At 71.7% G+C, this 56,703-nt stretch carries 49 protein-coding genes and 4 tRNA genes (1 of these 53 cut by a window edge); 14 read left to right on the top strand and 39 right to left on the bottom strand.

What is annotated here, in order from left to right; genetic code table 11:
- Window positions 1-49: 49 nt before the first annotated feature.
- Window positions 50-610 (bottom strand): bacterial proteasome activator family protein, encoded by a 561-nt coding sequence (locus L6E12_RS03415; RefSeq protein ID WP_236226394.1) that lies wholly within the window; start codon window positions 608-610, stop codon window positions 50-52.
- A gap of 68 nt (window positions 611-678) precedes the next feature.
- Between L6E12_RS03415 and L6E12_RS03410 the strand changes: the two genes are divergently transcribed.
- Window positions 679-1,881 (top strand): cysteine desulfurase-like protein, encoded by a 1,203-nt coding sequence (locus tag L6E12_RS03410; protein WP_236226393.1) that lies wholly within the window; start codon window positions 679-681, stop codon window positions 1,879-1,881.
- Between the two features lie 152 nt (window positions 1,882-2,033).
- Here L6E12_RS03410 and L6E12_RS03405 read toward each other — a convergent pair whose 3' ends face one another.
- Window positions 2,034-2,996, bottom strand: coding sequence for an NAD(P)H-quinone oxidoreductase (locus L6E12_RS03405; protein ID WP_236226392.1), 963 nt, complete (start codon window positions 2,994-2,996; stop codon window positions 2,034-2,036).
- A 142-nt stretch (window positions 2,997-3,138) separates the two neighbouring features.
- Between L6E12_RS03405 and L6E12_RS03400 the strand changes: the two genes are divergently transcribed.
- Together L6E12_RS03400 and L6E12_RS03395 are read left to right on the top strand one after the other, a co-directional pair.
- Entirely contained in the window at window positions 3,139-4,680 is a 1,542-nt protein-coding gene (locus tag L6E12_RS03400; RefSeq protein ID WP_236226391.1) for a M28 family metallopeptidase, read from the top strand.
- A 216-nt stretch (window positions 4,681-4,896) separates the two neighbouring features.
- A complete protein-coding gene (locus L6E12_RS03395) occupies window positions 4,897-6,444 on the top strand; it encodes a M28 family metallopeptidase (RefSeq protein ID WP_236226390.1) in 1,548 nt (515 codons plus the stop codon).
- A 74-nt stretch (window positions 6,445-6,518) separates the two neighbouring features.
- On the opposite strand, the gene L6E12_RS03390 is transcribed toward L6E12_RS03395, so the two are convergent.
- Together L6E12_RS03390 and L6E12_RS03385 are read right to left on the bottom strand one after the other, a co-directional pair.
- Window positions 6,519-7,442, bottom strand: a complete 924-nt coding sequence (locus L6E12_RS03390) for a neutral zinc metallopeptidase (RefSeq protein ID WP_236226389.1) — start codon at window positions 7,440-7,442, stop codon at window positions 6,519-6,521.
- Between the two features lie 642 nt (window positions 7,443-8,084).
- Window positions 8,085-9,806, bottom strand: a complete 1,722-nt coding sequence (locus L6E12_RS03385) for a bifunctional UDP-sugar hydrolase/5'-nucleotidase (protein ID WP_236226388.1) — start codon at window positions 9,804-9,806, stop codon at window positions 8,085-8,087.
- A gap of 111 nt (window positions 9,807-9,917) precedes the next feature.
- On the opposite strand from L6E12_RS03385, the gene L6E12_RS03380 reads away from it, so the two are divergent.
- Window positions 9,918-10,388: a MarR family transcriptional regulator gene (locus tag L6E12_RS03380; RefSeq protein WP_236226387.1), complete on the top strand. Its 471-nt coding sequence runs from the start codon at window positions 9,918-9,920 to the stop codon at window positions 10,386-10,388.
- Between the two features lie 27 nt (window positions 10,389-10,415).
- Window positions 10,416-10,500, top strand: a tRNA-Ser gene (locus L6E12_RS03375).
- 90 nt (window positions 10,501-10,590) lie between these two features.
- On the opposite strand, the gene L6E12_RS03370 is transcribed toward L6E12_RS03375, so the two are convergent.
- From L6E12_RS03370 to L6E12_RS03340, 7 genes are all read right to left on the bottom strand, one after another.
- Window positions 10,591-11,868, bottom strand: coding sequence for a tyrosine-type recombinase/integrase (locus L6E12_RS03370; protein ID WP_236226386.1), 1,278 nt, complete (start codon window positions 11,866-11,868; stop codon window positions 10,591-10,593).
- Complete coding sequence (locus L6E12_RS03365) at window positions 11,868-12,047, bottom strand: helix-turn-helix domain-containing protein (protein WP_236226385.1); 180 nt, start codon at window positions 12,045-12,047, stop codon at window positions 11,868-11,870. Before L6E12_RS03365 ends, L6E12_RS03370 begins: the two co-directional genes overlap by 1 nt.
- A 20-nt stretch (window positions 12,048-12,067) precedes the next feature.
- Window positions 12,068-13,696: a replication initiator gene (locus L6E12_RS03360; RefSeq protein WP_236226384.1), complete on the bottom strand. Its 1,629-nt coding sequence runs from the start codon at window positions 13,694-13,696 to the stop codon at window positions 12,068-12,070.
- The gene (locus L6E12_RS03355; protein WP_308074015.1) at window positions 13,693-15,105 is read right to left on the bottom strand and encodes an FtsK/SpoIIIE domain-containing protein; all 1,413 of its coding nucleotides are present in this window, start codon (window positions 15,103-15,105) and stop codon (window positions 13,693-13,695) included. Before L6E12_RS03355 ends, L6E12_RS03360 begins: the two co-directional genes overlap by 4 nt.
- 295 nt (window positions 15,106-15,400) lie before the next feature.
- Window positions 15,401-16,192: a Scr1 family TA system antitoxin-like transcriptional regulator gene (locus L6E12_RS03350; protein WP_236226382.1), complete on the bottom strand. Its 792-nt coding sequence runs from the start codon at window positions 16,190-16,192 to the stop codon at window positions 15,401-15,403.
- On the bottom strand, window positions 16,185-16,469 hold the full coding sequence (locus L6E12_RS03345; RefSeq protein WP_236226381.1) for an AMED_5909 family protein: 285 nt from the start codon (window positions 16,467-16,469) through the stop codon (window positions 16,185-16,187). Before L6E12_RS03345 ends, L6E12_RS03350 begins: the two co-directional genes overlap by 8 nt.
- A 364-nt stretch (window positions 16,470-16,833) precedes the next feature.
- A complete protein-coding gene (locus tag L6E12_RS03340) occupies window positions 16,834-17,286 on the bottom strand; it encodes a hypothetical protein (protein ID WP_236226380.1) in 453 nt (150 codons plus the stop codon).
- Between the two features lie 174 nt (window positions 17,287-17,460).
- Between L6E12_RS03340 and L6E12_RS03335 the strand changes: the two genes are divergently transcribed.
- Entirely contained in the window at window positions 17,461-18,327 is an 867-nt protein-coding gene (locus tag L6E12_RS03335; protein ID WP_236226379.1) for a hypothetical protein, read from the top strand.
- Here the strand turns inward: L6E12_RS03335 and L6E12_RS03330 are convergent.
- Window positions 18,318-19,055, bottom strand: coding sequence for an HAD hydrolase-like protein (locus L6E12_RS03330; protein ID WP_236226378.1), 738 nt, complete (start codon window positions 19,053-19,055; stop codon window positions 18,318-18,320). The genes L6E12_RS03335 and L6E12_RS03330 overlap by 10 nt on opposite strands.
- 712 nt (window positions 19,056-19,767) lie before the next feature.
- The gene (locus L6E12_RS03325; protein ID WP_236226377.1) at window positions 19,768-20,754 is read right to left on the bottom strand and encodes a hypothetical protein; all 987 of its coding nucleotides are present in this window, start codon (window positions 20,752-20,754) and stop codon (window positions 19,768-19,770) included.
- Window positions 20,755-21,146: 392 nt separating this feature from the next.
- Between L6E12_RS03325 and L6E12_RS03320 the strand changes: the two genes are divergently transcribed.
- Window positions 21,147-21,308: transfer RNA gene (locus L6E12_RS03320), tRNA-Ser, on the top strand.
- A gap of 215 nt (window positions 21,309-21,523) precedes the next feature.
- Here the strand turns inward: L6E12_RS03320 and L6E12_RS03315 are convergent.
- From L6E12_RS03315 to L6E12_RS03285, 6 genes are all read right to left on the bottom strand, one after another.
- Window positions 21,524-22,810, bottom strand: a complete 1,287-nt coding sequence (locus L6E12_RS03315) for a hypothetical protein (protein WP_236226412.1) — start codon at window positions 22,808-22,810, stop codon at window positions 21,524-21,526.
- 307 nt (window positions 22,811-23,117) lie between these two features.
- Window positions 23,118-24,053, bottom strand: a complete 936-nt coding sequence (locus L6E12_RS03310; protein ID WP_236226376.1) for a PHB depolymerase family esterase — start codon at window positions 24,051-24,053, stop codon at window positions 23,118-23,120.
- A 209-nt stretch (window positions 24,054-24,262) separates the two neighbouring features.
- Window positions 24,263-25,321, bottom strand: coding sequence for an XRE family transcriptional regulator (locus L6E12_RS34995; protein WP_304523845.1), 1,059 nt, complete (start codon window positions 25,319-25,321; stop codon window positions 24,263-24,265).
- Window positions 25,318-26,055, bottom strand: coding sequence for a hypothetical protein (locus L6E12_RS03295; RefSeq protein ID WP_236226375.1), 738 nt, complete (start codon window positions 26,053-26,055; stop codon window positions 25,318-25,320). The genes L6E12_RS34995 and L6E12_RS03295 overlap by 4 nt, the downstream gene beginning before the upstream one ends.
- A gap of 91 nt (window positions 26,056-26,146) precedes the next feature.
- A complete protein-coding gene (locus tag L6E12_RS03290) occupies window positions 26,147-26,644 on the bottom strand; it encodes a hypothetical protein (RefSeq protein ID WP_236226374.1) in 498 nt (165 codons plus the stop codon).
- Between the two features lie 154 nt (window positions 26,645-26,798).
- Window positions 26,799-28,037 (bottom strand): MFS transporter, encoded by a 1,239-nt coding sequence (locus tag L6E12_RS03285; protein WP_236226373.1) that lies wholly within the window; start codon window positions 28,035-28,037, stop codon window positions 26,799-26,801.
- 95 nt (window positions 28,038-28,132) lie between these two features.
- On the opposite strand from L6E12_RS03285, the gene L6E12_RS03280 reads away from it, so the two are divergent.
- Together L6E12_RS03280 and L6E12_RS03275 are read left to right on the top strand one after the other, a co-directional pair.
- The gene (locus L6E12_RS03280; protein WP_236226372.1) at window positions 28,133-28,879 is read left to right on the top strand and encodes a GntR family transcriptional regulator; all 747 of its coding nucleotides are present in this window, start codon (window positions 28,133-28,135) and stop codon (window positions 28,877-28,879) included.
- Between the two features lie 48 nt (window positions 28,880-28,927).
- A complete protein-coding gene (locus L6E12_RS03275; protein ID WP_236226371.1) occupies window positions 28,928-29,686 on the top strand; it encodes a sulfite exporter TauE/SafE family protein in 759 nt (252 codons plus the stop codon).
- Between the two features lie 221 nt (window positions 29,687-29,907).
- Here L6E12_RS03275 and hisC read toward each other — a convergent pair whose 3' ends face one another.
- Window positions 29,908-30,978 (bottom strand): histidinol-phosphate transaminase, encoded by a 1,071-nt coding sequence (gene hisC / locus L6E12_RS03270; protein WP_236226370.1) that lies wholly within the window; start codon window positions 30,976-30,978, stop codon window positions 29,908-29,910.
- Between the two features lie 184 nt (window positions 30,979-31,162).
- Here hisC and L6E12_RS03265 point away from each other — a divergent pair, with 184 nt between their 5' ends.
- On the top strand, window positions 31,163-31,825 hold the full coding sequence (locus L6E12_RS03265; RefSeq protein WP_236226369.1) for a dienelactone hydrolase family protein: 663 nt from the start codon (window positions 31,163-31,165) through the stop codon (window positions 31,823-31,825).
- The gene (locus L6E12_RS03260) at window positions 31,825-32,592 is read left to right on the top strand and encodes an ESX secretion-associated protein EspG (RefSeq protein WP_304523844.1); all 768 of its coding nucleotides are present in this window, start codon (window positions 31,825-31,827) and stop codon (window positions 32,590-32,592) included. Before L6E12_RS03265 ends, L6E12_RS03260 begins: the two co-directional genes overlap by 1 nt.
- A 21-nt stretch (window positions 32,593-32,613) precedes the next feature.
- Here L6E12_RS03260 and L6E12_RS03255 read toward each other — a convergent pair whose 3' ends face one another.
- Both L6E12_RS03255 and L6E12_RS03250 read right to left on the bottom strand, forming a co-directional pair.
- Window positions 32,614-33,255 (bottom strand): 3-oxoacid CoA-transferase subunit B, encoded by a 642-nt coding sequence (locus tag L6E12_RS03255; protein WP_236226368.1) that lies wholly within the window; start codon window positions 33,253-33,255, stop codon window positions 32,614-32,616.
- Window position 33,256: 1 nt separating this feature from the next.
- Complete coding sequence (locus L6E12_RS03250) at window positions 33,257-34,015, bottom strand: CoA transferase subunit A (RefSeq protein ID WP_236226367.1); 759 nt, start codon at window positions 34,013-34,015, stop codon at window positions 33,257-33,259.
- Between the two features lie 93 nt (window positions 34,016-34,108).
- Here L6E12_RS03250 and L6E12_RS03245 point away from each other — a divergent pair, with 93 nt between their 5' ends.
- From L6E12_RS03245 to L6E12_RS03235, 3 genes are all read left to right on the top strand, one after another.
- A complete protein-coding gene (locus L6E12_RS03245) occupies window positions 34,109-35,851 on the top strand; it encodes a phosphatidylglycerol lysyltransferase domain-containing protein (protein WP_374201830.1) in 1,743 nt (580 codons plus the stop codon).
- A 68-nt stretch (window positions 35,852-35,919) separates the two neighbouring features.
- Window positions 35,920-36,009, top strand: a tRNA-Ser gene (locus tag L6E12_RS03240).
- A 35-nt stretch (window positions 36,010-36,044) separates the two neighbouring features.
- Window positions 36,045-36,120 (top strand) — tRNA-Arg (locus L6E12_RS03235).
- 222 nt (window positions 36,121-36,342) lie between these two features.
- Here the strand turns inward: L6E12_RS03235 and L6E12_RS03230 are convergent.
- From L6E12_RS03230 to L6E12_RS03150, 17 genes are all read right to left on the bottom strand, one after another.
- The gene (locus tag L6E12_RS03230; RefSeq protein WP_236226365.1) at window positions 36,343-36,867 is read right to left on the bottom strand and encodes a DUF3995 domain-containing protein; all 525 of its coding nucleotides are present in this window, start codon (window positions 36,865-36,867) and stop codon (window positions 36,343-36,345) included.
- Complete coding sequence (locus L6E12_RS03225; RefSeq protein ID WP_236226364.1) at window positions 36,864-37,433, bottom strand: hypothetical protein; 570 nt, start codon at window positions 37,431-37,433, stop codon at window positions 36,864-36,866. Before L6E12_RS03225 ends, L6E12_RS03230 begins: the two co-directional genes overlap by 4 nt.
- Complete coding sequence (locus L6E12_RS03220) at window positions 37,387-38,652, bottom strand: methylaspartate mutase (protein WP_308074006.1); 1,266 nt, start codon at window positions 38,650-38,652, stop codon at window positions 37,387-37,389. Before L6E12_RS03220 ends, L6E12_RS03225 begins: the two co-directional genes overlap by 47 nt.
- The gene (locus tag L6E12_RS03215) at window positions 38,649-39,092 is read right to left on the bottom strand and encodes a cobalamin B12-binding domain-containing protein (protein WP_236226363.1); all 444 of its coding nucleotides are present in this window, start codon (window positions 39,090-39,092) and stop codon (window positions 38,649-38,651) included. The genes L6E12_RS03220 and L6E12_RS03215 overlap by 4 nt, the downstream gene beginning before the upstream one ends.
- The gene (locus L6E12_RS03210) at window positions 39,092-39,838 is read right to left on the bottom strand and encodes a 2-hydroxychromene-2-carboxylate isomerase (protein WP_236226362.1); all 747 of its coding nucleotides are present in this window, start codon (window positions 39,836-39,838) and stop codon (window positions 39,092-39,094) included. Before L6E12_RS03210 ends, L6E12_RS03215 begins: the two co-directional genes overlap by 1 nt.
- Complete coding sequence (locus tag L6E12_RS03205) at window positions 39,838-40,821, bottom strand: thioesterase family protein (RefSeq protein WP_236226361.1); 984 nt, start codon at window positions 40,819-40,821, stop codon at window positions 39,838-39,840. Before L6E12_RS03205 ends, L6E12_RS03210 begins: the two co-directional genes overlap by 1 nt.
- Entirely contained in the window at window positions 40,818-41,648 is an 831-nt protein-coding gene (locus L6E12_RS03200; protein WP_236226360.1) for an alpha/beta fold hydrolase, read from the bottom strand. Before L6E12_RS03200 ends, L6E12_RS03205 begins: the two co-directional genes overlap by 4 nt.
- On the bottom strand, window positions 41,645-42,466 hold the full coding sequence (locus L6E12_RS03195) for a beta-ketoacyl synthase N-terminal-like domain-containing protein (RefSeq protein WP_236226359.1): 822 nt from the start codon (window positions 42,464-42,466) through the stop codon (window positions 41,645-41,647). Before L6E12_RS03195 ends, L6E12_RS03200 begins: the two co-directional genes overlap by 4 nt.
- Window positions 42,466-43,596 (bottom strand): beta-ketoacyl synthase N-terminal-like domain-containing protein, encoded by a 1,131-nt coding sequence (locus L6E12_RS03190; RefSeq protein ID WP_236226358.1) that lies wholly within the window; start codon window positions 43,594-43,596, stop codon window positions 42,466-42,468. The genes L6E12_RS03195 and L6E12_RS03190 overlap by 1 nt, the downstream gene beginning before the upstream one ends.
- Window positions 43,571-44,761 (bottom strand): beta-ketoacyl synthase N-terminal-like domain-containing protein, encoded by a 1,191-nt coding sequence (locus L6E12_RS03185; RefSeq protein ID WP_236226357.1) that lies wholly within the window; start codon window positions 44,759-44,761, stop codon window positions 43,571-43,573. The genes L6E12_RS03190 and L6E12_RS03185 overlap by 26 nt, the downstream gene beginning before the upstream one ends.
- A complete protein-coding gene (locus tag L6E12_RS03180; protein ID WP_236226356.1) occupies window positions 44,758-45,966 on the bottom strand; it encodes a beta-ketoacyl synthase in 1,209 nt (402 codons plus the stop codon). Before L6E12_RS03180 ends, L6E12_RS03185 begins: the two co-directional genes overlap by 4 nt.
- A gap of 1 nt (window position 45,967) precedes the next feature.
- Window positions 45,968-46,228 carry an acyl carrier protein gene (locus L6E12_RS03175; protein ID WP_236226355.1) on the bottom strand — a complete coding sequence of 87 codons (261 nt, stop codon included), beginning with the start codon at window positions 46,226-46,228 and terminating at the stop codon, window positions 45,968-45,970.
- A gap of 31 nt (window positions 46,229-46,259) precedes the next feature.
- Window positions 46,260-46,802, bottom strand: coding sequence for a 3-hydroxyacyl-ACP dehydratase FabZ family protein (locus tag L6E12_RS03170; RefSeq protein ID WP_236226354.1), 543 nt, complete (start codon window positions 46,800-46,802; stop codon window positions 46,260-46,262).
- Window positions 46,795-47,229: a 3-hydroxyacyl-ACP dehydratase FabZ family protein gene (locus tag L6E12_RS03165; protein ID WP_236226353.1), complete on the bottom strand. Its 435-nt coding sequence runs from the start codon at window positions 47,227-47,229 to the stop codon at window positions 46,795-46,797. Before L6E12_RS03165 ends, L6E12_RS03170 begins: the two co-directional genes overlap by 8 nt.
- Complete coding sequence (gene fabG, locus L6E12_RS03160) at window positions 47,229-47,969, bottom strand: 3-oxoacyl-[acyl-carrier-protein] reductase (protein WP_236226352.1); 741 nt, start codon at window positions 47,967-47,969, stop codon at window positions 47,229-47,231. The genes L6E12_RS03165 and fabG overlap by 1 nt, the downstream gene beginning before the upstream one ends.
- A gap of 154 nt (window positions 47,970-48,123) precedes the next feature.
- A complete protein-coding gene (locus tag L6E12_RS03155) occupies window positions 48,124-48,333 on the bottom strand; it encodes an MbtH family protein (protein WP_236226351.1) in 210 nt (69 codons plus the stop codon).
- A gap of 41 nt (window positions 48,334-48,374) precedes the next feature.
- Window positions 48,375-56,703, bottom strand: partial view of a non-ribosomal peptide synthetase gene (locus L6E12_RS03150; RefSeq protein ID WP_236226350.1) — the 3' portion only. The gene runs 6,470 nt beyond the window's last position; 8,329 of the gene's 14,799 nt are visible here — the last part of the coding sequence; its start codon lies beyond the right edge, outside the window — the gene reads right to left on this strand; the stop codon is at window positions 48,375-48,377.

Below are 56,703 nucleotides of genomic sequence, written 5' to 3'. Positions count from 1 at the left end.
GGCCGACCCCTGGGCGGGCACCCGGGGGTGCCCGCCCAGAGGTCGGGGCTCAGAGGTACTGGCCGGTGCCGCGGATGTGCGGGCCCGCGTCCTTGTCCGGTGCGCCGCCGACTCCCGGGGGCAGCCCGCGCCGCATCTGCTCCAGCTGGGTGCGGGCGGCCATCTGCTGGGCGAACAGGGCCGTCTGGATGCCGTGGAAAAGACCTTCCAACCAGCCCACGAGCTGGGCCTGGGCGATGCGCAGCTCGGCGTCGGAGGGGGTGTTCTCCTCGGTGAACGGCAGGGACAGCCGGGCCAGCTCGGCGCGCAGCTCGGGGGCGAGGCCCTCCTCCAGCTCGGCGATCGAGCGCATGTGGATCTCCCGCAGGCGGACCCGGCTGGCCTCGTCGAGCGGTGCGGCGCGGACCTCCTCCAGCAGCTGCTTGATCATGGTGCCGATGCGCATGACCTTGGCGGGCTGCTCGACCATGTCGCCGACGTTCTCACCGGCGGGGCCGTCGCCGCCGGAGTCGGGGATGCGGGCGGTGCCCAGCGGCGAGCCGTCCGGACCGACCACCATCACGTGGTGGCCCTGCTCGTCGGGGTCGGGGCTTGGCGTTGGTTGGCTCATCTGCTCCACCCTAGAAGGAAGCTGGCCCGCCCGAGGGTAGTCCTCTCCGGCTCTCGTACGGTGTGGCCATGGCCTTCGACGTCGCTCGGATTCGCGGGTTGTTCCCCGCGCTGGGTGACGGCTGGGTGCACCTGGACGCGCCCGCGGGGATGCAGGTGCCCGAGCAGGTGGCGACCGCGGTGTCCACCGCCCTGCGCGCGCCGGTGTCCGGGCCGGGCGGGGTGTTCCCGGCCTCGCAGCGGGCCGAGGCGATCGTGGACGCGGCGCGGCGCGCGGTGGCCGACCTGGTCGGCTGCGACCCGGCCGGGGTGGTGCTCGGGCCGAACACCGCCGTGCTGCTCGACCGGCTGGCCCAGGCCCTCGGCGACGGGTGGCTGCTCGGCGACGAGATCGTGCTGTCCCGGCTCGACCACCAGGCCAACACCGCCCCCTGGCTGCGGGTGGCGCAGCGGGCCGGGGCCACCGTGCGCTGGGCCGAGATCGACATCGAGACCTGCGAGCTGCCCGCCTGGCAGTACGAGAACCTGGTGACCCCGCGGACCAAGGCGCTGGCCGTGACCGCCGCCTCCGGTGCCGTCGGCACCCGGCCCGACCTGCGCAAGATCGCCGCCGCGGGCCGCGAGCACGGGGCGTTCGTGGTGGTCGACGCGTCGTCCTCGGCGCCGTTCGTGCCGATCGACGTGCACGACATCGGCGCCGACGTGGTGGCCGTGTCGGCGAGCGCGTGGGGCGGGCCCGCGGTGGCCGCCCTGGCCTTCGCCGACCCGGCGGTGCTCGACCGGCTGCCCGCCACCAACCTCGACCCGCGCGCCCACGGCCCGGAGCGGCTGGAGCTGGGCCAGCACGCGTACCCGCTGCTGGCGGGCCTGGTCGCCTCGGTGGACTACCTGGCGATGCTCGACGACGCAGCGGTCGGGTCGCGGCGGGTGCGGCTGCACACCTCGCTCAGCTCCGCCAAGTCCTACCAGGCGGGCCTGCTGTCCCGGCTGATCGGCGAGCTGCGCGGCCAGCGCCACGTCATGGTCCTGGGCGACGCCATGCGCCGCATCCCCGCCCTGGCGTTCACCGTCGCCGACCGCAAGGCCACCGACGCGGTGCTGCGCTTGGCCGAGCTGGGCATCTGCGCGTTCGCCGACGACGTGCCCAGCGGGGTGTTCGCCACGCTGGGCGTCAGCGAGGTGGGCGGCGCGGTGCGCGTGGGCCTCGCCCACTACACCAACGCCGTCGAGGTCGACCAGCTCGTCGCCGCGATCGCCACCCTCCGCGACTAGCCTCACCGGCGCAGCGACAACCAGCCACCCCCGCAACCGCCGGCCTGGCTATGCCCCTGCCGGGCACACCCACACAAACCCGAGGTCGCAACACGGCGAGCACATTCACCCAGCCGGGCACCCCCACCAAACCCCGGCTTCCAGAACAACCCTCAAGAACCGACCGCCAGCACCAGCTTGCCGAACACCCCGCCCCCGTCCAGCATCCGGTGCGCGTCGCCCGCGCGCTGGATCGGCAGCACCTCGTGGGTGATCGGCTTGACCGCGCCGGACTCCACCAGCGGCCACAGCCGCGCCACCACGTCCGCGACGATCTCCGACTTCTCCTGCACCGGCCGGTAGCGCAGGCTGGTGGCGGTGACCACGGCGTTCTTCGACAGCAGCGCGCCCAGGTTCAGCTCCCCGGTCGACCCGCCCTGCATCCCGATGACCACCAGCCGCCCGCGGCGGTTGAGCGCCTCGACGTTGCGCCCCAGGTACTTCGCGCCCATGTTGTCGAGGATGACGTCGGCCTTGACCTCCTTCTCGAAGTCGACCTCCTTGTAGTTCAGCAGGATGTCGGCGCCCAACTCGCGGCACCGGTTGAGCCGTTCGGCGGAACCGGCGGTGACGGCGACGACCGCGCCGAGCGCCTTGCCCACCTGCACCGCGTGCGTGCCGATGCCGCCCGCACCGCCGTGCACCAGCAGGGTTTCCCCCGCGGTCAGCCCCGCGCCCATGACCACGTTCGACCACACCGTGGCGGCCACCTCCGGCAGCCCGGCCGCGGTCACCAGGTCCACACCGGACGGCACCGGCGCCACCTGACCGGCCGGGACGACGACCTTCTCCGCGTAGCCGCCGCCGGAGAGCAGTGCGCACACCCGGTCACCGACCTGCCAGCCGGTCACGCCCTCGCCGAGCCCGGCCACCGTGCCCGAGCACTCCAGCCCGATGACGTCGCTGCTGCCCGGCGGTGGCGGGTAGAAGCCCTTGCGCTGCAACAGGTCCGCCCGGTTGACCGCGGTGGCGGCGACGTCCAGCAGCACCTCGCCGGGGCCGGGGCTCGGGTCCGGGACCTCGGTCCACTCCAGCACCTCGGGGCCGCCGGGTTCGCGCAGTGTGATCGCGTGCATGGACCCGACGTTAGTCGGGACTTCGGCACCCGCGCATCACAGTCCACCGCGAACCCTTGACCGGGGCCCTCCCGCGGGCGAGAGTTCGGCTCGTCGGGCCCGGGGACCGGCGCGAACAGCCCCCACGAAGGGAATCCAGCAGATGTCGTTGAACAAGCCCGCCCGCGCAGGGGCGGTGCTGCTCGCCGCGTGCGCCGGGGTCGCGTTCGCCGCGGTGCCCGCGTCCGCGGTCCTGCCCGACGGTCCGGCGCTCGCCAGGAACGTCACCAAGAAGGTCACGGTCGACGGGATCAACCGCCACCTGGTGGCGTTGCAGCGCCTGGCCGACCGCAACGGCGGCACCCGCGCCGTCGGCACCCCCGGGTTCGAGCAGAGCGTCGACTACGTCGCGGCGAAGCTCACCGCCGCCGGGTACGACGTGACCACGCCCACGTTCACCTACCCGGTGCAGGTCACCGACGCGGCCACCGCGAAGGTGGGGGCCAAGACCGTCGCCGCGCTCCCGATGGAGTTCTCGCCGCAGACCCCGGTCGGCGGCATCACCGCTGCGCTGGTGGCCGTCCCGCAGGACGCCACCCCGGGCTGCGAGGCATCGGACTTCGCCGGGCTGCCCGTGGCGGGCTCGATCGCGCTGATCCGCCGCGGCGGCTGCACCTTCGGCACCAAGCAGGCCAACGCCGCGGCCGCGGGCGCGGTCGCCGTGCTGGTCGCCAACAACGTCGACGGCCCGCTCTCCGGGGTCACCCTGGGCGATCCCGGCCTGGTCCCGACCGGCGGCGTCAGCAAGGCCGACGGCGACGCCCTGTTCGCCACCCCCGGTGCGACCGCCACGGTCGACCTGCGCTTCCACGTCGACGAGCGGCCCGCCCGCAACGTCGTCGCCCAGACCAAGACCGGCCGCAAGGACAACGTGGTCATGGCCGGTGCGCACCTCGACAGCGTCGAGGAGGGGCCGGGCATCAACGACAACGGCTCGGGCAGCGCGGCGCTGCTGGAGACCGCCCTGCAACTGGGCGGCTCGCCGAAGGTGAACAACACCGTGCGCTTCGCCTGGTGGGGTGCCGAGGAGCTGGGCCTGGTCGGGTCCACGAAGTACGTGCAGTCGCTGACGTTCGATCAGCAGCTCGACATCGCGCTGTACCTGAACTTCGACATGATCGCCTCGCCGAACGCCGGTTACTTCGTCTACGACGGCGACGACTCCGACGCCACCGGCGCGGGCGAGGGCCCGTACGGCTCCGCGCAGATCGAGGCCGCCTTCGCGGGCTTCCTGGGCTCGCAGGGCGTCGAGACCGAGGGCACGGACTTCAGCGGCCGTTCGGACTACGGCGAGTTCATCGCCAACGGCATCCCGGCCGGTGGCCTGTTCACCGGCGCCGAGGGCGTCAAGACCGCCGCGCAGGCGGCGAAGTGGGGCGGCCAGGCCGGTGTCGCCTACGACAAGTGCTACCACGCCAAGTGCGACAACCTGGGCAACCTGGACCGCACCGCGCTGGACCGCAACGCCGACGCCATCGCCTGGGTGACCGCGTCCTACGCGATCAGCACCGAGGAGATCAACGGCGTCGCGCCGAAGACGGCCAAGGCCAAGCAGGCCAAGGCCGCCCAGCGCACCGCGGCCATCGAGAAGGCCGAGCGCAGGGCGTTCACCGCGCCGGAGGTCGTGCACGGGGTCACCGCCTGACCCGTCGGTTCCCCACGGAAATCCCCCGCGATCACCAGGTCGCGGGGGATTTCCCAGTTCTGTTCGGATATCCGGGTACAGCTCGTCGGCTCTGGTAACGCTCCGCTCTTGACCGGCGACGCCCGATCAGGTGAGGGTGACACTCACCGAACACCGATCGCGGCGGGGCGTCGACCGGTCTCGGTTGGATTTCCATCCCGGAGCAAGGGGATCTGCATGTCCACGAGCAAGACCCTGCGTGCAGGGGCCGCCATCCTCGCGGCCGCGGGCACGATGTCGTTCACCGCGTTACCGGCCACCGCCGCCGAAGTTCCCGACGGCCCCGCACTGGCGAGGAACCTCGTCAAGAAGGTCACCGGAGAGGGGGTCAACCGGCACCTGATCGCCCTGCAGCGCCTCGCCGACCGCAACGGCGGCAACCGCGCCGCGGGCACCGCCGGGCACGCCCAGTCGGCCCAGTACGTCGAGTCCAAGCTGATCGCGGCGGGCTACGACGTGAGCCGCCAGCCGTTCAGCTTCACCTTCAGCGAGACCCTCGCCGAGGCGCTGACCACGCCGTCCGGCCCGGTCCCCATCTCGATCATGACCCTGAGCACGTCCACCCCGGTCGGCGGGATCACCGCCCCGCTGTCGGTGGTCCCGCTCGCGGGCGACGCCACCCCCGGCTGCGAGGCCGCCGACTACCCGGCGGGCACCGCGGGCAAGATCGCGCTGGTCTCCCGGGGCGGCTGCACCTTCGCCGACAAGCAGTCGGCAGCGGCCGACGCGGGCGCCGTCGCGGCGATCGTCTACAACAACGCCGACGGCCCGCTCAACGGCACCCTGGGCAGCGACCCGGCGCTGGTGAAGATCCCCACCGGTGGCATCACCAGGGCCGCGGGCGAGGCGCTGGCCGCCTCCGGCGGTGTGGTGACGGTGGAGCTGCGCTCGCTGCGCGAGGAGCGGCAGAGCTTCAACGTCGTCGCCCAGACCAAGACCGGCAAGAAGAACAACGTGGTCATGGCGGGCGCGCACCTCGACAGCGTCACCGAGGGCCCCGGCATCAACGACAACGGCTCGGGCAGCGCGGGCCTGCTGGAGACCGCCATCCAGCTCGGCGGCTCCCCGAAGGTCAACAACGCGATCCGCTTCGCCTGGTGGAGCGCCGAGGAGGTGGGCCTGGTCGGGTCGACGAAGTACGTGCAGTCGCTGACGTTCGAGCAGCAGCTCGACATCGCGCTGTACCTGAACTTCGACATGATCGCCTCGCCGAACGCGGGCTACTTCGTCTACGACGGCGACGACTCCGACGCCACCGGCGCGGGTCCCGGCCCGTACGGCTCGGCGCAGATCGAGGCGGCCTTCCACGGCTTCCTCAACGCCACCGGCACCCCCACCCGCGGCAGCGACTTCACCGGCCGCTCCGACTACGGCGAGTTCATCGCCAACGGCATCCCGGCCGGTGGTCTGTTCACCGGTGCCGAGGGCGTCAAGACCCAGGAGCAGGCCGACCTCTGGGGCGGTCAGGCGGGCGTGGCCTACGACCGCTGCTACCACCAGCGGTGCGACAACCTCGGCAACGTGGACCGCACCGCCCTGGACCGCAACTCCGACGCCATCGCCTGGGTGACCGCGTCCTACGCGATCAGCACCGAGGACGTCAACGGCGTCCCGCCGCGCGCGGCCCGCGCCAAGGCCGTCAAGGCTGCCCAAACCAAGTCGGCTCAGTCCAAGTCGGCCCGCACCGCGGCCCCGACCCACGACGACCACGAGGTCCTCAGCTAGCCCGCACCTCGACGCACAGGAGCCCCCGCGACCACCGGTCGCGGGGGCTCCTGCTTCGTCCGGCCCCGGGCGGGTCAGCCCAGGTTGCGGGCGGCGAAGGTGTCGCAACTGGTCGGGTTGCCGGTCTGGTAGCCGGTGCTGAACCACTTCTCCCGCTGGGCCGAGGAGCCGTGCGAGAACTGGCTCTCGTCGACCCGGCCGCCGCCGAGGTTCTTCTGGATGTAGTCGTCGCCGATGCGCGCGGCCACGTCCAGGGCGCGGTTGATGTCGTCCTGGGTGATGGACTTGATCAGTGGCTGGCCGCTGGAGGTGGGCACCGTGGTGGCGTGGTTGGCCCACACGCCCGCATAGCAGTCGGCCTGCAACTCCAGCCGCACCCCGTCGGAGGTCGGGCCGGTGCCCTCGCGGACCTTCGCCGAGGTGCCCAGCAGGTTCTGCACGTGGTGGCCGTACTCGTGGGCCAGCACGTAGGCCTCGGCGAACGTGCCGCCCTGGGCACCGAACCGGGTCTCCAACTCCTTGAAGAACGCCAGGTCGATGTACACCTCGGCGTCGGCGGGGCAGTAGAACGGGCCCACGTCGGAGGTGGCGCTGCCGCAGCCGGTGCGCACCCCGCCGGTGAAGAAGTTGGTGGTCGCGAGCTGGTACTTCGACCCGGACCGGGCGAACTGGTCGGTCCAGTAGCCCTGGATGGAGTTGATGACCGCGACCAGCGCGCAGTCCTCCTTGGCGTTCGCGTCGGCGCCGGTCCGGCACTCCTGGGACAGGTCCGCGCTGCTCACCGACTGCCCGGACTGCACGTCGTCGAGCCCCAGCGGCGAACCGCCGGAACCCGCGGGCAGACCGCCGAGCTGCGAGAGCACGAAGTAGAGGATCGCGCCGATGATGCCGACACCACCGCCGCCCAGCGCGACCCGGCCGCCGATGCCACCGCCACCGGAGCCGCGGGTGTCCTGCACCTGCGACGTGTCGAGGGCTACGTCGTCGTTGAACTCCACTGGCCACCCCGTGTCGTCGAGTCGTCGCGCCCACGATAAGGCAGCGCGCCGCCTGAGCGCAGGTGGAGTGGGGCGGGTGGAACGCGGGTGGGGGAACGCCCGGTGCCGGGTCGGTGGCGCGGCACCGGGCGTCTCCCCGTCCTCCGTAGTGGTCCGACGCCCCGCCGGGCCGGCGGTGGAGCCCCCGCGGCCGAGCCGGGAGAGGTCGCCGAGCGGAGCTCAACAGCGTCGTGGTGCGGATCGGGTGCGTCCCGCGCACCCGGGCACCGTCGATGTCCGGCGGGGGATCACTGCCCTCGACCACGTCCGTCCCGATGCGATCGGCACGGCCGCGGGGGCGCAGTCCGCGGACCACCACTGCGGGTACTTCGCACGATCACCGCATCACCTACCCCTTCCCGGAGGGCGCGGTGTACCGGACACATCGGACTGCTGTGTCCCGGAACCGGGCCTGCCGTCTGCACTCAATGCTGCGCCCCGGACCCCGCCGCGGACAAGTCCACGAACCGGTGACCGTCCTCAACGGAGGATCACGCTTCTCCTGTGCGGCAGGGGAAATGGAGCGGCCCGCACCCCACTGTGGGGTGCGGGCCGCTCGGTGCGCTGCTCGGCGTCACATGCGCGGATTCCGGTCGCGCAGCGTCACGGGACGACGGTGACCCGGGTCGGCGCGGGCGGCGCGATGCCGGGGTTGGCGGTCAGGTAGGCCGCCAGCGCGTCCAGGTCGATCGGACCACCGGCCAGGTCGGTGCCCTTGGTCAGCTCGGTGAACCCGTCCCCGCCCGCGGCGAGGAAGTTGTTCACCGACACCCGGTAGGAGGCGGCCGGGTCGACCGGCGCCCCCGCCACGGTGATGCCCGAGACCCGGTTGCCCTGGGTCCCCGACCGCGACCACGTGTAGTGCAGCGACTCCGAGACCTGCAGGAACCGGGTGACCACCGTGCCGTCGGCCTGCGGCTGCCACTGCTGCTCCAGCACGGCCTTCAACTGCGCGCCGGAGAGCGTGATGGTCTGCATGATGTTGGCGAACGGCTGCACCGCGAACGCCTCGCCGTAGGTCACCACGCCGTCGCCCTCACCGGCGGGGGAGGAGGCGTAGGTCAGGTCGGTGCGGATGCCACCGGGGTTGGTCATGGCGATCACGGCGTTGTTTCCGCTGGTCGCCGCTAGCTGCGCGTCCGCGATCACGTCGCCGAGCGGGCTCTCCCCGGACGGCGCGGCGGCCCGGACCAGGTCGGCGGTGATGGTGCCGATCCGCCGGTTGGCGATCGGGGCCGCCTTGGTGGTGGCCTCATCGACCAGCGCCTGCACCACCGGGTCGGGGGTGACGGTGCGGGTCACGACCTCGTTGTGCGCGACGGTCGCCGTCCGCACCACGTCCTTGGTCTTCTTGTCGACCTTGAGGTCGACCACCGAGAGCAGCCGCCCGAACGAGGCCCCCTGGATCAGCGTCCGCGGCTTGCCCGCCGGGTCGGTGACCACGCAGTTGTACTGCTGGTGGCTGTGCCCGGTGAAGAACACGTCGAGCGAGGGAGACGCGGCCGTGGCGATGGCGCGCGCCGGGCCGGGCAGCGTCCGGCAGTCGTCCGGACCCGACCCGGTCTCGGTGTTGTCCCCCTGGTGCATCAGCACCACCTGCGTCTTGACACCCACCCTGTCCAACAGCTTCGAGGTCGAGTTGAGCGCCTGGACCTCGTCGTTGAACTTGAAGCCCTCCACCTCGCTCGGCACCACGAGCGACGGCAGGTCCTTCAGCGTCACGCCGATGATCGCCACCGGCACGCCCTCGACGGACTTCAGGGTGAACGGCAGCAGCGCCGGGACCCCGTTGTCGAAGGTGACGTTGGCGGCCAGGTACGGGAACTTCGAGCCCGTGAAGGTCGGCCGGAACTGGCAGCCGTCGGTCGGGTGGCACCCGCCGAACTGCATCCGCAGCAGCTCCCGGTAGCCCTCGTCGAACTCGTGGTTGCCGATGACGCTCGCCTGCACGCCGATCGCGTTCAGGAACTCCACGGTGGGCTCGTCGTGGAACAGCGCCGAGTTCAGCGGCGAGGCCCCGATGTTGTCCCCGGTCGAGAGCAGCAGCGAGTTCTTCACCTCGCCCCGCAACCGCTTGGCGTGCGTGGCCAGGTACGCGGCCCCACCCGCGTCCACCGTCGCCCCGCCCGGCAGGGTGACCCGCCCGGACGACCCGGCGGGCGGGGTCAGGTTGCCGTGGAAGTCGTTGAAGGAGATCAACCGCAGGTCTGCCGTCCGGGCAGGCGCGGGTGTCGCCTCGGCGGCCGTCACCCCGAGCGCCCCGGCGGTGAGGGTGGCCGCCGCGAGCGCCGCCAAGCGGCTCGCCAGTCGAGTGGAAACCGTCATCAGTCCTCCGTCCGAGCGCCCGCATCACCCGATCGGGCGCAAGGGTGTGGAGTCTGCCCCGTCAACATGGCGAAGACCAGACCCGGCAGGTGAACGCCGTAACCTGGACGCGTGACAACAGTGCGGACCGAACCCCGGTGGCTCCTCCCGGACGAGATGCGGGCCTGGCGGGCGTACGTCATCGGCAGCGAACTGCTGCGCCAGCAGCTCAACCGCGAGCTGCAGGACAAGCACGGACTCGCCCTCCCGGACTACGAGGTACTGGTCCGACTGTCCGAATGCGAGAACGGGCAGATGCGCATGAGCCAACTCGCGGGCCAGGTCGCCTCCTCCAAGAGCAGGCTCTCCCACCAGATCTCCCGCCTGGAGAAGGCAGCCCTCGTCCGCCGCGTCGACTGCGCCGAGGACGCCCGCGGCGTGGTCGCCGAAATCACCCCCCAGGGCCAAGAGGCCCTCACCGCCGCCGCCCCCACCCACGTCGAAGGCGTCCGCGCCCACCTCGTCGACCTGATGACCCCCGAGGAGCAGGAGGTCATCGCCGCGGTCTTCGAGCGCGTGATCGCCCGCCTCGACACCACCTGACCCACCGGGTCTACCCTGAACGGGCCGGGAGGCGTGGCAGAGCGGCCGAATGCATCCGCCTTGAAAGCGGAAGACGGGCAACCGTCCGGGGGTTCAAATCCCTCCGCCTCCGCAGGTCAGAGGGGGTGTCGACTGTTCCTTGTGGATGGTTGACACCCCCTTCGTGTAGCAACGGGTGTAGCAACGCGCCCATAACCGCAGGTCAGCGCCCCATCTCGTCGGACAGCCTGCGCAGCGCCTCCCGCTTGTCGTCCAGCGTGACCGAGGCGTAGATGGTCATGGTGACGTGGATGTCCGCGTGTCCGACGATGTCCCGCACCACGTGCGGCGGCACCCCGAGCTTGAGCAGCAGCGTCACGCACGAGTGCCGCAGGTCGTGGAACCGCACGTCACCCAGGCCCGCCCGCTGCCGCATCGGGTGCCACTGCGACCGCAGGTTGGACGGGTCGAGCGGCCCACCGGTGGGGGTGCAGAAGACCAGGTCAAGACCCTCCCAGTGCGCTGCGGCCTCCCGCTCGTCATCCTGCCGGTCCCAGTGCTCCAACAACGCCTCCCGGCACACCGCGATGAGCGGGCTGACCCGCTTGGAGGACTCCGTCTTGGGAGAAAGGAACACCAGCTCAGAGCCCACGCGCTGGAGCGTGTTCCGCACCCTGAGCGTGGGGGAGTGGTCTTCGGCGCAGTCCTCGCAGAACTCCTCCCGGTGATCCGCGCACGGCCGCTCCCAGCCGTCCCAGTCGATATCCGACCACCGCAGCCCGAGCAATTCGCCCCGACGCAGCCCCATGAAGACGGCCAGCACGTACAGCGCCTCCAAGCGGTCACCCTCAGCGGCCTTGAGCAGCGCTTTCGCCTGCTCGAACGTCAGACCCCGGTTGACGTCGTACTTCGGCACGGAGACCTTGATCAGCTTCGCCACGTTCCGCGCGATCAATTCCTCCCGCATCGCCTGTTGAAGGGCGTTCCGCAGAACAGCGTGCACCTGCTGCACAGTCCGCTTCGACGGAAACTGTTCACAGCACTTCCCGACCGAACAGCACTTCCGCTGATTCTTCGGCCGCTTCCCGTCGAGGTTGTCCGCGCAACACCGGCAGCGATTCCGCAGCTTCGTCATGAACGTCCGCACGTCCGACGCGGAAAGGCGGTCCAGCTTCTTCGATCCCAGGTTAGGAATCAGGTGCCGGTTGACCACCACCCGGTACCCCTCCACGGTCCGGGGCTGGAGTTCCCCGTCGACGGTCGATAACCAGTACCGCAAGAATTCCTCGACCGTCCAGTTCTCCGCCGCGACCGGAATCCCCGAATCGGATGATGCGATCTTCTTCCGGAGGCGTTCCCACGCCAACTCAGAGGTCGTCGCCGACACCACGACCCGCCTACGATGACCGGTGGTCGTCAGCACGAAGGCCGCGCCGATCCACAGCCCGTCCGCCCGCTGGTAGACAGACCCCTCCCCGTTCGACCGCTGCCGCCGCGCCATCAGGCCGCCTCATCCATCAGCCGGTCCAGATAGCTGTCGATCGCTCGCGCGGGCACCCGCCGACTACCGCCGATCTTCACCGACGCCAACTCTCCCGATCGCATCAGGTCGAATACCTTCGACCTTCCGATTTGCATGATCCGGGCGACCTCTTCGACCCGGTACAACTTCCTGTCCATCTCCCCATCCCCCTCAGTGATCAAGCTGCCTGCTGAGTTGCTGAAAGATCCGGGCCACCGCTGCCGGGTGGCGGTTGAGCGGCGAGCAGGGCGCGCTCGTACTCGGCACGCCAGGTGATGCGCTCGGAAATCGCGTGCATGAGCAGGTGCGCCCGTGGTGGCGCGTTCTGGTCACCGGGGGCGAGCTTGCGCCAGACGAAGCGCGAGGCGTCTTCCTGTGGCTTGGCGATGCCGACCGCCGCGAGCATCCGGTGAACGAAGGTCCGCCGGTCGGCCTTGTGCTCAACGAGGGTCTTGCCGGACCACTTCCGAGACACCAGCACCCGCCGCCCGGGAAGCCCCAGGGTGGTACGTCGGTGAGCCCGACCCCGGCAGTGTCCCGGGGTGGTCTTGGACGAGGCGCCGACCGGTTGGACCCCGTAGAGCAGCCAGACCGCGCACCGAGGCGAACACGGGGTGCGCTCCAACTCCGCGTGAAGCCGGTCGTGGTGGGCCTGCTGGGCGTCGGTGGTGGCCTCCACGACCTCCCCGGTCGACTTCGTGAGGTACTTCGTCAGGTACCCGACGTGCCTCCCGGCCTCTTCCGAGCCGCCGAGGATGCCCTTGGAATGCACCTGCCTGCCGAAGGTCGCCACATGGGCGGGCGCGTCCACCTGGTCCACAGCATCCGTCCAGGTGAGCAAGGCCGCACGCGTGTCCGGGTCGACAAATCCCCTGGCATCGTGGTCCCACACCGGCAGCCGATAGCCCCCGTACACCGGCTCATCGTGCGGCGGCCACCACACCTGCAAGTACGTCGCCGCCGTGACCTGGCGGATCACCTCGTGCGGGATCGACCCCCGCAGCGCCGCGTGCAGGTGCGGGGCCGTCCGCTTCTGCGGCTCGACCGTGGCGAAGTACTGCACGTCCCACCCGACCGCGCGCCGGAGGTTCTGCCACCACCGATCGACCAGGGAAGCGAAGTGCACGGCATCCCGCGCGGCCCGCCGGTAGTCATAGGTGCCGGGGTTGACCGGAGACCCGTCCCCACGGACCGGCCCGTAGGAATCGCAGGTCAGGGTGACGAACATCGAAGGCCGGTAGCCTCCGGCGTACTCCCTCCCGAGCGTGCGCCGAGCCACCTTGAGCCGAGGAAGGTTCGGCGCGTCCTGCCGCCGCCTGGTCGACCGCTTCGGAGCCCGCTTGCCCGGGTCGTCCGGGTTGGGCAGCCTGCCGCGCACCCCCATCCCGTGCAGCTCGTCATCAACCACCCGGATCTCGTCCCGCAGCTCATCCGCGTGCCCGGCTTCCCCCGCCTCAACCGACTCCCGGTAAGCCGCGACCAGATCGGCCCGGTACTCGACCACGGCCCGCTGATCGGCGGTCGGCTTGCCCCGCTGATCCACCGGTTCGGTGTCGAGGTGCCAACCCTCCCGGCACTGGACCATCCGCAACGCCTTGGCCTTCTTCGCACACGGCGCACACACGGACTCCACAGTGGAGCCACAAGGGACACCCACGTACCGCATAGCCCCGGTACCGGAGTCGGTGACCTCCATTGTGAACGGTCGCACGCACACCCCGTGCTGCTCGGCCGCCGCAGTGATGACGTCCGCCGCCAACGGCCCGCGCAGCTTGACCACGGTCGCGTCCTGCTCGTGCTCACTCATGCCGCCTCACCGCCCCTGACCTCCCGATCGGGGAACGGCACGATCGCGGCCGACGTCCCGGTCACGAAGTGCCGCAGCTCCACCAGATCACTGTCTGTCGGGTAGAACGCCCGAGCCCGCACAGGTTCACGACGCCCGTCTTCCTTGACCCACGCAACCCCCGGCGTGTGCTCGCTGATCTCGTGCGCATTGGCCCCCCGAGCCCGCACGCCGTCCCCCAAGACCATGTCGACCTGCACCGCCTCATCCAGCCGCAGAGCGGTGCGGGTGGTGAACAGATTCCGGAACGGCACAATCTCCTTGCGCGGGTCCTGGACCAGGCCGAGGACCCCGAACCCAGGCGCCCGCCCCTGCGAGGTGAGCGTCTGCAACGCCCCCTGCGCCCGCTCCCGCAACTTCCGATCCGGCTGGTAGGCGATCAGGTCCGCCAGCTCATCGACCACCAACAGCGTGAACGGCTCCCCGCTGTCCGGCGACCACCACCGCCGCACACCCCGATACCGCCCCGCCCGCTCCCGCACGTCCTCAGCGAGCCCTTCCAGCACCTCAACCGCGTCAGGGCCGTTGTCGAACACCAACCGGTCGAACAGCTCCGGCGCCTGCCCCAACTCCATCCCGCCCTTGGGATCGATCCCCACCAGCCGCACACCCCCGACGCGGAGAAGCGGGGCGATACCCCACAGGGTCGACCACAGCACCGACCCCTTACCTGCCCCCTGCACCCCGACGACCAGGTGTTGCCCACCCAGGAGCTTGAGCCGCCACGGCTTACCGGTCTCGGTCCGCCCGATGGTCACCCGCCGCAGGTCCACCGCGGCTTCCCCCACCAACGCCGGAACCCGCAGCACGACCGCCAGCGGATCAGCGCGCACCAGGTCCAGCGCCAGCGACCCGGGCCGCGTGACCCGGACACGGCAGGACCGGGCGCCGAAGGCGTGCGCCAACCCGGAGGCCCGCGCTTCCCACTGCTCCGGTGCCTGCCCCTTGACCATCCGGACGTGCACGGTGTCGCGCCACCAGTCCGACCGGGTCCGCCGCAGCGTCGGCAGGTACTCCCGCCCCCGCGCCTTCCCGTCCAGCGAGGTCAACCGCATGACCGTCCGCCACTGCACCGCGTACACGAAGGCCCGCCGAACCTCCGTCCGCGCCCACCGGACACGGGTGTGGAACTTCTCCGGGTCCTGTCGCCACCACACCGCCGACCCCACACCGACGACGAGGACCAGGCCGCCGAGCACCCACCCATTGACCGAGTACACCCACACCCCGACCAAGCCCAGAACAACCGTGGCCGGGTAGTACCAGGCCACCCGTACCGCCTTGGCCGCCACCCACACGGCGACGACCACCAGGGCGATCGGGGCAAGGACGAACTTGACCCCACCGGGCAGCAGGGTCCACCACGGCAACCGAGGCCGAGCCACCTCCAAGGGTGCGGGATCGGCCCACTTATCACGCCGAGTCATCGGCCACCCCCGAAGAGATGAGCCGTTTCAGGGTGCGGACGGTCGGATGGGGTTGACCGGGTCTGGTGCTGATCTTCTAGTGTTGTCATGTCTGCTCCTGCGAGTGGACAGGCACAGAAGCGGAGGCCGCCAAACCACACCGCTTCTGTGCCCTTTCAGGTTGCGCCCCAAGACAGGGCGCGCGTCATCGCCGCACCACCAGGGCGCGGACATGTCTGTCTTATGTGGACTTTTCGGGTCAGTGCTCCCGCAGCCAGGTTCGCCACTGGTGTGACGGTGCGGCCACGGAGTCGAGGTGGTCCAGAACCTTCCGGTAGACGCGCACGTCACCGGGGTTGTCCAACAGGGTGGTCACCCCGTGGTGGTCGAGGCGGACGTAGCGGGTGCTGTTGCGCAGCCGTACCACCTCGAACGGTTCCAGCCCATGGACGCCAGTGACCTGACCGGGCAGGAACCGCAGATGCACCTGTTCACTCCCGACCAGGGTGCCCAGGTAGGCGAACTGCTCCGCCCGCTGATGTGCGGGAAGCGCCGAGGGCATGGTGACCGCCTGCCGGGTCAGGTACACGGTGGTGTGCTGTCCCGCCTCCCACGGCCGTTGATGCTCCGACCGCACGGGCTGCCCGGTGAGCAGGGAGTGGTAACCAGAGGTGCGCAACCTCGGAGGTAGCACCCAGGGCGCCACGATCACCGATTCCCGGGTCATCGCGTGCAGGCAGGCCAACACCTCATCCCGGTGATGAACCTCCCCGGCCCCGGTGACGCTGGTGACCCACAACCGGCGCACCCGCTCCCGGGCCTCCCCACCCCACCCAAACGCGGCCCCGAACGCCCCCAGCTCGTATTCAGAAATCTCCCGTTTGCCCATCATGCACCGGTTCACCGTCGCCGAGGACATCCCGGTCAACTCCGCCAACGACCGACACGTGTACCCGAACCGGGCCGCCTCATCGCGCACCACCGACGCCAACGCCAACCGGGCCACCGACACGAACGTCAAGGGCACTCCGGCACCCTCGCTCTCACGCATGAGCAGCACCTGGGACCACCCCCCGACCCCGGTCCAACTGCGCCTGCGCCGCCTGGGCATGTTCGCGTTCCCGCGTGGCCCAGTACAGGGCCTCGTGGTGGTGGAACCGGTCGGTCTCGGCCACCGCCGCATAGATCCGCGCCGACTCCCGGAAGAACTGCACCCGCTCCAATGCCGGAGCCGACTCCACCGGCCGTCGAGGCCCCAGGTAGGCGTGTGCCTGCTGCAACGTCCGGATGGACTCAGGGGACTGCGTGGACTTCGCCCGCCGTGTCACCGGGGCCCCCGAACCCGCCGAGACCGCGACGCCCGAATCTGCGACACCCGTGCCGACCAGTCCGAACCCTGCGCCTCAAACGCCTGGGCAGCGGCCTCCACCGCCGCCAACGACCACCACACACCCCTGCAATACGCGGCGACCTCACGCCACGCCGCCGCCACTTCCACTGAGGTCTCAGCCATCATCCGAGCCGCCTCCGGGTCCCCCGCAGGAGCCGACGAGACAGCCTCGGAGGCTTGCCCGTACTGGCGGTACGCGTACTCCCACCTCGACAGCACCTCAACCGGAACACCACCCCCGGCGCTCGATCCAGGCAGCGGCGAGACGAACTCGGCCCCGTTCGGCTCGGAAGTCACCACGATCACGCGGCCTTCTCCGACTCACCCGATACCCGAGACGACCGCGACCCGGTCCCCGAGCCCGCCGCGCGGAAGCCCGTCGCCCGGAACACGTACGCCTGGTACTTGAACTCCCCATTGCCAGCCACCCGGGGCTCAGCAGTCAGCCCGTCCAACTCCACCGGCCGGAACCCCGGCAACACCTCCGCCGTGGTCGGCACCGGCTGAACATCGGCCAGCAACACCAGGTCGAAGGACGCCCGCTTGGCGTTAACCTCCGACGGATCGGTCACGGTCGCCTTCCACTGCCGCTTACCCGTCAGCTCGTCCACCTTCTGCCGCACCGGCCGCCCCGCCGACCGGTCCTCCCTGCTCTGGTACTCGGTGTCCGGCGCAACCTCCCCCATGAGCACCAGACCTTGCGGGAACGCCTCTCCGAACTCGATGGGGAACCTGTGCCCCCTGGGAATCGCCATGATCGAATCTCCCTGCACCAGGCGACCGCAGTCTCGGCCGCTGATACCAGATTCGGTCAGGTGACCGTCCCGTCACAGGACCTCGTAGTCCTGTCTCAACTCACGGCGTCTCACTTTGTCTCGTCAAGTCTCGTCTTGTGCTACGGTGCTGGTGGACGACCGCAGGGGAGAGACATGGCGGATCAGGACATAGCTCTTAAGGTATTGCTCAAGAAGCGTCATTTGCACGGCCACGCCGCTTTTTGCAAGGAGTATGACAAGGCGGCAAAGCGCCTGGACAAGGACCTAGTCGGCAGCCATCCGAGCAAAGCCCAGTACTACCGATGGCTGTCCGGCGAACTCCTGGGCCTTCCCTACAGCGACCACTGCCGCGTCCTCGAAATAATGTTCCCCGACTGGACAGCAGAGCAACTGTTCGCTCCCCATGTCGGAGTCTTGGAGTACACGCCCGACGCCAACAAGCCCCCCGAGACCGCTCCCCAGCAAGCCGCGAGCGGCACCAACGTCCCCACGGACTTCGTCGGCCTCTACGCCCACCGCGCCGACGTGCCCAAAGACCTGTGGCTCACTCTGCTCGAAGGCGCCCACCACAGCATCGACCTGTTCGCCAACGCCAGCCTCTTCCTGCCCGAGGACAACCCCGACGCCATCGACCTACTTCGCGCCAAAGCCAACGAAGGCGTCACCATCCGTCTCCTACTCGGCGACCCCACCCACGACGCCATAAAACTCCGAGGCGAAGAAGAACGCCTGTATGACGCCCTCATCGGCCGCGTCCAAATGGCACACGCCTACTACCGCCCCCTCATCAACCTCGACGGCGTCCAATTCAAGGTCCACGGCACATCGCTCTACAACTCGATCTTCCGCTACGACAACCAAATGCTCGTCAACCAACACATCTACGGCACCTACGGCTATATCGCCCCAATCCTCCACCTACGCCGCTCATCAGATTCCGACCTCTTCGAGACATACATGAAAAGCCTCGAACGAGTCTGGACCGACGAGGCATACGAGTACGCACCTTCTCAACGCTGACGCACCTTCACCAACGTCGACAGGAACATGTCGAGGTCTGAAAGGTCTTGCAGAGCGGCGTCAGGACCGGCTGCTCGCAGCTCGTCCAAATCATGCACACCCGTGGCAACGGCGATGACCTTCGCCCCACCATCCTGCGCAGCCTTGATGTCCAACGGCGTGTCCCCAATCAAAATCGTCGACTCAGCGTCGTACTCCCGCCCGTACTTCGCCGCAGCCTTGTCCTGCGCCACCCGCACCAGATCCGACCTGACCTCCGCATCGGACCCGAACCCGCCCACCTCCATGTCCAACCACCGAGTCAGGTCAAACGGGTCCAACTTCGCCCAAGCGTTCTCCACCACGTTCCCGGTCAACGCCGACTGGACGACTGCCTCCACACCGTCCAAGACCCGAAGCGCATCCACCACCCCCGGCAACACGTATCCGCGACTCGGCAACCCCGGCCCGACCTGCTTCATCGCACTGATCAGGAACGGCCGGAAGCTCTCGATCGTCTCGAACCCACCCGCGTCAACGCCGTTCGCTTCCAACAACGCCTGCATGATCAGAAAATCAGTCCGCCCATGAGTGACAGGCTGGACACTGGGAGCACAACCAGCGACTAGCTCAAACGCTAGTGCGTAGGTGTCCTTGCTAACCCCACCGTTCTCGATCAATGTGTGATCGACATCCCATAGCACCAACGTCCGACGAAGCAAACCAACCAACTGCATGTGATCTGTCATGCTTTGTTACTTCCCTACGTATGCGGTCGCCTTCAAACCGACCCGGTCAGTTGCTTTCAAAGGTTTAGAATTTTAATGTAGTTGCGCAATTACCTAAAGAGTTGTTGCTAGAGGTAACTATTAGGGTTCGAGCCATGAGCGCTAGTGATCCGTGTCGCCTAGAGCCTGGCATAATTTTCTACACGCCTAAACTTATCGTCGTAAACGTCACTTGGGTCAAAAGTCCTTTCCGATTCGTCGATAGACTGCTCGTGTGCGCTTGAGTATCATAAGCAATGAAATTATAAGATGTGAAACTAAGACTGACGCCACGCACGAAATCGGCCAAATGGCTGGGGTGTCCTTTTGTGTGATTGCTGCCGTGGTAATTAAAACAGCGGTGGAAGAAATTCCGATGAGCACAGCGTAGGATATATTTATCTCAAGTTCATCAATGAGGGCAATCAGATCATTCCTTCTGCGTGTCTCGTCGCCCGCGCGTACGCGCAATTGATATACATGAACTAGTAGGCCAAACAAAAACGCAGTGTAGATGGAAACGCCACTCAGAACGCCTTCGATGCCGCGCAATTGAAATCTGAAAATCGCCGAAAGTATGCCCAGGATAATTGGTAGACCATAGAAGATGGAGATGTCGGTAAGCATTAGCCGGCCGGTCCGGTGATCTTTTAGAGTTCCATACTGACCTCTAACGATTGCAGTTACAGACCACTTAGTTGCCACGGTTTGCCGCCAGCTTTACTGATCGCTGTTGCCTTGTCCAAGGGCGAGAATCCCAATCGCTAGGGAGGGACATTCCTATGATTGGTGCAATTTCGAGAACCTTAGAGCGCATTTCCTTAAACACATCACCATTCAATGGGCGAGGTTGGCCGTCATCTGAAAGCGGATAAAAAAGAACGGGCACGTCGGCAGATCCAATAATTAATCTCCGTTGCTGCGTGCCGTTGTCCAATACAATCTCGACTTCATCATCGTCATGACTTGCTACGCCAATGATCGTTTGAGCTTTCAGGTCACCATTTAGAATGCGGTCCCTTAGCGTCCGGGCGAAGCTACCTTCTCCCCGACGCGGCTTCACTGTACAAACAATCCTACCGATTGAATTGCGTACGATTCCATCGGCAATATCGGAAGACGTCTGCGTTTTATGCACTTCGATGGACTGCATCTGTGCAGTTTCAAGATATTTCTGCCAGGCTGTCTCATCCATCAATGAGTTGTAGTGGAAAACGAGATGATCAGCGTGGAAGCGATCAGAAAAAGATCTTTTAAATGCCGAAAGCAGCTTTGTTGCGGAAGTTTGACTTCCATATTTCTCGCCCATAAAAAGAGCGTGAGGGGCATTCTCGGATGTTACGATCAAAGATCTGGTGTTGGTGACAGTTGATTCGTCGATTCCAATATTCTTAGTAGTACTACCACTTTTTACATCAACGACTTTGCCTTCGAGTCCATAACGACCGTGTTCAATTTCCATTTCAATCATTCGTCCGGCTGAAGCCAAGTACTGAACATCCAGGTAGAGAGAATATTTTGGCTTAACCAGAGGTCGAGCTTTAATGTCCGTCAAGAATGCGTTGAACAGAGAAAGAAAATCGGTCCCATTCCCGTCAATGTTGCTCATGTTGACCGGATCGTCGGGTTTACGGGTCGGCGCGACCCAGAGTTGGTAGATGCTGAAGGCTGAACGTGCCACGAGGTACTCCTGTCTGCCGAATTTGGCTCTAGGGAATCAAGGCCGCGCCGCCCGCGCGGCGCGGCGCCGTGGGCCTGCTCGGCTTGGCACCGCTGTCCCCGTCCATCGCGCCACGGCGCGGCCTCCCGCTTCGCTCACGGCCGCGCGGGCGCGCGGCGCGGCCCTTGTGCTGGCTGGGTGCGCCACGCCGCCCAGGCGGCACAGGGTGCCGAGCAGAGTACGCCGATAGGCCGACAAGACCGAGGCTGTCAGCGTCTCGTCTATGCGAGCTGCTTGGTACCAGGGGCACCGCTGCCCCTGGACCCCGGCGGGCCCGCAGCACGTTCCACGCCATACTCGGAGTAGCACAAAGCCCCCGTAGGCGCGGAACGCACTACGGGGGCGGTGCTCGTGAGGTGTAGCAACCGGTGTAGCAACGGGCTCGAACTTGCTCGGACGGTCTCACCCGGTTGACCTGCGGGAACGGACTACTGTGGACCTGCGAAACCCCCAAAGCGGCGCCTTGAAAGCGGAAGACGGGCAACCGTCCGGGGGTTCAAATCCCTCCGCCTCCGCAGGTCAGAGGGGGTGTCGACTGTTCCTTATGGATGGTCGACACCCCCTTTGTGCAGCAACGGGGGCGAGGACTTTCTCGGCGGGTTGCCCGCTCACCGCGGTGAGCTGCGGGATCACCCCGTTCCGGCGCCGCTCGGTCGTGCCGGGGCCGGGAAAGGCCCTGCGCGCGGTGCCGGGTGGCGCCGCACACAGGGCCTGTGCCCTGCCGGTCAGGTCAGCAGAGGCACGCGCCGAAGGTGATGCCGCCCGCGACGCCGCTGAGGCCGTCGAGGCCGATCGCGCCGTTGGTCACGAGGACGGTGTTCGTGCCCGCCCCGCCCGCCACGGTTCCGGAGTTGGCCACGCCGCCCGCGCCCAGGGTGCCGCCCGCGCCGCCTGCACCGCCTGCGCCGGGGTTGCACCCGGTGCCGCCCGCGCCGCCCTTGCCGCCGTTGCCGCCCTTGCCACCGGTCACGGTGATGTTGTCGTCGCCCAGGCCGCCGTCGACGGTTCCGCTGTTGCCGACGCCGCCCGCACCGCCCGCGCCACCGCCACCGCCCGCGCCGCCGATCTGGCCGGGGTTCATGCCGTTGCCCGCCTTGCCCGCGGTGCCGCCGAGGGCGCCGAGGCCGCCGATGACCTTGAGGACGTCGTTGTCGATGTCACCGAGGACGGTTCCGGAGCTGCCGTTGCCGCCCGCACCGCCCACGCCGCCGAAGCCGCCCGCGCCGCCGCCGTTGCCGCAGCCGCCCGTGCCGCCCGCGCTGCCGGTGCCGCCCGCGCCGCCCTTGACGGTGAGGTTGTCCGGACCGGCACCGCCGTCGGTGGTCCCGGAGCTGCCGACGCCGATGCCGCCGACCCCACCCGCACCGCCGACGCCGCCCACGCCACCGGTGCCCGCGCTGGGACCGCTGGCGCCGCCCCCTCGGCCGATGCCGCTGAGGCCACCGGCACCACCGGTGACGGTGATCGTGTCGTTGCCCGCCCCGCCCCGGAGGGCCCCGACGCTGCCCAGGCCGCCCGCGCCACCCGCGCCGCCGACGCCGCCTGCTCCGCCAGCGCCGCCGAGGATGCCGGCGCCGCCGGTCCCGCCCGCACCACCGGTCCCGCCTGCGCCGCCGGTGACGGTGATGTTGTCGACGCCGTCGCCCGCGTCGATGGTTCCGGCGCTGCCGACGCCGCCGGTGCCGACACCGCCCGCGACGCCCGCGGCTCCGGCGAAGCCCGCCGGGTGGGTGGTCGTGCCGATGGCCCCGGAACCGCCCGTGGCGCCCGTGGTGCCCGCGGTGCCGGTGACGCGGATCGTGTCCGCGCCGCCGAGGGTGGTCACCGTGCCGTCGACGAGCCCACCGGTCACGGTGACCAGGTCGTTGCCCGCGGTCCCGGTGAGGATCTGCCCGCCGGGCACGCCCGCCGTGCAGGTGATGGTGTCACCGGAGCCGTTGAAGGCCCGGGTGCAGCCGACCGGGTCGGCCTGTGCCGCGGCGGGCAGGACCACGGCGAACCCGAGCGCCGTGCCCAAACCGATCAGGCCACGGCCGACTCGACGGGCCGTGGTGGTGCGTGTTGCAGAATTCATGAGTGCTTTCCAGCGTTGTCCTGTGAGTCCCGGCTGAGGCGGGGAACCCGCGAGTGCGGTCGATGACCACTGTCCTGACCACTACCGGTGTCCCTTGCCTGAGCGCACCGAGTCCGCCAACACTCTCGAGGTCGAGCGTGCACTCTCCCTCGGGGTAACAGCAAGGAAATCGGGAACAACCACTCTTCTACGAGGGATATCGGCCAGTTTTCGCTGGTTGCCCGTCATCCGTGGGGCTGCACCGCGCGGATCAGGTGCCCAGGCCCCAGGACAGGCCCATCCGGTACGCCGCGCACACGTTCATGTCGAGGATGTAGGCGCCCGCCGTTCCGCACTGGCCCGCCCCCGTGCCCGGGTCGACCGGTTGGCCGTGGCCCATGCCGGTGATGGTGTGCGTCTCGACCACCGTCCGCCCGGCGGCGTTGCGGTAGCCCGCGTGCGGGAACCCGCCCACCGCGTCGGTGAACGACGGGGTGGCCGGGATGCCGTGCAGGGCGGTCCACTGGTCCACGATCTCCTGCTGGTTCAGCGGTGCCACCGTGTGGTCCGCCGTGCCGTGCCACACGTTGACCGCCGGCCACGGGCCCGGGTGCGCCGGTACCTTGGCCGCCCACTGGGCCGGGGTGAGGTCCTTGCCCGGGGTCATGCAGGAGAACGCGTCGACCACCGAGGTGGCGCAGCCGAACGGCAGGCCCGCGACGATGCCGCCGCCCGCGAACAGGTCCGGGTAGGCCGCCAGCACCACCGCGGTCATCGCGCCGCCGCCGGACAGGCCGCTGGCGTACGCCGTGCCCGCGCCGTCAGCCTTGGCGCGGCGGACCATCTGGGCGATGGACTCCGCTTCGCCCCGGCCGCGGGTGGTGTCGGTGGGCTGGAACCAGTTGAAGCACCGGTTGAGGTTGTTGGCCTGCTGCTGTTCCGGCAGCACCACGGTGAACTTCCACCGGTCCGCCAGGTGGACCCAGCCCGTGCCGGTCCCGTAGGCGGCGGCCGTCTGGGTGCAACCGTGCATCGCGACCACCACCGGCCGCCCGGCGGGCAGGTCGTCGGGTTGGTAGCGGTACATCTTGAGGGCGCCCGGGTTGGTCCCGAAGCCCGTGACCTGGCTGATCGCCGCCGCGTGGGCGGGCGTCGTCCCCGTGAGCAGACCTGCCAGCAGAGCGAGCACGATCGACACTGACCGCATTCCGACCACCTTTTGTCGTGGTACCGATCGCTCGACGGTAGGCGCGGGTGCGGGGGCGGCCCATGGTGGCGCGCTCCACATTCGGTCCGGGCTTTGTGTGGTCGCGGCGCATGTCAGCCGTCCGTCCAGGCCGGAAACCCTTCTGCCGCAGCGGAAATCCCACCTGTCCCGCGCGCCACGGGTGGCCTCGCCGCCCGGTGCAACCTCGATCAGCCAACCGGTGTTCTGGAAGTGACGACGTCCAACAGGTGGTGGGGGATGCGCGACTCCGCCGCCAGCAGGTCGGGGGGGAGGAGTTCGACGGCGCGGGGCAGCAGGGAGGGCTGCTCCACCGACAGGACCGTGCCCGGCTCGCGCCTGCGCCAGCCCCGGGTGGAGATGGTCGTCATGGCGTTGCGGTAGGTGACGTCGCGCATGGTGCCGAGTTGGCGGGCGCGGTAGAGGAGGGCCTGGAGGCTGACGCCCCAGGTTTCCTTGAGCTTGGCGAGGCGGGGCCAGTCTGCGCGGGTGGGGAGGAGGTCGGCGATCTGGGCGCGGGGCATCAGGAACTCGGCGGCGAAGCGGTTGGCCTGGTTCTCGACGATGTTGTTGCCCGGCTCCTCGTCGGTGTGCATGACCAGGTGGCCGAGTTCGTGGGCGACGTCGAAGCGCTGGCGGTAGTAGTCGTCCTTGGCCGGGTTGAGCAGGACCAGGGGGCGGTCCGCGCGGGACACCGAGTAGGCGTCGACCGAGGCGGACTGCGGTGGGGTGAACACGACCAGGACGCCGTTGTTCTCCGCCGCGCGCACGGTGTGCGGGATGGGGCCGTCCGGCAGGCCCCACTCGGCGCGCAGCTCGGCGGCGGCGCGTTCGGGGGTGTCGTCGGCGCAGTCGGCCCCGACCGGGCGGACCGGGAGGCGGACCGGGGGGAAGTCGACGTGCCGCTCCAGCACCCGGCTGACCTCGACCACGACGTGCACGTACGCCTCGGCCTGGTCGCGGGCGAGCTGGGTGGTGGAGCGCAGCGAGCGGAAGTGCGCCGTCGCCGGGGCGGGCGGGCTGCCGTCGGGCAGGAAGAAGGACGGGCTGACGCTCAGCGCCATGGCCAGCTTGGCCACCGTGGCGGCCGAGGGCTTCTTGCCGCCGGACTCGTAGAAGCTGATCGCCGCCGGGGTCAGCTCGACGGCGGCGGCGAGCGCGTTCTTGCGCAACCCGGCCAGCCGCCTGCCCATCGTCAGCCGTGACCCGTCGAACAACGCGGTGACATCGGCAAGGTTCCCGCTCGTCATTCCCCTGTTCCCGCGACCCGCTTGAGCTGGACCTCGGCGTCGGACACCCCCTGCGGTACCGCTCGGGTGCCGACGACCGGCCGAACCATACCGCTGCCGGGTTCGAGGGGCGCGGGCTCCAGCCGCACCCGCCAGGTCCACGGCCTGCCGCCGCCCTCGGTGGTGTGCGGCCTGCCCAGGTGGACCTCCGAGGAGGTCGCGTCGGAGTTGATGGCGTGCGCGACGAACAGCACCGAGTCGTCGATGTCGTCCTCGGTCAGCGAGAACAGCGAGAACTGGTCGGCCGACGGCCGCCGCCCGGCCGCCCGCTGCTTGGTCGGGGTCTTCGACTGCCAGGAGATCCGGTCGACGCCCTCGAACGGGAACGAGGTGATCAACCAGCGCCACCGGTCGAACCGCCAGCCCGGCGAGCTGTGGTCGTCGGCCCGCTCCACCAGCCCCGGCCGCAGCGACGGCATGGTGTCCAGCTCACCGGAGAGCAACCCGGCGCCGAGCACGTCGCGCCCGACCCGCTCCTCGTCCGGCGCCACGGAGAAGTCGCCGCAGTGGAAGACCCGGTCGAGCCGGTTGCAGAACAGCTTGTGCGCGGTCAGCCCCAGCCACACCTGGTCGTGGCCGGTGGTCGGGTCGTAGTCCAGCGCGGTCCGCCGCGCCGCTGCCGACCACGCCCAGCCGATCGCGTCGACGACCCCGGCCCGGCCCAGCGCGGCCAGTGCCGCGTCCTGCTCGCTCATGGTCCGGAATACTACCGATCGCAGTATTCGGCGCGCGAAACTTAACCCGGTGTGTCGGTGGATCACCTCGTCGGGCGTTGTGGGCGCCCGGTCAGGTGGATTCGCAACCGATGCCGTCGCGGTCCGGGTCGAAGCGGTGCCGGTCGGGGCGGCGGACCGGGAAGTCGCGGTCGGGGACGTCGGCGCAGTCCAGGTGCGGTGCGGCGATGGACAGGCACAGCGTGGGGTACGCCGGGTCGCACAGCCGGGGGCGGCTGGTGGTCGCGGTCGTCGTCGGCTGCGCGGTGGTCGCCGCGGGCGGCGGGGCGGCGGCCGCGGTGGTCTCGGCGGTCGTGCGGGTGGCGGGCTGCGGTTCGGTGGTCCTCGCCGTGGTGCGGGTCGTCGGGCGGGCGGGGGCGGTCACCGTCCTGACCGAGGTCACCGTGGACGTCGAGGTGGCGGGGGTGCTGGTGGCGGGCGCCGGGGCGGAGGTGGGTGCCGCGGCCGCCGTCTCCGAGTCCGGTCGCTGGCTGAGGAGGCCGCCGGTCGCGGCCACGGAGAGGGCCACGGCCACCAGGGGCCAGGTCGGCAGGGAACGGATCTTGCGCACGTGTTCCTATCCGAATCCGACCCGGAGGGGTTACCGGTCGGGACCCGATCGTGACGAAACGCGGCAGCGCAGGCGACCCGGGTGGGCCGCCTGCGCTGTCCCCCGAGTCGGGCCCGGGGCCTCCCCGCCCCGGAACCCGTGCCGGACGCTCCTGTCAGGACAGTTCCCGCCCCCGCGTCTCGGGCAGGCCGAACAGGGCGAAGAAGGCGAGCACGTAACCGAGTGCGGCGTACCCCATCGCCGCGCCGATGCCGAGCGGGCCCGCGATGTACCCGACGACCGCCGGGAGCAGCCCGCCGACGCCGCGGCCGAGGTTGTAGGTGAAACCGGGGCCGACCCCGCGCACCGGACCCGGGTACAGCTCGGCCAGGTAGGCGCCGAACCCGCTGAAGATCGCCGAGTAGCCGAAGCCGAGTGGGAACCCCAGGTACATCACCCAGGTGTTCGCGCTCGCCGGGAGCTGCGTGTACAGAAGGATCAGGACGGCGTTGGTGACGGCGAACAGCCGGATCGTCGGCTTGCGCCCCAGCCGGTCGTTGAACCAACCGCCGCACAGGTAACCGGCGAACGCCCCGGAGATGAGGAACGCCAGGTAGCCGCCCGTGCCGACGACGGTGAGACCGCGCTGCTTGCTCAGGAACGTGGGCAGCCAGGTCGCGAGGGTGTAGTAGCCGCCCTGGACGCCGGTCGTCACCAGCGACATGAACACGGTGGTGCGCAACAGGTCTCCGCGGAACAGGTCGCGGAGGGAACCGCGCGCCCGCGTGGACCCGGTGTGGATCGGCGCGTCCTCCGTGCCGCGGCGCAGGTAGAACACCAGCAGGGCGGGCAGCGCGCCGGTCAGGAAGAGCACCCGCCAGGCGACGTCCTCGTCGAGGAAGCCGAACAGGGCGGTCTGCACGAGCACCGCCAGGCCCCACCCCACCGCCCACGAACTCTGCACCACCGACGCCACCCGGCCGCGGTGGCGCGCGGAGGTGTACTCGGCGATGAGGATCGCGCCGGTCGCCCACTCGCCGCCGAACCCGATCCCCTGCAGGGAGCGGAAGACCAGCAGCAGTTCGTAGTTCGGCGCGAGCCCGCACAGCATCGTGAACACGGCGAAGGTCAGCACCGTGAGCGTCAGCGTGCGGACCCGGCCGATCCGGTCCGCCAGGATCCCCGCGACCACCCCTCCGAGCGCGGAGAACACCAGCGTGGCCGTGCTGAGCAGCCCGCCCTGGAACGTGCTGAGCCCGAAGGCCACCGTGATGGCGGGCAGGGCCAGCGGCAGCACCTGGTAGTCGTAGGAGTCGAGGCCGTAGCCCAGGAAGGCGCCGGTGAAGGCGCGACGACCCTTGGCCGGGAGTTCCCGGTACCAGGCCATCCGTTCGCGCGTGCTGGTTGTGCTCATGACCCACCTCGTTCACGCGGTGCCGCTCGGTTGGTCGACCCAGTCTGTTGGATTGTTCTACGATCTGACAATGGGGCAATTTCGGTTTAACCTGGATGGACTACGAGGGCGTGGAGGCGGTGGTGGCGGCGGACATCGTCGAACGGTTGGGGGAGCTGGTCAGGGACCGGCGGTGGGAACGCAGCAGCGCCGCGGAGATCGCCGCCGCCGCGCTCCGGGACCTGATCATGGAAGGCGCGCTGCCCCCGGGGACCCGCGTCTCCGAGGAGGTGTTCACCGCGCCCCTGGAGGTCTCCCGCAACACCCTCCGCGAGGCGTTCCGCCTGCTCACCCACGAAAAGCTCCTCGAACACAAGCTCAACCGGGGCGTCTTCGTCCGCACCCTGGCCACCGCGGACGTCGTCGACCTGTTCCTGGTCCGCCGCGTGGTCGAGTGCGCCGCCCTGCCCCTGGCCGACGAGGCGGGGACCGCCCGCATGCTGGCCGCCGTGGAGACCGGCGAGGCCGCAGCCGGGGAAGGCCGCTGGGTCGACGTCGGCACCGCCAACATCCGCTTCCACCAGGCCATCGCCGCCCTGACCGGCAGCCCCCGCATCGACGAGCTGATGCGCCAGGTCGCCGCCGAACTCCGCCTCGCCTTCCACGAGATGGGCGACCCACGCGCCTTCCACGAGGACTACCTGCGCCGCAACCGCGAGATCGTCGACCGCCTGGTCGCGGGCGAGGTGGCCGCCGCCCAGGACCTCCTCACCGCCTACCTGCGCGCCTCCGAGGCGGAGATGCTCGCGGCGTTCACCACCCGCGAGCGCGGTGAGATCCCCGCCTCCAAACCGGGTGCCTGAGCGCGCCCCGGCCTAGGGTTTCCCCGTGCGGATGATGGGATGTCACCGATGACGTTCTGGGAGTCAGTGCTCGTCCTGCTCGCGGGCGTCTTCGCGGGCGGGATCAACGTCGTGGTCGGCTCCGGGACGCTGGTGACCTTCCCGGTCCTGCTCGCCGTCGGCTACCCGCCGATCGTCGCCAACGTGTCGAACACCCTCGGGCTCGTCCCCGGATCGATCACCGGCGCCATCGGCTACCGCGCCGAACTGGCCGACCAGAAGGACCGCCTGCTCCGGTTCGGCGCCGCCTCGCTCCTCGGCGGGGTGCTGGGCGCGGTCCTGCTGCTGAAGCTGCCCGCTGCCGCGTTCGAGGGGATCGTCCCGGCCCTCATCGTCGTCGCCCTGGTCCTGGTGGTCCTGCAACCGCGCCTGTCCCGGGCCCTGGCCGCCCGCCGCACCACCGCCGCCCCCGCCCACGGCGGCCCGCTGCTGTGGTTCGGCGTGTTCCTGACCGGTGTGTACGGCGGCTACTTCGGCGCCGCGCAGGGCATCATCCTGCTGGGGCTCATGGGCATCCTGATGACCGAGTCCCTGCAACGCCTCAACGCGGTGAAGAACGTGCTGGCCGCGCTGGTGAACGCGGTCTCCGGGATCATCTTCGTCGTGGTGGCCGACGTGGCGTGGCTGCCGGTGGTCCTGATCGCCGTCGGCTCCACGGTGGGCGGCTTCATCGGGGCGAAGGTGGGGCGCAGGCTGTCGCCGACGCTGCTGCGCGGGATCATCGTGGTGGTCGGCCTCGCCGCCATCGCCAAGATCGTCCTCGACTGACCCGCGCCGGGCTGTCCTTCACCTGCCGCTGTTCTTCACCCCACCGCTGTCCTTCTCCTCACCCGTACGGGTTCGGAGTTGTCCACAGGCAAGATCCACATCGGCCTCGCGCGGCCCCTCCGCCGGTAGAATGGGCTCGGGGCCGCCCCCCAGGGAGTGGTGGGGGATGGTCTGGTGGGGATTGCGCGCGAGCGAGGTCGACCTTGGTCCGGGTGGGGCGGTCAGGGCCGGGGGAAGGTGCGGGCGGCTTCCAGGAACAGGTCGTTCTCCTCCGGGGTGCTGATGGTGACCCGGGCGCCGTCGCCGGGGAAGGCGCGGACGACGATCTTGTGCTCCATGCAGTGCTCGTTGAAGGCCTGGGTGCGGTCGGTCAGCGGGAGCCAGACGAAGTTGGCCTGGGTCGGGGGGACGTCGTAGCCCAGGGCCAGGAGTTCGGTGCGGACCCGGGTGCGCTCGGCGACGATGTCGCGGCAGCGGGCCAGCAGCTCGTCCTCGGCGCGTAGCGACGCCAGGGCCGCCGCCTGGGCCAGGGCGTTCACGCCGAAGGGGACGAACACCTTGCGGACCACCTCGCTCACCGCGGGCGGGGCCACCAGGTAGCCGACGCGCAGGCCCGCCAGGCCGTACGCCTTGGAGAAGGTGCGCAGGACCGCCACGTTGTCCCGGCCCGCCGCCCACGCGGCCTTGGCCAGCTCCACGCCGTCCGGGACGGACTCGTCGTCGACGAACTCGCGGTAGGCCTCGTCGATCACCACGAGGGCGTCGGTGGGGGCCGCGGCGATGAAGCGGTCCAGCTCCGGCGCGGTGAGGGCGGTGCCGGTGGGGTTGTTGGGGGTGCAGACGAAGACCAGGCGGGTGCGCGGGGTGATCGCGGCGACCATCGCGTCCACGTCCAGGGCGTGGCCGGGGGTCAGCGGGACGCGGACCTGCTGGGCGCCCACCACCTGGGTGATGATCGGGTACGCCTCGAACGAGCGCCACGGGAAGACGACCTCGTCCTCGGCCGTGCAGGTGGCCTGGATGAGCTGCTGGCACAGGGTGACCGAGCCGCAGCCGACCGAGACGTGCGACCCGGGGACGTCGAGCCGGGCCGACAGGGCCGCCACCAGCTCCGCCGCCCCGCTGTCGGGGTAGCGGTTGACCTGCCCGGCGGCCTCGGCGATGGCGGCGACGACGCTGGGCAGCGGGCCCAGGGACACCTCGTTGCTGGCCAGCTTGACCGCCCCGGGCACGCTGCGCCCTGGCACGTACCCCGGGATCGAGGCAAGGTCGGCGCGGGTTCGCACGGTCATCGGGGCTCCTCGTCGAGTCGGCTGTAGCGCAACCTATCCCGCTCTGCGCGCGTACGGCAGCACCGGTCGTCCGCCTCCGGCGAAAATTGTGCGGATCGGACGAACCCACCGACGGGTGATCACGCGTCCGGGTGAGCGGCCGATCACGTTGACGGGCGTTCACCCCGCCGTGGTTGGGTGTGTCATGGCCCAGACCCGCACAGAGGAAATCCGGCTCGCCGACGACCGCGCCCTGCGGTTGACCTGCGCCGAGCCCGACGGGGTGGTGCGCGGCGGTCTGGTCGTGCTGCCCGAGGCGCGCGGGGTCACCGACGCGGTGCGCGGCATGGTGGCCGGGCTGGCCGCCGAGGGCTGGCTGGTCGCGGTACCGCACCTGCACGACGGCGACGACCACGAACTCGACCACGACACCGCCCGCGACTCCCTCAGCGCCCTGTCCGGCGACTCGGTCCTGGCCGCCGCCGACGGCGCCTTCGCCTGGCTGACCCGGCACGGCGTCACCACCGACCGGACCGGCGTCATCGGCTTCGAGCTCGGCGGCGCGGCCGCCCTGCTGGTGGCCGCCCGGCGCGACGTCGGCGCCGCCGTCACGGTCGCGGGCGGCGGTATCCTCGACCCGCTCTCCGACGGGCTGCCCGCGCTCGTCGAGGTCGCGGGCGAGCTGCGCTGCCCGTGGCTGGGGCTCTACCGCGAGGAGGGCGACGACATCACCGCCGAACAGGTCGAGAAGTTGCGCGACGCCGCGGGCACCGCCCCGGTCGCCACGGACGTGGTCCGGTTCGCCTTCCACTCCACGTACGAGGCGTGGCAGCGCGCCCTGAACTGGTTCGACGCGCACCTGCGCTGATGGTGGCGACCCTCACCGAGGTCGAGTTCGACCTCACCTGGGAGGCCCTGGGCCTCGGCGAACGCCCGTACCCGATCGACGTGCCCAGCTTCGGCACCACCACCGCAGAGCGCGAGGACCTGCGCATCGGCGTGATCGGCAGCCTCACCGCGAAGAACCTGCACGACGGCCGCGAACTCGACCGCGAGCTGGAGGACCACCTGGTCCTGCTGGCGCGCAACGACTTCAGCCTCGACGGCCTGCTGTCGGTGGGGGTGCCGCTGCGGGTGCTCGGCGTCGGCCAAGGCAGCCGGTCGGCGCTGGCGGTCCAGGCGGGCGGCGAGATCCGGGTCGGCGCGGCGGGCCCCGGCGGGGTCGTGGCGGAGGTCGCCGGGATGCTGCCGGAGGTCCCCGCGGGCCCCGGCAACCCGGTCACCCTGCCCAAGCAGGTCTTCCACGACGCGATCGACGCCTACGTCGCCGGTGGCTTCGCCAACCTGGAGCACGCGCTCAACCGCGGCGGGGTCAGCGGCCGCGACCTGCGCACGGTCACCACCCTGGTGGAGAGCGCCCGCTCCGGGGGCGGCCAGGTCGCGGCGAACGCGGTCGACCGCATGGGCAGGCGCACCCGCACGCCCGTGCTCAACTGGTTCGACACCTCGGCGGGCCGGTACCTGGTGCTGACCTCGCCGCAGCCGGACGGCTCGGACTGGCTGACCATCGGCCCGGTCGACCCCCAGCGCCTGGCGGGCCGCATCCGCGACCTGGTCGACGGCGTCCGGGCCTGACGCCCGGACGCCGCCCCGGCCTCACACCGCCAGCTCGACCCGCAGCGGCGGCTCGGTCTTCGCCACGACCTCGTCGACCGCCACCCCCGGCGCGCACTCGCGCAGCACCAGGCCGTCGGGGGTCACGTCGATCACCGCCAGGTCGGTGATGATCCGCTGCGCCACCCGCAGGCCGGTCAGCGGCAGCGAGCACTCGTCGACGACCTTGAACGAGCCGTCGCGGGCGGTGTGCTCCATCAGCACGATGACCCGCTTGGCGCCGTGCACCAGGTCCATCGCCCCGCCCATGCCCTTGACCATCTTCCCCGGGATCATCCAGTTCGCGATGTCTCCGGCCCGCGACACCTGCATGGCCCCCAGGATCGCGGCGTCGACCTTGCCGCCGCGGATCATGCCGAACGACAGCGCCGAGTCGAAGAACGAGGCGCCCCGGCGGACGGTGACCGTCTCCTTGCCCGCGTTGATCAGGTCCGGGTCCTCGGTCCCGGCCACCGGGTAGGCGCCGACGCCGAGGATGCCGTTCTCCGACTGGAGCACGATCTCCACGTCGTCGGGCACGTAGTTCGGCACCAGCGTCGGCAGGCCGATGCCGAGGTTGACGTAGGAGCCGTCGGACAGCTCCGCGGCCGCCCGCGCGGCCATCTCTTCCCTGGTCAGCGCCATCTCAGGCCTCCCTCGTGGTCCGGCGCTCGATGCGCTTGTCGGCGACCTGCTCCGGCGTCAGCGCCAGCACCCGCTGCACGAAGATCCCGGGCAGGTGCACGTCGTCCGGGGCGATCTCGCCGGGGTCCACCAGCTCCTCGACCTCGGCGATGCCCACCCGGCCCGCCATGGCGCACAGCGGGTTGAAGTTGCGCGCCGAGTCGCGGAACACCAGGTTCCCGTGCCGGTCGCCCTTCCAGGCCCGGACCAGGCCGAAGTCGCAGGTGATGGCCTCCTCCAGCACGTGGTCCACACCGCCGAACGCGCGCACCTCCTTCGCCGGGGAGGACACCGCCACGGTGCCGTCCGCGGCGTAGCGCCACGGCACCCCGCCGTCGGCGACCTGGGTGCCGACCCCGGTGCGGGTGTAGAACGCCGGGATGCCCGACCCGCCCGCCCGCAGCCGCTCCGCCAGCGTGCCCTGCGGGGTCAGCTCCACCTCCAGCTCACCGGCCAGGTACTGCCGGGCGAACTCCTTGTTCTCACCGACGTAGGAACTGGTCATCCTGGCGATCCGCCGCTCCCGCAGCAGCAGGCCCAGCCCCCAGTCGTCGACGCCGCAGTTGTTCGACACGACCGACAGACCGGTCACGCCCTTCGCCAGCAGCGCCCCGATCAGCACGCTGGGGATGCCGCAGAGCCCGAACCCGCCGACGGCGAGCGTCGCGTTGTGCGCGACGTCCTCGACCGCCTCGGCCGCGCTGTGGACCACTTTGTCCATGTGTGCCCCTCCTTCTGGGTGTGGCAAGCGCGACTCTAATGCGGCGACCCGGCCCGCGGAGTGTTCACCGCAGCCACAGGACCGGGGTCCGGCATGGGCGTGGACACTGTTGCCGTGGTTGACGAGGCGAGCGGCCGCCGGTGGCTGCCCAGCGGTGAGACGACGGTGCGGCTGCTGACGTGGTCGGCCCGGTTGGTGGGCCTGCTGGCCGTGCTGTCGGTGCTCCTGCCCGCCGGTGGCCGCAGGCCGCTGCGCGCCGCCGTGGGCCGCTGGCTCGACCTGCCGGAGGGCGCGGGCATCGCCGCCGGGACCGTCGTGCTGGCCAGCGGTGTGCTGCTGTGGCTGCTGGCGAACGCCCTGCGCAGGCGCAAGCGGCGGGCCTGGCAGGTGGCCGTGGTGGTCACCGCGACCATCGCCGTGGCCCACCTGGCCTGGCGCCACGGCATCGGCTCCGGGGTCACCGCGCTCGGCCTGTGCATCGCCCTGCTCGCCACCCGCAAGCACTTCACCGCGGGTGTCGACCCGGTCTACGGCAAGTGGCGGGCCGTCCGCGTCGCCGTGGAACTGCTCCTCGCCGGTTTCCTGGCGGTCTTCACCATGCTGCGCGGCGCCCCCAGCCGCCTCACCGGCGGGGCCGACCTGACCGACACGGCGGCCCACTCGCTGCTGGCGCTCATCGGCGTCACCGGCCCGGTCCACCCGGTGGCCTGGCTGGACGACCTCACCGCCGCCACCGGCCTGGTCTTCGGCGTCGGCGCGGTCCTGCTCGGCGCCTACTACCTGCTGCGCTCAGCCGAACCCAAACCCGGCCTCGCCCCCGACGACGAGACCGCCCTGCGCGCCCTGCTGGCCAAGCGCGGTCGCGACGACTCCCTGGGCTACTTCGCCCTGCGCCGGGACAAGTCCGTCGTGTTCTCCCCCACGGGCAAGTCGGCGGTCCCCTTCCGGGTCCTCGCGGGCGTGGCCCTCGCCTCCGGCGACCCGCTGGGCGACATCGAGGCCTGGCCCGGCGCCATCGAGCGCTTCCTCGCCGAGTGCCGCGCGCACGCCTGGACCCCCGCCGCCATCGGCTGCTCCGAACGCGGGGCCACGGTCTGGACCCGCTACGACCTCGACGCCATCGAACTCGGCGACGAGGCCATCGTCGACGTCCCCACCTTCAGCCTCGACGGCCGAGCCATGCGCGGCGTCCGCCAGGCGGTCGCCAAGCTCAAGCGCGCGGGCTACGAGGTCACCGTCCGCCGCTGCGCCGACATCCCCGAGGGCGAGCGCGAGGCCCTGGCCACCCTGGCGGAGAAGTGGCGCGGCACCGAGACCGAACGCGGCTTCTCCATGGCCCTCTCCCGCGTCTGCGACCCGCAAGACCCCGACTGCGTCCTGGTCACCGCCACCCGGGAGGGCGAGGTCGCAGGCCTCCTCCAATTCGTCCCCTGGGGCCCCGACGGCCTCTCCCTCGACCTCATGCGCCGAGACCGATCAGTGGGCGACAACGGCCTCAACGAACTGATGATCACCGACCTGCTCACCTCCTGCCGAGCCCTGGGCATCGACCGCGTCTCCCTCAACTTCGCCGTCTTCCGAGCCGCCCTCGAACGCGGCGGCCGCATCGGAGCGGGTCCGGTCGCCCGCCTCTGGGCCCGCGCCCTCAAACTCGGCTCCCGCTGGTGGCAGATCGAAACCCTCTACCGCTTCAACGCCAAGTTCTCCCCAGACTGGGCCCCCCGCTTCCTCGTCTTCCCCGCCGTCCGCGACCTCCCCCGCGTCGCACTGGCCGCCATGGAGGCCGAGGGCTTCGGAGGCCGCCCACCTGCGCTTTTGCGCGCCCTCAACCGTTAAGAGGGGGGCGTTTTGCCACCCGCCGGAGGACCTGTGTAGTCTCTTCTCTCGAGCGGCCTGGGGCCCCGGGAGGCTTCGCCTAGTCTGGTCTATGGCGCCGCACTGCTAATGCGGTTGGGGTTAACTGCCCCTCCCGGGTTCAAATCCCGGAGCCTCCGCTGTACACCTGGTCCGCTGGGTGACAACTGAACACGCACCCGTAGCTCAACGGATAGAGCATCTGACTACGGATCAGAAGGTTAGGGGTTCGAATCCCTTCGGGTGCACCACACGAAACCGCAGCGAGACCTCGTCTCGCTGCGGTTTCGTCTCTGTCCGGGCATTGTCACCTCCGCTTGCTCTCGCAGTCGGACCTCTCTGGGTGCCCGAGCGTTTCCTGGATGACCTTCAGGTCGGCCTTGTGTGCCTGTGGCGCCACCGTGGCTCACCTGGAGACGCCAAAAGGGCCAGGCCCGGGATGGGCCTGACCCTTTTCGCTGTTCGGAGTGCGTTCAGACCGTGCGCGTCGCCTTCGCGTAGTGCGCCGTGGCGATGCCGAGGAGGACACCCCAGACCACGAAGTACGGGTCCCAGAGGAACAGGTGCCAGTAGAAGGCGTACCAGTCGGTCGAGGCCGGGGCGTCGATCACGCCGACGACCACCAGCAGCTCGGTGACGACGATGGCGCCGCCGTAGCCGATCAGCAGCACGGTGCCGCCCCAACCGCCGAGCAGCATCAGCCACCGCGGGAAGACGCGGCCCCAGCGCTGGATGAGGGCGAGGGCGAACACCATGCCCGCGACCTTCATCACCACCGCGGCCCAGGCCAGGGCCGAGGCCGCCGCGTCGCCGCTGTGCACCAGGTCGGCGATGGCGCCGCCGACGGTGTCGATGCCGAGCGTGCCGCCCAGTGCCCAGTACAGGCTGACGAGTGCGAAGACCGCCGCCCACCAGAACGACGCCCAAGCGGCCCAGGTCTTCTGGTGACCCACCCCGGTCCGCTCCCGGGCCCCCGCCGTGTTCACCATCGTGGTCATCCCTTCTCCGTTCGGGCCAGTCCCGCACGCGTGTCGACGCCCCTGAGGATGTCACGGCGGATCACCCCGCTGCCCGCGCGGACCAGCAGCCAGTAGCGGCGGAAGGCGCGGCGGGCGGTGTCGTCGGTGGCGGTGACCCTGGTCTCGGTCTTGAGCAGCGTGCCGCCGGACTGGCCGCACAGCGTGAAGTTCATCGCGACCTTGGTCCAGCCCGGTTCGGCGAACCGGCGGAACGCGCACAGGTCGCCCCGGGTGATGTCCGGGCGGGTCGGCTTCATCGAGGCGTAGCGGGCGATGTCGCCCATGAGCAGCTCGCGCGGTGGGTCGGCGTGCATGGTGCGCGGCGCCATGCCCTGCAGCACCCGCACCCGGTCCAGCTCCGGCATGGGCTTGAGCCAGGCCCGCGGTCCCCCGCGCAACCTGGTCAGGAACGCCGTCAGCGGCAGGTCGGCCGCCCGTAACTCGTCCAACGCCGCCCACACCGCCCCCGGTGAGGCGTTGATCCAGCGCTCGTGACGCTCACGCTGGTCCCAGTGCGGCAGCACGCGGTCGATCGCCCAGTACACGGCGGTCCTCCTCCATCGAGTCGTAGTGGCGCTGGACGCGGCCCAGGGCCTCCAGCAGTCCGGTGCTGGACAGGCGCGGGGCCCTGGCGACCCCGGCGCGGTCGATCGGCATCCCCCCGACCGAGGACCAGCGCAGCCTGCCGTCGGTGTCGAGGTGGCTGCGGGCCCGGCCCGCGTTGTCCGCGTGCAGGCAGAACGGGACGTCCAGGACCCCGGCCGCGAACGCGCGGACGAGGGCGTGGCCGACGTCGTCGTCGAGGTCGAGGACGGCCTCGACCAGGGCGGTGGCCTCGGCCAGCAGACCGGTGTCGGCGGGCGGGCCGGGGTCGGGGGTGGTCGTCGCGGCGACGGCGGCGGCCAGTTCCAGGGCCGCGACGTTCTCGGCGATGGTCGGGATGCGGTGCGCCTCGGCCTCGGTCTTGACGATCAGCCGGGACGCCCCGCCGCGCACGGCCAGCACGGCGGCGTCGGCCATCAGCGCGCGGGCGCCGTGGCCGGTGCGCGGGTAGACGCCCATGTAGGCGTAGAGCACGACGTGCCAGGTCACGTCGGGCAGGAAGCGGGCGGCGAGCGCGCGCAGGGCGTGCAGTGCCTCCAGGTCCTGGTCGGGGCTGGTCTGCTGGGTCAGGCTCAGCGACACGTCGCGGACCCCGTGCGCGCGGAAGAACACCGCCTCCAGCACCGACAGCGCGACCAGCAGCCCGGGTGGGCACAGCTGGCCGAGCATGCAGCCGCCGAAGGTTTCCAGGTGCGCGTCGGTCCCCGCCTCCGACAGCGCCCGCACGCAGGCGGCCCAGCTCGGCACCGACCGGCTCAGCGGGACCCGGCTGTAGGGCAGGCAGTAGGAGACCGGGCCGCCCTCGGTGGCGGCGAGGCCGAGCCCGGCCATCGCGGCGAACACCGGTTCCGGCAGGGCGGACCCGTGCCGGACCTGGACCGGGAACGCGGCGGCGGCGAGCACGTCCGCCGTCGCGCGGGGGTCGGCGGTGGCGATCGGGTACCCGTTGAGCGGGGTGCCCGACGCACCGGCCCGGCGGGCGGCGGCGAGGTCGCCGACGCGGGTGTAGCTGTCGACGGTGATGGTGCCGACCGTGGTGGCCCTGGCGTCGCGGGTGGCCAGCAGGCCCGCGCGCATCGCGGCCGGGTCGGCGAAGCCCATCCTGGGCTGCACGACGAGCGAGCCCGCCGCGCGCACCGCCGCGCCGAACCCGGGGATCACCGGGCACCCACCGGGGCGGGCTCCAGCGCGGCGCGCAGGGTGCCGATGAGGTGCTCCGGTCCGGCGTCGTCCTGGAACACCGCGGTGAACCCGGCGCGCAGCAGGTGTTCGGCGGTGGCCGGGTCCGGCCCGGACACCCCGAGCTTGCCGCCGATGACGACCGGCAGGTCCGCGGCGAACGGGTGGGACCGCAGCGCGGTGACCAGCCGGGCGCCGTCGACGCGGCCGTGGCCGTTGACGGTGGAGATGACCACCGCGTCCGGCCGCCGCTGCCCCACCTCGGCGATCAGCAGCCCGTCGGGGACGCAGGCGCCGAGGTTCACCACCTGGTGCCCGGCCTCCTCCAGCAGCAACTGGAGGAAGACCAGGTTCCAGGTGTGCGAGTCCGAGGACACGCTGGACAGCAGCACCAGCGGCACCCGGCGGGCCACGCCGCCCATCAGCCGCAGCCGCCCGCGGTGTCGCGGTCGAGGGCGCCGACCGCGGCGAGGACGGGCTCGGGCAGACCGGCCAGCGGTTCGGCGGCGGGGGCGGTGACCGCGCGGCGGGCACGCAGCTCGGGCAGCGCGGGTTCGAGCAGTTCCAGGAACGCGTCGAGGCGGTCGAGGCCCCAGAACCGGTGCGTGCCCCACTTGAAGTACGGCACGCCGAACACGTCGTCGTTGTACATCGCCATGAGCGCGTCGACGCCCCTGGCGCGCACGGCCGGGTCGTCCGCGGCACCGAGCAGCGGCTCGACGGGCAGACCGGCGTCGGCGAGCACGCCGCGCAGCACCGCCGGGTCGCAGATGTCCTCGCCGCGCTCCCAGCGGGCGGCCATCACCGCCCGGTAGTAGTCGTCCTGCACACCGAGGTCCCCGGCGACGATCCAGGCCAGGTGCGGCAGCTCCCACACCGGGGCCACGTCGATCGGCCACTTCATCCGGTACCCGAACCCGGCGGCCAACCGCTTGGTGTCGTTGAGGATGTAGAGGTGCTTGGCCTTGCTCATCGCGACGTAGTGGAACTCGCCGCCGCGTTCGGCCAGCAGCGCTCCCGACCGCTCGTCCGGCTCGTAGAACGGGATGAAGTCGATCAGCTCGCGGGCGTCGGGGACGCGTTCGAGCAGGCGGCGCACGGCCATCCAGCTGAACGGGCTGCGCAGCGAGAAGTACAGCTTCGGCGCGGCCTTGGGCAGCTTCGCCATCACGCCTCCCCGAACAGCTTCGCGCGGGTCTGCTCGTCGATGGAGGCCACCGTCCCGGCCAGCTCGCCGCGGCTGTAGGCGTAGCCGTGCATGATCGTGCCGGTCGCGGTGCGCACCAGCTCGTCGCCGCGCTGGACGTAGTGGTCCACAGTGGCCGTGTACGAGATGTCCTTGATCATGTCCTGGATGCGGAAGACCGTGTGCACGACCTCCTCCATGTACGCGTCGGCGACCATGCGCACCTTGGCGCGCGACACGACCGGGATCCACGCGCGTTCGCGCAGGATCGTGCCGATCTGCAGGCCGCGGGCGCGCAGGAAGCGGTCGGTGGCCTCCTCCACCGCCCGGACGTAGCCGGAGTGCTGGAGGCGGTCGGAGAAGTGGCAGTAGAAGTACGGGATCTGCCACGACCACAGGAAGGCGTTGGAGCCCTCCGGGGTGAGCACGTCCTCGACGGTCTGGCCGGGGGCGATGGTCAGCGGCTCCTCGCCCGCGTCGGCGAGGCCGGACACGCCGTCGACGACGTAGGGCGCGACGGCGGCCGGGGCGGGCTCGTAGGCGGGGGCGTGCTCCTCGCGGACGAGGGCGACGCGCAGCTTGCCCTTGAGCGCCAGGTGCCGCTCGTCGCCGCGCAGCAGGATGAGCTGGGCGGTCAGCGCGAGGCCGTAGCCGGGCTTCTGCCGGGGCGCGAGGTCGACGACGACCTCGACCTCGTCGTCGACCTCCAGCAGGTGCGGGAGCTGCGCGGAGAACTCGACGATCTCCAAGCCGAGGCCGTGGGACTGGTAGAGGGAACGGGCGCCGAGGCCGCGCTCGCGGAAGTACTGGAGCACCCCCTCCTCGACCAGGTACATGAAGTGCTTGAACCCGATCCAGGTGCGGATGTTGGCGCCCTCGTAGCGGGGGCGGTCCACGCGGACGGCGGCGGGGCCCTCCAGCAGGGAGTCGGCCGGGGTGGTCGGGTCGGGCAGCAGCGCGGTCATCGGGTGGGTCCTCCGACTGGGTGGGGGCACGGCTGGGTGTCCGGGATCGGGACGCCCAGGAAGGGGGCGATCTCGGCGGCCACCTCGGCGGCCTGATCGATGTGGCAGAAGTGGCCGTAGTGCGCGCGCAGCACGACCGTGGCGGCCGGGAAGTCGCGGGCCAGGCCCTGGGCGCGGTACCCGGCCAGTGCCGGGTCGGCGGGCCCGCCCAGCACGAGGGTGGGGACCTCGACCCCGGCCAGGTCGAGCCGCCCGGAGGCGGCGAAGGTGCGGTAGAACACGGGGAACGCGCGCGGGACGAGGTGGGCGCTGAGCCCGTCGGCCATGACCCGCAGCAGGTCCGGTCCGACCCGCTCGCCGCGGCCGCCGAGGCGCACCCGCAGGCCGTCGCGGACGGTCACGTCGAGCGCGGCGACCGACTCGGCCCGCAGGGTGTCGTCGTCGGCGTGCTCGGACGGCCGGTAGGAGGGGGCGATGAGGACGGCGCGGCCGGGGCGCAGCCCGTCGGCCAGCGCCTCCAGCGCCGCGTTGGCGCCGAAGGAGTGCGCCAGCAGCACGTCGACCGGTTCGCCGAGCGCGGCGGCGGTCTCCGCGAGCCACTGGCCGGGGCTGCCGTCCTCGCGCCAGGTGTAGTCGTTGCCCGAGCGCCACGGCGGGTCGACGGCCACGACCCGGAACCGGTCGGCGAGCAGCCGGGCCAGCGGGGTCCAGCCGCGCCAGCCGTCCTCGATGCCGTGGACGGCGAGCACCAGCGGCCCGCGGTCGCCGAGCCGCCGCGCGGGGCGGTCCCCGGCGGGGTGCGGCGACCACGGGTCGGTGCGGTTCATCCGACCCCGACCCCCGCCAGCTCGCGGGCGGACACCGGGCTCAGCGTGACGGAGGCGAACCCGTCCGCGGCGGCCCCGCACGCGGCGACGACGTCGGTGCCGGTCCCGGCCGCGACCACCGAGCCGACGGCGACCTGCAGGACGCCCTCGGCGCCGTAGGTCTCGCCGACGGCGGACAGGTCGAGCCCGCGGACGCGGTGGCGGCCGCGGCGGACGCCGCCGAGGAGCACGGCTTCCCCACCGGTGTGGGGCGTCAGGACCACGCAGGCCGCCGCGGCGCGCAGCCCCGGCACCAGGCCGGTGGCGATGTCGTCGTCGGGTTCGACGCCGACGACCACGGCGCGGTGGGTGCGCCCGGAGCGGACCAGCAGCGCGCCGAGGCGCACCGCGTCGAGCCCGGCGGTCGCCCCGCTGCACACCATCAGGTTCGGGCCGGTGAAGCCGTAGCGGATGGCGATGGTGGAGGCGATGACGTTGCTGGAGGCGTTGGGGGCCTCCAGCGGCGACACCCCGCCCCCGGCGCGGGCCGAGTCGACCATCGCGCAGACCGTCGCGGCGTTGCCCAGGTTGGAGGCGACGACGACGGCGGTGCCCGCGGCGCCGGGCAGCGGGCTGGTCTGCTTGCCGTGCAGCCCGAACGCCTCGTGCACCGCGCACAGCGCGAGCCGGGTGGCGGGCTCCTTGGCCAGCAGCCCCTTGCGGCCCAGAACGGTGTGGGCGTCGTGGGCGCCGACGGCGGGCTCGGCCGGGGAGCCGGGGAGCTGTTGGGCGGTGAGGCCGGGCACGTGGGCGCTCCGGCCGGTGATCGCGACTCGCATCAGACCTCCACCAGGGTGACGGCGTTGACGCCGCCGAAGCCGAAAGCGTTGACCTGCGCCACCGAACCGGTGGTGGCGCAGGGTTCGCCGATGACCAGGCGCAGCCCCTCGGCCTCGGGGATCGGGGTGCGCAGGCCCACCACGGGCGGGACGGTGCCGGTGCGCAGCGCCCGGACCGCGACCAGCAGGCTCATCAGGGCGGCGCCGCCGGAGGTGTGCCCGGTGGCGCCCTTGATCCCGGTGACCAGCAGGCCATCGGGGGCCGCCGAGCCGAAGACCTCGGTGAGGGCGGCGGACTCGGTCGGGTCGTTGAGCGCGGTGCCGGTGGCGTGCGCGACGACCAGGTCGATGTCGCCGGGCAGCCTGCCCGCGCGGGAGTGCGCGTCGCGGACCGCGGCGACCACCCCGTCGGGGTGCGGGGCGGTCTCGTGGAAGGCGTCGCAGGCCATGCCGACGCTGAGCACGCGGGCCAGCGGGTCCGCGGACTCCCGCTGGATGACCACGGCGACCGCGCCCTCGCCGAGCAGCACACCGCGCCGGTCGACCTCGAACGGCTGGACCCGCTCGGACGGCTCGACCGCGACCCGGCCGATGACCGCGAGCATGGACTCGGTCATCCCGTCGCAGCCCGCGACGACGACGGCGTCCGCCTCGTCGAGGGCCAGCATGTCCATGCCGAGGCCGAGCGCGAAACCGCTGGCGGAGCAGGCGTTGGACAGGGTCAGCACCTCGGTCGCGCCGGGCAGCACCGAGCGCACGGCGGCGCCGAAGTGCAGGTCCGCCGCGGCGAAGGGCACGCCGTCGGCGTGCGAGCGCTCCAGGCCGCGCAGCTCGCGCAGCCCGGTGCCGACGAGCACGGCCACGCGCCGGCGGTCGGTGTCGAGACCGGCCTGGGCGACCGCGTCGGCGATCACCGCGGCCAGCCAGGAGCCGACGTCGCCGTCGACCGAGTCCGGCACGTGGTAGCCGTGCGCGACCCCGACGGCGGCCGGGTCGACGTGGCGCAGCGGGCCGAGCCCGGCGCGCCCGTCGAGCAGGGCGGAGAAGGTCTGGTCGGCGTCGCCGAGGGAGCACAGCATGGCCCCACCGGTGATCACCACCGGGTCAGCAGGCGTCGCGGTCACGGCCACGCCACCCCCTCAGCACCGCGGCGCCGACGACCCCGTCCGGGGTGCGCGAGGTGACCACGCTGACCCGGCCGTCCAGCGCCGCGTCACCGCGGTGGCGGGCGAGCACGGCGGCGAACTGCAGCGCGTTGGAGGCGCTGGCCGCCTCGCCTGCCAGGGCCTTGACCCGGATGCGCTCTGGGCCGGTGCCCAGCACGGTGGTGATGGCGGCGTCCTCGTACCCGTCGCGGACGGGCATCCCGTTCTCGGCGGACGCGACGGCCCAGACGTCCTCGGGCCGCACCCCCGCCCGCTCGACCGCCCGGGTGATCACCCTGGCCAGCGTCGGGGAGAAGTCGCTGCCGGGGGTGGTCTCGTCCTCGGGCAGGTGGGTGCCGACCTCGATCGCCAGCACCTCCGCGTCGGGCTGCCTGCCCTCGGCGCGCACGCGCTCGGCGTCCTCGACGACGAACACCGCGGCGCCCTCCCCGGCGGCCAGCGTGCCGCCGTGCTCGCGCATGGCGAACTCGGTGGCCCACGCCGACTGCGGGCAGTACTCCTCGGTGGCGCCGACGAGCAGCACGTCCACCCGGCCCAGCGCGATCTGGCCGCGGGCGTAGCGCAGCGCCGAGAGCGCGGCGACCTGCCCACCGGCGACGGTCGCGTTGACCCCGCGCATCTTGTACCGGATCGCCGCCTGGCCCGCGGAGGCGTTCATCACCGCGTTGGGGAAGATCAGCGGGTTGACCAGGTACGGCTTGTCCTCGACGTAGGTGGCCCTGCTGTAGTCGCTGGTCGACTTGACGCTGCCCGCGGTCGTGCCAAGGGCGATGCCGACCCGCTGGGTGTTGGTCTCGTCCACGACGAGCCCGGCGTCGGCGATGGCCTGCCCGCAGGCGACCAGGGCGAGCGCGGTGGAGCGGTCGAGGAACGAGGTCCCCTTGCGCCCCAGGTGGTCCTTGGCGGAGAAGTCGGTCACCGCGAACCCGTCGGGGCGCGGTAACTCCTCCTCGAACATCTCGCTGACATCGGCTGGTCCGGGCCCGCCTGCGGCCAGGCCCGAGGTGAACGCGGCGGCGCCGGTGCCCAGCGGGCTGACGACGCCCCAGCCGGTGATGGCCAGCACGGCGGTGCCGCTGACGTTCCCGCTGCCGCCGTGCCCCGCGGGGGCGGTGGCTGGTGCGCTCATGAGTACCGTCCGAAGATCGTGATGGCGTTGTTGCCGCCGAAGGCGAACCCGTTGACCTGCGCGACCCGCACCGGCTGGTACCTGGCCTCGTTCGGCACCGGGTCGATCGCGGGCAGCGCCGGGTCGAGGGTCTCGAAGTTGGTCGTGGGCGGCAGGAACGACTCGTGGATGCCGAGCACGGACGCGATCGCGCTGAAGCCGCTGGCCGCGCCCATGGTGTGGCCCAGCATCGACTTCACCGAGCTGATCGGCGGCGGTGCGCCGTCGAACGCCTCGTGCACCGCGGTCGCCTCGGCCAGGTCGTTGGCCGGGGTGCCGGTGCCGTGCGCGCAGATGTAGTCCACCTCGGCGGCGTCGATGCCCGCGTTGCGGTGCGCCTGCTTGATGCAGGCCACGATGCTGTCCTTGTTCGGCGCGGTCATGTGGTGGGCGTCGCAGTTGAGCCCGTAGCCCAGCACCTCGGCGTAGATCCGGGCACCGCGGGCCAGCGCGGAGTCCAGCGATTCCAGGAACAGCGCCGCCCCGCCCTCGCCGACGAGGATGCCGGTGCGGTCGCGGTCGAACGGGCGGCAGTACCGCTCGGCGACCGCGCCCAGCCGGTAGAACCCGGCGTGCGACCAGCGCTCGACGGAGTCGGCGCCGCCCGCGACGACGTAGTCCGCCTCGCCGGTGTGGATCTGGTCGTAGGCGTGCCCGACGGCGTAGTTCGACGCCGAGCACGCGGTGGACAGGGTCAGGGCCTCGCCGCTGAGCCCCAGCTCCCGGTTGACGGCGACCGCCAACCGGGAGCCGGGCACGTGCGCGACCCTGGCGCGGTCGACCCCGCCGAACCCCGTGGTCAGCGAGTCCTCGGTCAGCTGCTCGAGGACCTGGGACTCACCGCCCGTGGTGCCCATGCAGGAGCCCGCCGCGGCGCGGGACAGCTCCGTCGGGTCGATCCCGGCGTCGCGGACCGCCAGCCGGGCGGCCGCCGCGGCGAACAGGCTGGTGCGGCCCCAGTCCTGCGGGGAGATCCGCTCCAGCAGCGCCTTGGGGTCGAAGTCGGAGACCTCGCCCGCCATGGTGTGCGGGAACCCGGTGGTGTCGAACGCGGTGATCGGGGAGATCCCGCTGCGACCGGTGCGCAGGCCCTCGCCGAACGCGCCCACCCCGGTCCCGATGCTCGACACCGGTCCGAGGCCGGTGATGACGACTCGACGGGACACGTCAGGCCTGCCAGCCCGCGTACTTGGCCACCACGGTGTAGACCGCGGTCAGGTTGACCATGTTCGGCAGCTCGGACTGCGGGATGTCGACCTTGAACTTCTTCTCGATGCGGGCCAGGATCTCGATCGCGCGCAGCGAGTCGGCGTCGTGGTCCTCGGCGAAGTCGCTGGTGTCGGTGATCTCGTCGTCCTCGATTTCGAGCACCTCGACGGCGATCTCGCGCAGGTCGTCCATGTACTCGGTGTTCACGGCGGTGGTCATGCCGGGGGTTCCTCTCGGGTGACGGGGTGGGTCAGGCGGGGGAGAGTTCTGCTGCCCCGCGCAGTGCGACGTGCATCGAGCCGACGGAGGCCACCAGGCGGTCGCCGACCCAGGTCTCGCCGCGCAACAGGGCGTTGTCGCCCTTGTCCGACTCCAGCTCGACGACGTGGCGGAGCACGTCGCCGGGCAGCGCGGGGCCGGGGAACTCGATGTCGCGGGCGGCGCCGAAGATCAGCGTGCCCGCGGTGGGGCGGCCCGCCAGCTCGGCGCTGCGCAGCCAGAGCACCGCGGCGGTCTGCCCCAGCGACTCCAGCAGCAGCGACGCCGGGTAGGCGTGGTCGCCGTCGGCGCCGAGGTCCGCGTAGCACGGCTCGGCACCGCTGATGGCCTTGACCGCGACGATGCGGCGGTCCGGTTCCAGTTCCAGGACTCGGTCGACCTGGAGGATCGGGTGGCGGTGCGGGAGCAGCGCCTTGAGGTGGGAGTGCTCGATGACCGCCGGGCCGGGGGGCACCGGGGTGACGACCACGGGGCCTGCGGGCGCCGCGCGGTCGATGACGGCGGTGTCAGGCACCGGGGACCTCCCGGGGGCTGCGCACGCGCAGTTCCATGCGGACCTTGGCGGCGGTCTGGCCGTCGCCGCGCACGCAGGTGGCCCGGACGGACACGGTGCCACCGCCTGCTCCCGCACCGTCCTGTTCGGACAGGACGCAGGTGGCGGTGAGCGTGTCACCGGCCAGCAGCGGGGCGCGGAAGCTGACGGAGCGGATGCCCGCCAGGGTCGCGGTGCTGCCCGCGGGCCTGGTGCGCAGCGCCTCGGCGCGGGCGGCCTGGAAGACCGTCTCCACGCTGAACACGCCGGGGTAGATGGTCAGGTGCGGGTAGTGCCCGCCCAGGTACGGGTCGGTCGCGACGATGTCCTTGGCGGCGGTGACGGTGCCGGGGGCGGAGCGCCCGACCCGGTCGACCGCGGTCAGCGGCGCGGCGAATGCCCTGGTCATCAGATCACGATCCCGCCGTCGACCTGCACGACCTGGCCGGTGATGTAGGCGGCGCGGTCGGAGGCGAGGAAGGCGACGAGGTCGGCGACGTCGTCCGCGGTGCCGAAGCGGCGCAGCGGGATGCCCGCCATGGCGGTCTTCTTGACCTTGTCGGAGAGCTCGTCGGTCATGTCGGTCTCGATGTAGCCGGGGGCCACGACGTTGACCCGCACCCCCGCGCCCGCCAGCTCCTTGGACAGCGCGCGGCTCATGCCGTTGATCCCGGCCTTGGCCGCGGAGTAGTTGGCCTGGCCGCGGTTGCCGTAGATCCCGGCGACCGAGGAGATGTTGACGACCGTGCCGGAGCGGCGCTTCAGGAAGCCGAAGGACACCGTGCGGCAGAAGTTGAAGACCCCGGTCAGGTTGGTGTCGATGACCGACGCCCAGTCGGCGGGGTCCATCATCACCATGGCGCTGTCGCGGGTGATGCCCGCGGAGTTGACCAGCACGTCCATCGGGCCCAGGTCGGCCTCGGCGGACTTGACGAACAGCTCCACCGCCTCGTTGTCGGCGACGTCGCACGGGCCGTGGAAGACCCGGGCGCCGCGCTCGGCGACCTCGGCGGCGGTCTTGTCCGCCGCGTCGGACGCTGCGCGGTAGCAGAACGCGATGTCGTGGCCCTCGTCGGCCAGCCGCAGCGCCACGGCGCGACCGATGCCCCGGGAGCCGCCGGTGACCAGCGCTCGGCGTCGTTCAGTCATGTCGGTTACCTCGTGTCCGTTGCGGTCGGGCGGCGACGCGGCCGCGGCCGGTCTTTCCCTTGCGGCGCCTGGGTTTCCCGTCCGGCGCACCACTGAAGTTAGTGCGCCGGGCGGGGGGTCCCAAGGCTTCTTCCGGTTCCTGCAGCCGGGGTGCTCAGGCGGACGCCGCGACCAGGCCGGCCGGGCGCATGTCGGTCCACGAGCGCTCCACGTAGGCCAGGGCGTCGTCCCTGGTGGAGGCGGTGAGCGCGGTGGTCCAGCCCGCGGGGACCTCGGCGAACGCGGGCCACAGCGAGTGCTGGTTCTCGGCGTTGACCAGGACCAGGAACTGACCGTCGGCGTTGTCGAACGGGTTGGTGCTCATCGGGTTCTCCTCGGGGTTGTCGTGCGATGGGGTCGGGTGGGTCAGGGGGTGAGCAGGGTGCGCAGCACGGCGCCGATGGCGGCGAGCGGCGCGGGCTGGGTGAGGTCGTTGTGCCGGGCCGCGACGTCGACGCGGGTCAGCGCGCCGCGCAGGTGCGGGGCCCAGCGGTCCTCGACGGGTCCGCCGCCACCCGCCGTGTCCTCGTCCTCGGTGGCGACGAAGAGGGTCACGTCCGCGTCGACCTGGGCCGGGGTGAACTCCCTGGCCAGGGCGGTGTTGTTGGTGAAGACGCGGTGCAGGGCGGTGAGCTGCCGCTCGTCGAGGTCACCCAGGACGCCGCCCTGCTCGCGCAGCAGCGCCACCACGGCGGTCTCGTCGAGCGGGTCGGCCAGGCCGGAGCGGTCGTACCCGGCCAGGTCGAGCATGGCCTCGTACAGCTCGCGCCGGTCGACCACGCGGTCGGTGGCGCGCTCGGCGTCGGTCTTGGGGAACGAGTCGAGCAGCGCCAGCAGTTCGACCCGCTCGCCGTCGGCCTCCAGCATGGCGGCGACCTCGTGGGCCACCACGCCGCCGTAGGACCAGCCCAGGAGCCGGTAGGGGCCGTGCGGGGCGACCGAGCGGATGTCGGCGAGGTACCCCGCCGCGGTCTCGGCCACGCTCGTCGGCAGCGCGACGTCCTCGGCGAGCCCGGCCGACTGCAGCGCGTAGATCGGCACCTCGGGGTCGAGGTGGCGCAGCAGACCGGCGTAGGACCAGCCGAACCCGCTCGCGGGCGGCAGGCAGAACAGCGGCGCCGCGCCCCCCGTGCCGCGCAGCGGCAGCAGGGTGTCGAACGCGCCCGCCGGGTCGTCGCCCTGGTCGAGCCGGGCGGCCAGGCCCGCGACCGTGGGCGCCTCGAACAGGCTGCGCACCCCCAGCTCCACCCCGAAGACCTGCCGCACGCGGCTGATCAGGCGGGTGGCCAGCAGCGAGTGCCCGCCGAGGGCGAAGAACCCGTCGTCGATGGACACCGACGGCACGGCCAGCACCTCGGCGAACAGCTCGGCCATCAGCCGCTCCCGCTGGTGGCGGGGCGCCCGGCCGGTGCCCGCGGCGAGGTCGGGGGCGGGCAGCGCCGACCGGTCGACCTTGCCGTTGGGGGTCAGCGGCAGCTCGTCGAGGACGACGACCGCGGCGGGCACCATGTACTCCGGCAGCTCACCGGCCACGTGGGCGCGCAGCGCGGCGGGGTCTGCCGCGGCGTCCGCGGCGGGCACGGCGTAGGCGACCAACCGCTGGTCCCCGGGCCGGTCCTCGCGGACGATCACGGTCGCCCTGGCCACGGCGGGGTGGCCTGCCAGCACGGCCTCCACCTCGCCGAGCTCGATCCGGAAGCCGCGCAGCTTGACCTGGTCGTCGACCCGGCGCAGGAAGCTCAGCGTGCCGTCGCGGTTCCAGCGCACGACGTCGCCGGTGCGGTACATCCGCTCCCCCGGGACGCCGAACGCGTCGGCGACGAACCGGGAGCTGGTCAGCCCCGCGCGGTTGAGGTAGCCGCGGGCCAGGCCGTTGCCCGCGACGTACAGCTCGCCGGGCGCGCCGGGCGGGACCAGGCGCAGCCGGTCGTCCAGGACGTAGAAGCGGGTGTTGTCCAGCGGCCCGCCGATGGGCAGCGGGCCGGGGCCGATCTCGGTGCCCGGCTCCACCCGGAACTGGCTGCAGTTGACCGTGGTCTCGGTCGGGCCGTACATGTTGAGCACGGCCGCGCCCGGGTTCACCGCCCGCCACCGGTCGACCAGCTCGCCGAGCAGCAGCTCCCCGCCGAGCAGCAGCTCGGTGGTCGGCGAGTACTCCCCGGGCAGCGCCGCCAGCAGCGGCAGGTGGCTCGGGGTCGCCTTGACGAACGTGGCGGGCCGCTCGCGCAGCCTGGCCACGGTCGCCGCGTCGGCCTCCTCGAACGAGGTGACCTGCACGGTGCCGCCGGTGACCAGCGGGACGTAGGTGGCGGTGACGGTCAGGTCGAACGAGATCGGCGAGTGCAGCAGGGCCAGGCCGCGCACGCCGTCGTAGGCGGCCCCGGCGAACCCGAGGTAGTCGGCCAGCGAGTAGTGCTCGACGACGACGCCCTTGGGCCGCCCGGTGGAACCCGACGTGTAGATGACGTACGCCGGGGTGCGCAGCGCGGGCGGCGCCGGGCGGTCCGGGTCGGTGCCCGTGTTGAGGTCCTCGACCAGCAGGCGCCGGGTGTCCGGGGTGGCGGGCAGCCGCGCGGCGGTGGCGGCGTCGGTGATCAGCAGCTCGGGTCGGGTGTCGGCGAGCATGAACTCGATCCGCTCGGCGGGGTAGTCCGGGTCGACCGGCACGTACGCGCCGCCCGCCTTGAGCACCGCGAGCAGGGTGGTGACCAGCTCGGCGGAGCGCGGCAGGGCCACCGCGACGAACCGCTCCGGGCCGACGCCGCGGTCGAGCAGGTACCGGGCCAGGGCGTTGGCCCGGGCGTCCAGCTCGGCGTAGGTCAGCTCCCGGTCGCCGTCGATGACCGCGACGGCGTCGGGGGTGCGGTCCACCTGCGCCTCGAACAGCGCGGGGGCGGGCAGCACCGGGTCGGTGGTGGCGGTGTCGTTCCAGTCCACGACGACCCGCTGCCGCTCCGCGCCGTCGAACAGGTCGACCGCGCCGAGCCGGGTGCCGGGGTCGTCGGCGACGGCGGCCAGGAAGCGGACCAACCGGTCGCCGATGGCCTGGGCGGACTCGGTGTCGAACAGGTCGCGGCGGAAGTCGACCCGGCCCGCGACCCCGGCGGCGGTGCCGTCGTCGTCGCGGTGCTCGGCCAGGTGCACGGTCAGGTCGAACTTGGCACCGCCGGTGCTCACCGGCAGGCCGGTGAGCCGCAGGCCGGGCAGCTCGGCGTCGACCCCGGTGTGGCCCTGGAAGGACAGCACCACCTGGAACAGCGGGTGCCTGGTCATCGACCGCGGCGGGTTGAGCGCCTCGACCAGCCGCTCGAACGGCAGGTCCTGGTGGGCGAAGGCGGCCAGGTCGGTCTCGCGCACCCGGTCCAGCAGCTCGGCGAAGGTGGGGTCGCCGGAGGTGTCGGTGCGCAGCACCAGGGTGTTGACGAAGAACCCGACCAGACCGTCGAGCGCCTCGTCGACCCGGCCTGCGATCGGCGAGCCGAGCGGGATGTCGGTGCCCGCGCCGAGCCTGGTGAGCAGGGCGGACAACGCCGCCTGCACGACCATGAACAGGCTGACCGAGTGCGCGCGGGCCAGCCGGTCGAGCCGGGCGTGCAGCTCGGCGGGCAGGGCCAGGTCGACCGAGCCCGCGGCGAAGTCCGAGGTGGCCGGGCGCGGCCGGTCGGTGGGCAGCTCGATGCCCTCGGGCAGGTTCGCCAGGGCGGTGCGCCAGTGGGCGAGCTGCGCCGACAACGGGCTGTCGGGGTCGTCGTCGGTGCCCAGGACGTCGCGCTGCCAGAGCGAGTAGTCCGCGTACTGCACCGGCAGCGGCGTCCACGTCGGTGCCGTGCCCGCGCGGCGGGCGGTGTAGGCGGCGGTGAGGTCGCGGGCCAGCGGGCCCGCCGAGCCGCCGTCGCTGGCGATGTGGTGCACGACCAGCACCAGCACGTGCTCGTCGGGGCCCACCTCGAACAGCTCGGCGCGCAGCGGCAGGTCGACCGCGAGGTCGAAGCCGCGGCGGGACAGCTCCAGCACGGCGGCGTCAACGGCGTCTGCGGTCAGCCCGGTGGTGACGGGCAGCGCGGGCGCGGCCCCGTCGGCGGGGGTGACGGCCTGGTGCGGTTCGCCGTCGACGTCCGGGAAGCGGGTGCGCAGGGTCTCGTGCCTGCCGACGACGTCGGCCAGCGCGGCGCGCAGCGCGGGCACGTCGAGCGCGCCCTCCAGCCGCAGCGCCAGCGGGACGTTGTAGGCGCCCGACCCCGGCTCCAGCCGGTTGAGGAACCACAGCCTGCGCTGGGTGAACGACAGCGGGACCCGCTCGGGCCGGGGCCGGGGCACCAGCGCGGCCCGGGAACCGGACGCGCCAGCCAGCCGCTCGGCGATGGCCGCCGGGGTCGGTCCCTCGAACAGGGCCCGGACCGGCAGCTCGACGCCCATGACCGCGCGCACCCGGTTGACCAGGCGGGTGGCCAGCAGCGAGTGCCCGCCCAGGTCGAAGAAGTCGTCCGTGGCGCCGACCGACGGCACGCCCAGCACCTCGGCGAACACCGCGCACAGCACGTGCTCGGCCGGGGTGCGCGGGGCGCGCCCGGTGGCCGAGGCGCCGAAGTCCGGCGCGGGCAGGGCCGAGCGGTCGACCTTGCCGTTGCGGGTCAGCGCGAACTCCGCCAGCGCGACGACGACCGAGGGCACCATCGCCTCCGGCAGCACCGCGCCGAGGGCGTCGCGCAGGCCGGTGGCCGACTCGACCCCGAGCACGTACCCGACGAGCCGGTTCTGCCCGGCCGGGTCGGCGTGCACGGCGACGACGGCGTCGGACACCCCGGGCAGGCCGCGCAGCGCGGCCTCGACCTCGCCAAGCTCGATGCGCTGGCCGCGGATCTTGACCTGGTGGTCGACCCGGCCCAGGAATTCGAGCCTGCCGTCGGGCAGGTACCGCACGCGGTCGCCGGTCCGGTAGAGCCGGGCGCCGGGGTCGGTGCCGAACGGGTCGGTGACGAAGGCCCGCGCGGTCTTCTCCGGGTCGTTGAGGTACCCGAGGCCGACGCCGACCCCGCCGACGCACAGCTCGCCGACGACGCCGAGCGGCACCGGGTTGAGCTGGTCGTCGAGGACGTAGAGGCGGGTGTTGCGGATGGTCCGGCCGATGGGCACCCGGGTGCCGGGGATGTCGGCCGTGGACTCCAGCACGGCGTGGGTGACGTCGTCGGAGCACTCGGTGGGCCCGTAGGCGTTGACCAGCGGGATGCCGGGGAAGCGGGCGAACCAGCGCTCGCACACCGGGGCGGGCAGGGTTTCACCGGTGACGACCAGGTACCGCAGCGCCGACAGGTCCGGCACCTCGGCGCCGGTGTCCCACGCGTCGAGGGCGGTGCGCAGCAGCGACGGCACGACCTCCAGCACGTCGACCCGCTCGTCGCGGGTCAGGGCGAACAGGGCGTCGGGGTCCTGGGCGGTGGTGTCGCCGACGATCCTGGTGGTGCCGCCCGCGGCGAGCGCGGCCAGCATCTGCCACACCGAGATGTCGAACGACAGCGGCGCGTTCTGCACCAGGGCGTCGGCCGGGGTCAGGCCCAGGTCCTCCACCTTGCTCAGCAGGTGGTTGACCATGCCGAGCCGGTGCACCATGGCGCCCTTGGGCTTGCCGGTGGACCCGGAGGTGAAGATGACGTACGCGAGGTCCTGGTCGTCGCCGCGCACCGCGGGCAGCGGCCCGGTGCGGCCGAGCAGCTCCTCGTCGAGGACGACGACCCGCACCCCGGTGCCCGCCTCGGCGGCGAGGTCGGCGGCCTGGTCGGCGCGGGCCGGTTCGACCAGCAGCCAGCGGGCGGCGCTGTCGCGCAACAGCCCGGCGGAGCGGGCGGTGGGCGCCTTGGGGTCGAGCGGGGTGTAGGCGGCGCCCGCGCCGAGCACGCCGAGGAAGGCGGTCGGCACCAGGCGGTGGCGGTCGGAGAGCACCGCGGCGATGTCGCCGGTGCGGGCGTCGGCCAGCTCGGTCGACAGCGCGCCCGCCCGGGCGGCGAGGTCGGCGTAGGTGAGCGCGCCGTGGTCGTCGACCAGCGCGACAGCGTCCGGGGTGGACAGTGCCAGCGCGTGGACCCGCTCGACGATCCCCCGCGACCCCGCGATGTCCAGCGGCGCGGCGGTGTCGGTGAACTCGGTCAGCAGCCGCTCGCGCTCGTCGTCGCCGAGCACCGGGATCGCGCCCAGGCGCAGCTCGGGGTCCTCGGCGACGGCGCGCAGCAGCCGGGTGAAGCGGTCCAGGATCGCCCGGGCGGTGGACTCGTCGAACAGCTCGGCGCTGTAGTCGAACCGGCCCGCCATGCCGCCGGGGCGGCCGTCGGTGGAGCGCTCGGTGATGTCGAGCGACAGGTCGAACTGCGCGGCGTGCGCGCCGGTCGGCTCGACCGCGACCTGAAGGCCGGGCAGCCCCAGCTCACCGGTCTGGTTGTTCTGCAGCACCAGCAGGGTCTGGAACAGCGGGTTGCGGCCCATCGAGCGCGGCGGGTTGACGATCTCGACCAACCGCTCGAACGGCAGGTCCTGGTGGGCGTAGGCGCCCAGCACGGTCTCGCGGACCCGGCCGAGCAGTTCGCGGAAGGTCGGGTCGCCGGAGGTGTCGGTGCGCAGCACCAGGGTGTTGACGAAGAACCCGACCAGCTCGTCGAGCGCCTCGTCGGTGCGGCCCGCGATCGGTGAGCCCAGCGGGATGTCGGTGCCCGCGCCGAGCCGGGTCAGCAGGGCCGACAGCGCGGCCTGCAACACCATGAACAGGCTGGCCTGGCCGTCGGCGACCAGTTCCGTCAGCCGGGCGTGCAGCCCGGCGTCGAGGTCGAACGTGATCGTGCCGCCCGCGTAGGTGGGCGCGGTGGGGCGCGGCCGGTCGGTCGGCAGCTCCAGCTCGTCGGGCAGCCCGGCCAGCGTCTCGCGCCAGTAGGCGGCCTGCTGGGCGATCGGGGCGGCCGGGTCGTCCTCGGAGCCCATGACCTCGCGCTGCCACAGCGCGTAGTCCGCGTACTGCACCGGCAGCGGGGTCCACACAGGACTCACACCGGCGAGCCGCGCGGTGTAGGCGGTGGACAGGTCGCGGGCCAGCGGCGCCATCGACCAGCCGTCGCCCGCGATGTGGTGCAGCACCACCAGCAGGAACCACTCGTCGGCGGCGACGCGGAACGCCGTGGCCCGCAGCGGGCCCTCGGCGGCCAGGTCGAAGCCGCGGGCGACCTCGGCCAGCACCTCGGCGCGCAGCGCGCCCTCGGTCAGCTCGCGCACCACCACGTCCGGGGCGGCGGCGTCGGTGTCGAGCACGACCTGCACCGGCTCGCCGTCGACCTCGGGGTAGGCGGTGCGCAGCACCTCGTGCCTGCCGACGACGTCGGCGAGCGCGGCGGTCAGCGCGGGCACGTTCAGGGTGCCGCGCAGCCGCAGGCCGATCGGGATCTTGTAGGGGGAGTCCGCGCCCTCGAGCCGGTCGAGGAACCACAGCCTGCGCTGCCCGTAGGAGGCGGGCACCAGCTCGGGCCGGACCCGGGGCGCCAGCGGGGTGCGCACGCGGGCCGACTCGTCGAGCGCGGCGCCGAGCCCGGCGACGGTCGGCGCCTCGAACAGCGCGCGCACCGCCACCTCCACCCCGAGCCGGGTGCGGATGCGGCTGACCAGGCGGGTGGCGAGCAGCGAGTGCCCGCCGAGGGCGAAGAACCCGTCGTCGATGCCGACCTCGGGCACGCCGAGGACCTCGGCGAACAGCGCGCACAGCACCTCCTCGCGGGGGTCGCGGGGGGCGCGGGACGCCTTGTCCCTGCTCAGGTCGGGCGCGGGCAGCGCGCGGCGGTCGAGCTTGCCGTTGGCGGTCAGCGGCAGCGTGTCCAGCCGGACCCACGCGGCGGGCACCATGTACTCGGGCAGCTCGGCGGCGGCGTGCTCGCGCAGCGCCCCGGTGTCGGCGGTGCCGACGAGGTAGGCGACCAGGCGCTTGTCGCCGGGGCGGTCCTCGCGGACCACGACGGCGACCTGCGCGACGCCGGGGACCGCGGCGATGGCGGCCTCGATCTCGCCCAGTTCGATCCGGAAGCCGCGGATCTTGACCTGCTCGTCGGCGCGGCCGACGAACTCCAGCACCGGGCGGTCGGCGTCGCCGGTCCAGCGCACGACGTCGCCGGTGCGGTACATCCGCTCCCCAGCCGGGCCGTACGGGTCGGCGACGAACCGCTCGGCGGTGGCGTCGGGGCGGCCAAGGTAGCCGCGGGAGACGCCGAGGCCGCCGACGTACAGCTCGCCCGCCACACCCGGGGGCACCAGGCGCAGCCGGTCGTCGAGGACGTGCGCGCGCATCCCGTCGAGCGGGCGCCCGATGGGCACGGTCTGGCCGACGGCCTCCGGGTCGGCGATGCGGTGGCAGGTGGCGAAGGTGGTGGTCTCGGTGGGGCCGTAGCCGTCGCCGAAGACCAGGCCGGGGTTGGCCGCGAGCACCTTGCGCACCAACGCGGCGGGCACGACGTCGCCGCCGGACCACACCTCGCGCACCCCGGCGAAGCAGGCCGGGTCCTCCTCGGCGAGCAGCCGGAACAGGCCCGCGGTCAGCCACAGGCCGGTGATGGCGCCGTCGCGGATGACCGCGGCCAACTCGGCGAGGTCGAGGTCGCCAGCCGGGGCGACGACGAGCACGCGCCCGGACAGCAGCGGCACCCACAGCTCGTAGGTGGAGGCGTCGAAGGCG

The sequence above is a fragment of the Actinokineospora sp. PR83 genome (genome assembly GCF_021056305.1).
In the GTDB taxonomy this organism is placed as follows: domain Bacteria; phylum Actinomycetota; class Actinomycetes; order Mycobacteriales; family Pseudonocardiaceae; genus Actinokineospora; species Actinokineospora spheciospongiae.
Note: the sequence above shows the minus strand (reverse complement) of the source record. Positions and strands in the feature narration are given on the sequence as shown.

Excerpts from the sequence above, each read along its gene's own strand:
- L6E12_RS03395 (WP_236226390.1), top strand. The coding sequence starts at position 4,897 with ATGTCCACGAGCAAGACCCTGCGTGCAGGGGCCGCCATCCTCGCGGCC.
- L6E12_RS03175 (WP_236226355.1), bottom strand. The coding sequence starts at position 46,228 with ATGACCACCGCCGTGAACACCGAGTACATGGACGACCTGCGCGAGATC.
- L6E12_RS03330 (WP_236226378.1), bottom strand. The coding sequence starts at position 19,055 with ATGACAGATCACATGCAGTTGGTTGGTTTGCTTCGTCGGACGTTGGTG.
- L6E12_RS03405 (WP_236226392.1), bottom strand. The coding sequence starts at position 2,996 with ATGCACGCGATCACACTGCGCGAACCCGGCGGCCCCGAGGTGCTGGAG.
- L6E12_RS03415 (WP_236226394.1), bottom strand. The coding sequence starts at position 610 with ATGAGCCAACCAACGCCAAGCCCCGACCCCGACGAGCAGGGCCACCAC.
- L6E12_RS03255 (WP_236226368.1), bottom strand. The coding sequence starts at position 33,255 with ATGGCGCTGACCAGGGAAGAGATGGCCGCGCGGGCGGCCGCGGAGCTG.
- L6E12_RS03185 (WP_236226357.1), bottom strand. The coding sequence starts at position 44,761 with ATGAGCGCACCAGCCACCGCCCCCGCGGGGCACGGCGGCAGCGGGAAC.
- L6E12_RS03370 (WP_236226386.1), bottom strand. The coding sequence starts at position 11,868 with ATGGCGCGGCGGCAGCGGTCGAACGGGGAGGGGTCTGTCTACCAGCGG.
- L6E12_RS03400 (WP_236226391.1), top strand. The coding sequence starts at position 3,139 with ATGTCGTTGAACAAGCCCGCCCGCGCAGGGGCGGTGCTGCTCGCCGCG.
- L6E12_RS03200 (WP_236226360.1), bottom strand. The coding sequence starts at position 41,648 with ATGAACCGCACCGACCCGTGGTCGCCGCACCCCGCCGGGGACCGCCCC.
- L6E12_RS03280 (WP_236226372.1), top strand. The coding sequence starts at position 28,133 with ATGGACTACGAGGGCGTGGAGGCGGTGGTGGCGGCGGACATCGTCGAA.
- L6E12_RS03275 (WP_236226371.1), top strand. The coding sequence starts at position 28,928 with ATGACGTTCTGGGAGTCAGTGCTCGTCCTGCTCGCGGGCGTCTTCGCG.
- L6E12_RS03360 (WP_236226384.1), bottom strand. The coding sequence starts at position 13,696 with ATGAGTGAGCACGAGCAGGACGCGACCGTGGTCAAGCTGCGCGGGCCG.
- L6E12_RS03215 (WP_236226363.1), bottom strand. The coding sequence starts at position 39,092 with ATGGGCGGCGTGGCCCGCCGGGTGCCGCTGGTGCTGCTGTCCAGCGTG.
- L6E12_RS03340 (WP_236226380.1), bottom strand. The coding sequence starts at position 17,286 with ATGGCGATTCCCAGGGGGCACAGGTTCCCCATCGAGTTCGGAGAGGCG.
- L6E12_RS03310 (WP_236226376.1), bottom strand. The coding sequence starts at position 24,053 with ATGCGGTCAGTGTCGATCGTGCTCGCTCTGCTGGCAGGTCTGCTCACG.
- fabG (WP_236226352.1), bottom strand. The coding sequence starts at position 47,969 with ATGACTGAACGACGCCGAGCGCTGGTCACCGGCGGCTCCCGGGGCATC.
- L6E12_RS03165 (WP_236226353.1), bottom strand. The coding sequence starts at position 47,229 with ATGACCAGGGCATTCGCCGCGCCGCTGACCGCGGTCGACCGGGTCGGG.
- L6E12_RS34995 (WP_304523845.1), bottom strand. The coding sequence starts at position 25,321 with ATGACGAGCGGGAACCTTGCCGATGTCACCGCGTTGTTCGACGGGTCA.
- L6E12_RS03385 (WP_236226388.1), bottom strand. The coding sequence starts at position 9,806 with ATGACGGTTTCCACTCGACTGGCGAGCCGCTTGGCGGCGCTCGCGGCG.
- L6E12_RS03295 (WP_236226375.1), bottom strand. The coding sequence starts at position 26,055 with ATGAGCGAGCAGGACGCGGCACTGGCCGCGCTGGGCCGGGCCGGGGTC.
- L6E12_RS03365 (WP_236226385.1), bottom strand. The coding sequence starts at position 12,047 with ATGGACAGGAAGTTGTACCGGGTCGAAGAGGTCGCCCGGATCATGCAA.
- L6E12_RS03250 (WP_236226367.1), bottom strand. The coding sequence starts at position 34,015 with ATGGACAAAGTGGTCCACAGCGCGGCCGAGGCGGTCGAGGACGTCGCG.
- L6E12_RS03195 (WP_236226359.1), bottom strand. The coding sequence starts at position 42,466 with ATGCGAGTCGCGATCACCGGCCGGAGCGCCCACGTGCCCGGCCTCACC.
- L6E12_RS03230 (WP_236226365.1), bottom strand. The coding sequence starts at position 36,867 with ATGACCACGATGGTGAACACGGCGGGGGCCCGGGAGCGGACCGGGGTG.
- L6E12_RS03265 (WP_236226369.1), top strand. The coding sequence starts at position 31,163 with ATGGCCCAGACCCGCACAGAGGAAATCCGGCTCGCCGACGACCGCGCC.
- L6E12_RS03245 (WP_374201830.1), top strand. The coding sequence starts at position 34,109 with ATGGGCGTGGACACTGTTGCCGTGGTTGACGAGGCGAGCGGCCGCCGG.
- L6E12_RS03350 (WP_236226382.1), bottom strand. The coding sequence starts at position 16,192 with ATGCGTGAGAGCGAGGGTGCCGGAGTGCCCTTGACGTTCGTGTCGGTG.
- L6E12_RS03210 (WP_236226362.1), bottom strand. The coding sequence starts at position 39,838 with ATGGCGAAGCTGCCCAAGGCCGCGCCGAAGCTGTACTTCTCGCTGCGC.
- L6E12_RS03285 (WP_236226373.1), bottom strand. The coding sequence starts at position 28,037 with ATGAGCACAACCAGCACGCGCGAACGGATGGCCTGGTACCGGGAACTC.
- hisC (WP_236226370.1), bottom strand. The coding sequence starts at position 30,978 with ATGACCGTGCGAACCCGCGCCGACCTTGCCTCGATCCCGGGGTACGTG.
- L6E12_RS03260 (WP_304523844.1), top strand. The coding sequence starts at position 31,825 with ATGGTGGCGACCCTCACCGAGGTCGAGTTCGACCTCACCTGGGAGGCC.
- L6E12_RS03205 (WP_236226361.1), bottom strand. The coding sequence starts at position 40,821 with ATGACCGCGCTGCTGCCCGACCCGACCACCCCGGCCGACTCCCTGCTG.
- L6E12_RS03410 (WP_236226393.1), top strand. The coding sequence starts at position 679 with ATGGCCTTCGACGTCGCTCGGATTCGCGGGTTGTTCCCCGCGCTGGGT.
- L6E12_RS03335 (WP_236226379.1), top strand. The coding sequence starts at position 17,461 with ATGGCGGATCAGGACATAGCTCTTAAGGTATTGCTCAAGAAGCGTCAT.
- L6E12_RS03155 (WP_236226351.1), bottom strand. The coding sequence starts at position 48,333 with ATGAGCACCAACCCGTTCGACAACGCCGACGGTCAGTTCCTGGTCCTG.